The organism is Streptomyces sp. NPDC091280 (assembly GCF_044768565.1).
GTDB lineage: Bacteria > Actinomycetota > Actinomycetes > Streptomycetales > Streptomycetaceae > Streptomyces.
Map to the genome: position 1 here is coordinate 449,368 of NZ_JBIVUZ010000001.1, position 55,485 is coordinate 504,852.

Sequence of the window (55,485 nt, forward strand, 5' to 3'; positions counted from 1 at the left end):
GCGCCCGGCTGGACGTTCCCGTCCACCTTGCGCTTCTTGGCGTCGAGCTTGCTGGTCAGCTGGGACTTGACGGCCTTCTCCAGCTGGGTCTGCTTCTTCTTGTCGATGTTGAGCGTGATCGTCCAGCCGCCCGCGTTGACCAGCGCCTCGGCCTCCGTGGTGTTGGACGCCTGGCCGCTGGATATCAGCTGCTTCTCCAGCGCGCTGTCGGCGGCGGTCACCATGTAACCGGTCTGGCCCTCCATGCCGGCCTCGGCCCTGGGCGCCTTGGGGACCGGGAACTTCATGGCCGCGCGCTTGGTGGAACTCAGCCAGTCCTGACCGACCATGTTGTCCAGCACGTAGTTCCAGCGCGCCTGCACCAACTTCTTACCCGTGTCGGTCGCGATGGCCCAGTCGTACTGGTTCGGCGCCTGGAGCAGCGCGGCGAGATAGGCGCCCTGCTCGACCGTGAGGTCCTTGGCGTCGACGCGGTAGTAGGCCTGCGCGGCGGCCTGGATGCCGTAGGCGCCGCGGCCGTAGTAGCTGGTGTTGATGTACCCGGCGAGGATGTAGTCCTTCGACTTCTCGCGGTCCAGCTTGAGCGAGATGACCATTTCCTTCAGCTTGCGCGTGACGGTCTGGTCCTGCGTCAGGTAGTAGTTCTTGACGTACTGCTGGGTGATCGTGGAGCCGCCCTGCGCGCCCTTGCCGGAGAGCGTGTTGAGCAGGCCGCGCGCGGTGCCCTTGAGGTCGACGCCCGCGTCCTTGTAGAAGGTCTTGTTCTCGGCGGCGACGAACGTCTCCTGGACGGCCTTCGGGACCTGTGAGAGGTCCACGTTCTCGCGGTTGACCGTTCCCCTACGGGTCATGACCGAGCCGTCGCTGTATTTGTAGACGTTGCTCTGGAGCTTCGCGTCGGCGTTGCCCGCGGGGATGCTGATCATCATGTAGAGCACGATGAACGCGCCGATGCCCAGCAGGCAGAAGCCCAGGAACGTGCCGAGGATCTTCTTCCAGGTGAAGAGTCTGCGTATGAAGCTCCGGCCGTCCTTGCCGCTCTTGGCATCCGCTCCCGACGAACGGCGGGTCTTGGGCGCAGCGCGGCGGCCACCGCGTTGTCGCGCTCGTCGCTCTTCCGCTCGTCCCATGAGTCCGTCTGCTCCGCTTCCGTCTCGGTCGTCTCTGCGAGTCAGCTCAGAAAGCTAACACCGCCAGTTGTGACAAAGGTCTGCCGATCCTGTCTTTTACGGACGTGAGAATCAGCACCCGTCTCTACGGAACCGACGTGCGAACCGGGTCGAGGGTTGCCGCCATGGGGTAATCTGATATCACTTTGCTTCGACCGAGATATGGGGGAAACATGGCCACGGACTCACCCACGGCGGACGTACCCGAGATGCCCGCCCCGCGGGTGCGCGAGTTCGCCGCGCACAGCATCGGCGGCGCGCTGGCGCTGGCGCTCGGACTGGCCGGACTGCTGCTCGCCGTCGCGCTGTTCGCCGGCGCCGCCGCGGTCACCGCGCCCGGCGGAAAGGCCGCGCTGATCGTCGGCGGCGTCCTGGTCTTCCTGGCGGCGGTCATCGCGATGCGCGGACTGAACACGGTGGCCCCGGGCGAGGCACGGGTCGTGCAGCTCTTCGGGCGGTACCGGGGGACGATCCGGCAGGACGGGCTGCGCTGGGTGAACCCGTTCACCTCTCGGACGAAGATCTCCACCCGCGTCCGCAACCACGAGACCGCGGTCCTCAAGGTCAACGACGCCTACGGCAACCCGATCGAGCTGGCCGCGGTCATGGTGTGGAAGGTCCGCGACACCGCGCAGGCCACCTTCGAGGTGGACGACTACAGCGACTTCGTCGCCATCCAGACCGAGGCGGCCGTCCGGCACATCGCCATCGAGTACCCCTACGACGCCCACGACGAGGGCGCGCTCTCGCTGCGCGGCAACGCCGAGGAGATCACCGAGAAGCTGGTCCTCGAACTGAGCGCGCGTGTCGAGTCGGCCGGCGTCCAGATCATCGAGTCGCGCTTCACGCATCTCGCGTACGCGCCCGAGATCGCCTCGGCGATGCTCCAGCGGCAGCAGGCCGGGGCGGTCGTGGCGGCCCGGCGGCAGATCGTGGACGGCGCGGTGGGCATGGTCGAGGCGGCGCTGGCCCGGATCACCGAGCGGGACATCGTGGAGCTGGACCCGGAGCGGAAGGCGGCGATGGTGTCCAACCTGCTGGTGGTGCTGTGCGGGGACCGGTCGCCGCAGCCCGTGCTGAACACGGGGACCCTGCACCAGTGACGGACCCGTCCGAGCCCGCAGGGGCGAAGCGCCGGCCGCAGCAGGAGCGCAAGCAGGTCCTGCTGCGGCTGGACCCCGCCGTGTACGAGGCCGTCGCCCGGTGGGCCGGGGACGAACTGCGGTCCGCCAACGCGCAGATCGAGTTCCTGCTGCGCCGCGCCCTCGCGGAGGCGGGGCGGCTGCCCGGCGAGACCGGGCCGCTGCCGCGCCGCGGCCGGCCGCCCCGGTCGCCCCAGTGACAGAACCGTGACAATCGGCCGCCACCTGCGGGGCCGTACCCGCCGCCATGAGCTGTGCACCGTGCGTATACACACCGCGTATACGCCGTGTGTAGAGTGCTCCGCATGTCCATCGGTCACACCCTTCTGGGGCTCCTTGAGTCCGGCCCGTGCCACGGTTACGACCTGAAGCGGGCCTTCGACGACAAGTTCGGTCACGACCGGCCGCTGCACTACGGCCAGGTCTACTCGACGATGTCCCGCCTGCTGAAGAACGGCCTCGTCGAGGTCGACGGCATCGAGGCCGGCGGCGGTCCCGAGCGCAAGCGGTACGCGATCACCGACGCCGGGATCACCGACGTACAGCAGTGGCTCGCGACACCCGAGAAGCCCGAGCCGTACCTCCAGTCGACCCTCTACACCAAGGTCGTCCTCGCGCTGCTGACGCACCGCAACGCGGGCGAGATCCTCGACGTGCAGCGCTCCGAGCATCTGCGCGGCATGCGGATCCTCACCGACCGCAAGCGCAAGGGCGATCTCGCGGACCAGTTGATCTGCGACCACGCCCTCTTCCATCTGGAGGCCGACCTGCGGTGGCTCGAACTCACCGCCGCGCGCCTCGACAAGCTCGCCGAGGTGGTGGCCAAGTGACGACACATCCCGCCGGTTCCCTGCTCGCGGCCCAGGAGCTGCGCAAGGCCTACGGCCCGACGACCGCGCTCGACGGCGCCGAGTTCTCCATCCACCCCGGTGAGGTGGTCGCCGTGATGGGCCCCTCCGGGTCCGGGAAGTCGACGCTGCTGCACTGCCTCGCCGGGATCGTGCCGCCCGACTCGGGCTCGATCATCTACGACGGGCAGGAGATGGCGACCATGAGCGACGCCCAGCGCAGCGCGCTGCGCCGCTCCGAGTTCGGGTTCGTGTTCCAGTTCGGCCAGTTGGTGCCCGAGCTGACCTGCGTCGAGAACGTCGCGCTGCCACTGCGGCTCAACGGCACCCACCGCAAGGAGGCCGAACGCGCCGCCCTCACCTGGATGCAACGGCTGGAGGTCGACGACCTCGCCAAGAAGCGGCCCGGTGAGGTCTCCGGCGGACAGGGGCAGCGGGTCGCCGTCGCCCGCTCGCTGGTCACCGACCCGCGGGTGCTGTTCGCCGACGAGCCGACCGGCGCGCTCGACTCGCTCAACGGCGAGCGCGTGATGGAACTGCTCACCGAGGCGGCCCGGTCCACCAACGCGGCCGTCGTGCTGGTCACGCACGAGGCCCGGGTGGCCGCCTACTCGGACCGCGAGATCGTCGTACGGGACGGGAAGTCCCGGGACATGGAGCGGGTCGTATGAACGTGCGTCAGTGGGCCGCAGATCTGGCCATGGGGGTGCGGTTCGCCGTCGGCGGCGGGCGTGAGGGCTGGGTCCGGGCCCTGCTGACGGCCGTCGGGGTCGGGCTCGGGGTGGCGCTGCTGCTGCTCGCCACCGCCCTGCCGAACGCGTTGGCCGACCGCAGCCAACGCAGCAGCGCCCGGGAGGACTTCACCTACAGCGGGAAGATCCTGCCGAAGGCGGACAACACCCTCGTCATAGCCGACACGAGCACGACGTTCCGCGACAAGGACGTGCGCGGCCGGCTGCTGGAGCCGGAGGGCGCGAAGGCACCGCTGCCGCCGGGAGTCGCGAAGCTGCCCGCGCTCGGTGAGATGGTCGTCTCGCCCGCGCTGGACAGGCTCCTCAAGTCCGGCTCCGGGAAGCTGCTGCGGGAGCGGCTGCCCTACCGGATCACCGGCACCATCGCGCACGCCGGCCTCGTCGGACCCGCCGAACTCGCCTACTACGCGGGCGGGAAGGACCTGCTCCAACAGCAGGCGGGCGGTTCCGTCGAGCGGATCGACTACTTCGGACCCTCCCCGAACTCCCAGCCGGACAAGCTCGACCCGATCCTGCTCCTGCTGGTCCTGATCGTCTTCATCGTGCTGCTGCTGCCGGTCGGCGTGTTCATCGCGGCGGCCGTGCGCTTCGGCGGCGAGCGCCGCGACCGGCGGCTCGCGGCCCTGCGGCTGGTCGGCGCGGACGGGCGGATGGCGCGCCGGATCGCCGGCGGCGAGGCGCTCGCGGGGGCGCTCCTCGGGCTGGTCCTCGGCACCGGGTTCTTCCTGCTGGGACGGGAGTTGGCGACCCGGCTGGAGGTGCGGGACATCAGCGTGTTCCCCAGCGACCTCAACCCGTCGCCCGCGCTCGTCCTGCTGGTCGCCGTCGCCGTGCCGGCCGCGGCCGTCCTGGTGACGCTGCTCGCGCTGCGCGGGGTGGTCATCGAACCGCTCGGCGTGGTCCGCAAGGCGAGGCCGCCGCGACGCCGGCTGTGGTGGCGGCTGCTGCTGCCGCTGGTCGGACTGGGGATGCTCTACCCGATGATCGGCCAGGGCAACTCCAACGGGAACTTCAACCAGTGGCTGGTGATCGGCGGCACGGTCCTGCTGCTCGTCGGCATCACCGCCCTGCTGCCCTGGGTCGTCGAAGCCACCGTGGCCCGGCTGAACTCCGGCTCGGTGTCCTGGCAACTCGCCGTCCGCAGGCTCCAGTTGAGCAGCGGTACGGCCGCCCGCATGGTCAACGGCATCGCGGTCGCGGTGGCCGGGGCGGTCGCGCTCCAGATGCTGTTCGCCGGCATCGAGGGCGACTACACGAAGCGCACCGGCAACGACGTGGACCGGGCCCAGATGGAGATCACCGTGAACAGCGGGGTCCAACTCTCGGAGGCAGAGCGGCAGTTCAAGGGGACCGAGGGCGTGCGCCGGGCGTCGGTCGTCTCGTTCACCTCGCTCGGCGACCGGGCGAGGAACCCGCAGACCGAGATCGAGGTGGCCGTGGGCAGCTGCGCCGAACTGCGCGAGGTGGCCCGGCTGACGTCCTGCGCGGACGGCGACATGTTCCGGATCCTCGGCGGCGACTACGCCGGCGACACGAAGCGACTCGCCAAGGCGGGCGGCACCCTGTACTTCGACCCGCACTACGACGGCTCGCCGAGCATCTCGCACACGGTGCCCTGGAAGGTACCCGCGGGCTTCAGGACGGCCATGTCCCGCGAGGACCCGACCGGTTACGCGCGGGGCGGTCTGCTGATCACCTCGGGCGCACTGCCCGCGAACGCGACGAAGGGCCTGAACCAGAAGGCGTTCGTGTCGCTCGACCCCGCGGTCACGGACGCGACCGACCGGGTCCGCAACACGGCCGCGCGGCTCGATCCGCTGGCCGACGTGTACACCCTGACGACCACCCGGCAGTCGCAGCAGCTCCGGTCCATCCGTACCGGGCTGCTGGTCGGCGCCACCTGTGTGCTCGTCCTCATCGGGGCCAGCCTGCTGGTCTCACAGCTGGAGCAGTTGCGGGAGCGCAGGAAGCTGCTGTCGGCGCTGGTCGCCTTCGGCACCCGGCGGCGCACCCTGAGCCTGTCGGTGCTGTGGCAGACGGCGATCCCGATCGGCCTGGGCCTCGCGCTGGCCTCGGCGGTGGGGCTGACCCTGGGCGCGGTGCTGCTGAAGATGACGGCCTCGACGGTGGTCGTCGACTGGACGAGCGTGCTGATGATGACCGGCATCGGCGCGGCGGTCGTCCTGGCGGTGACGCTGCTGAGCCTGCCGCCGCTGCTGCGGATGATGCGGCCGGACGGGCTGCGCACGGAGTAGGGCCCGCCCGCAGCCGTCCGCCCGTCGTCAGGTCAGAGTCCGTACTCCCGCACCACCCGGCGGACCTGGGCGAAGAGCATGCCCACGTTCACCGACTTGCGGCAGACCACCACGGCGACGACGTCCTGTTGCTCGGTCATCCGCACGAACAGGTGGGTCAGGTTCTCGCTGTTGACCAGGATCTCCTGGAAGAAGTGGTGGTCACTGGTGATCCCGCGACGCTCCTTGAAGACGTCCTCGATCATCACGACCGTCCGGCCCTGGAACAGGTCGAGGGTCGCACCCGCCAGCAGGTCGAGGACCTCTGGCGGGTGGTTGTCCACCGTCTCGTACGACAGCAGCATGCCGGTGGCCATGTCGACCACGCCCGAGGCCACACAGTCCGGGGCGTCGGTCCGGAGCGTTTTGACCAGGCCCATCACCTGGTCGGAGAAACCTGACGTCATGCGTTTCGTCGCCATCCCTTCACACTCCTTCTGATGCCTTCTCGGTGAGGATCGACTCGATCCGGTCGAGCGTCGGCCGGGCCGCCAGATGCAGCCGGTCCACGTCCATCCCCTCGTCGCCGAGCACCACCATCAGCGCGGTGTCGCCGACGGCGTAGGTCGCGGCGCAGCCGTGACTGCCGTACGTCACCGTCTGGCGCAATGTGCCGCGGTCGGTGGCCTCGGCGGTGCGCCGGGCCAGGCCCAGGCCGGCCGCGGCGAGCGCGGCGAGGGCCTCCGGGTCGATCGTGTCGGCGGTGTCGGCCGCGATGAGCAGTCCGTCGGCCGCCGTGACCGCGGTGTCGGTGATGCCGGTCACCTGTTCCCGCAGGGTGCGCATTTCCAATGTGAGGGCTTCGTGATCCACTTACTCAACTCCCCTGAAACTGATCGCATATGGTCGTCGGAGTCATTTCGAGGTTCCGTTCCGCAGGCGGAAGAACCCTTTCCAGCCCGCCCCGTTCTTTTCGGGGACGAGAGATTCGGTGATGCCGCTGGCCCCCGGATTCCGCCGGGGCAGCGCGCTGGGCGCGGTGGGCACAGCGGGCACGGTGAACTGCGGTGGCGCGGGCGCCGGTTCACGACGGCGCAGGACGGGGGCCTCGGGCGGCACCCGGACCGGGATCGGCACCGGGGTGTCGAAGCACTCCAGGAGTCCTTCGGCGAGCATCCGCGCGACCTCGGTGGTGACCGGGTAGACCCCGCGCCCGGTGCGGAAGGCGAGATCGCGGGCGGTCCGGCGGCCGTCGACATGGGTGAGCAACTCCCGTTGCAGCATGCCGAGTCCGGCCTCGTCGGGCAGGCTCGCCGGGGCCCGGGGGCGTTCCCGGTCGGGCCGTACGGGATACGGCAGGGCGGCTATCGCGGCGAGTCTGCGTTCCCCGTCCTGGAGCAGCCTCATCGGGGGTTCGCCGATGCCGACCGGGGCCAACGGCCTGATGCCTGGGGCGCGTTCGCAGTGGTCGACGTCTCCGGCGACGACCGCGAAGGCCGCGTCGTGCAGGGCCAGCACACAGACGATCCGCAACTGGGCGGCGCCCGCGTAGCCGTGGGCGATCAGTCCGGCCACCGGCCAGCGCGAGCCGCCCGACTCCCTTACCAGTTCGGCCCATTGATCTCCGCTGACCCGGCCGGAGCGCAGCAGCAGTGCCTCCGGGCCGGGGGCGCCGGGGCTCTCCACCGCGATGACGAGCCCGCCGCGCAGATGGAAGATCCCGCCGGGTCTGCCGGACACCCGCAGCCCCCCGGTGAACTCCTCGCGCCCACAGGCCGAGAGAGCCGCCGCGAGCAGGTCGTGACCGACCCGGCCGAGGGAATCCCGAATGCCCGACATCACTCCCCTTGGCATTTCGTACACGCACCTGACGTGTAGCGCTGAGGGGTGAAGGTGTATCAGTCCGGGCGGATATTCCGGACGGGTTCTTCCCAGCTGCCTGCGGGTGACGGAAGTTGAGAATTCTCGCCGTTCGATTTCCTTTGCGCGGCGCGCATTTGACCGAACGGGGGCGGGTCAGTTGCCGGTGCCCAACACCCTTACGGGCAGCGGTCGCAGGGCCTCGCGGAGGGCGGCGGCCAGCTCCTGGTACTCGGCGCGGCGGGCGGCTCCGGTGCGCATCGCGAGGGCGATCCGGCGGGTCGGGGCGGGCTCGGTGAAGTAGCCGGTGAGGAGCCGGTCGCTGCGGGCCGTCTCGACCCGGACGGCGGTGCGCGGCAGCAGGGTGACCCCGAGCCCGCCGGCCACCAGCTGCACCAGTGTGGCGAGCCCGGCCGCGGTGGTCGTCACGGGAGCGTCGGCCCGGCCCGCCTCCCGGCAGATGTCGAGCGCCTGGTCGCGCAGGCAGTGTCCCTCGTCCAGCAGCAGCAGGTTCAGCTCGCGCAGCGCCTCGCGCGGGATGCCGCTGCGTCCGCCGAGCGGATGGCCGAGCGGTGTGACGAGCACGAAGTCCTCGTCGAACAGCGGGAGTTCGACCACTCCGGGGACTCCGAGGGGCACCGCGAGCAGCAGCAGGTCGAGCCGTCCTGTGGTCAGTCCGTCGAGCAGGTTCGCGGTCTGCTCCTCGTGCACCTGGAGGTCGAGGTCCGGGTACCGGTCGTGCACCAGCCGCAGCACGGTCGGCAGCAGATAGGGCGCGACGGTCGGGATGACCCCGAGGCGCAGCGCCCCGGTGAAGGGGGCCCGCACGGCCTCCGCCTCGGCCAGCAGCGCCCCGACCTCGTCCAGCACCGCCTTGGCCCGTACGGCGAGCCGCTCGCCGGCGGGCGAGAGGAGCACCTTGCGGGTGGTGCGCTCCAGCAGCGTGACGCCGAGGGTCTCCTCCAGGGCGGCCACGGCGCCGGACAGGGCGGGCTGGCTCATGCCGATCGCGGCGGCGGCGTCGCGGAAGTGGAGGTGTTCGGCGACCGCGGAGAAGGCGCGCAACTGGGCCAGGCTGGGCTGGCGTCTCTTACTCGTACTACTGACGGTCACTGATAACGACCTCCGATCAACACGCCCCAGTGTAACTATTTCCACAATCAATGCACGTTGTGCCAGGATCGGGGCCGACCAACCCACGAGAAGCATCCATTCCGCTTGGGTGCTTTCCGCTGCAAGGAGAGCCCGTGCTCACTGTCGGTGACAAGTTCCCGTCGTTCGATCTGACCGCCTGCGTCTCGCTGGAGAAGGGCAGGGAGTTCGAGCGGATCACCCACAAGACCTACGGGGGTTGGAAAGTGGTCTTCGCGTGGCCCAAGGACTTCACCTTCGTGTGCCCCACCGAGATCGCCGCGTTCGGGAAGCTGAACGACGAGTTCGCCGACCGGGACGCCCAGGTGCTCGGCTTCTCCGGCGACTCCGAGTACGTCCACCACGCCTGGCGCAAGGACCACGACGACCTGCGCGACCTGCCGTTCCCGATGCTCGCCGACTCCCGGCACGAGCTGATGCGGGACCTCGGCATCGAGGACGAGGACGGCTTCGCCAAGCGCGCGGTGTTCATCGTGGACCAGAACAACGAGATCCAGTTCTCCATGGTGACCGCGGGCTCGGTCGGCCGTAACCCCAAGGAGGTCCTGCGGGTGCTCGACGCGCTCCAGACGGACGAGCTCTGCCCGTGCAACTGGACCAAGGGCGACGCCACGCTGGACGCGGGCGCGCTGCTCGCCGGGGAGTGACCCGGGATGTCACTGGAGGCGCTGAAGTCCGCCATACCGGCCTACGCCAAGGACCTGAAGCTCAACCTCGGTTCGGTCGTCGGCAACTCCGACCTGCCGGCCCAGCAGTTGTGGGGCACGGTCCTCGCGACCGCCATCGCCGCCCGGTCGCCGCTCGTACTGCGGGAGTTGGCGCCTGAGGCGAAGGCCCGGCTCTCGCCTGAGGCGTACACCGCGGCCAGGTCCGCCGCCGCGATCATGGCGATGAACAACGTCTTCTACCGGACCCGGCACCTGCTCTCGGACCACGAGTACGGCACCCTGCGGGCGGGGCTGCGGATGAACGTGATCGCGAACCCCGGGGTCGACAGGACCGACTTCGAGTTGTGGTCGTTCGCGGTGTCCGCGGTCAACGGGTGCGGGACCTGTCTCGACTCGCACGAGCAGGTGCTGCGCAAGGCGGGGGTCGAACGGGACGTGATCCAGGAGGCGTTCAAGATTGCGGCCGTGGTCGAGGCGGTGGCGGTGACGCTGGAGGCGGAGGCGGTCCTGGAACCCCTCGGCTGACACCGAACGGGCGGGTGGCGGGGCAACTCGCTTACGGGGCCCGGTCCGGCGGTGGCTCGTCCGGGGGCGTCGACGACACCGCCGTCGCCCCCCTCGGCTTCGGCGACATCCGCGGGACCGGCTCGGTGCCCTGGGCGTACGCCTTCAGATAGCTCACCACCGTGTTCGTGACCGCGACCAGCGGGACCGCCACCACCGCTCCGCCGATCCCCGCGATCATCCCGCCCGCCGCGACCGACAGCACCACCGCGAGCGGGTGCACCCGCACCGCCCGGCCCAGGATGAAGGGCTGGAGGATGTGGCCCTCGATCTGCTGGACGGCCAGCACGACCCCCAGGGTGAACAGCGCCGTGACGACGCCCTGGGTGACCAGCGCGACGACGACCGCCAGCGCGCCGGAGGCCACCGCGCCCACCAGCGGGATGAACGAGAACAGGAAGATGAAGACGGCGAGCGGCACGGCCATCGGTACACCGAGGAAGTAGATGCCGATGCCGATGCAGATGGCGTCGATCAGGGCGACTATCACCGTGCCCCGCACGTAGGCCGTGAGCGTGCGCCAGGCGCGGGGGCCCGCGCCCGCCATCGCCGGCCGGGCCGCCGCGGGCACCAGCTTCAGCGTCCACTGCCAGATCCGCGGGCCGTCGTAGAGCAGGAACAGGGTCGAGAAGATCGCCAGCAGGATGCCGGTCAGCGCTTCCACGATGACCTGGACGCCCTCCAGGCCGAACGACGTGATCTGGTCGGTGTTGGCGCCGATCGCCTCGCGGAGGTTCTTCGCGATCTGGTTGATCTGCTTCTCGGTGACGTGGAACGGGCCCTTCAGGAGCCAGTTGCGCAGATCGTCGACACCGTTCTGGACCTGGTCGGAGAGGTTGTCGATGTTGGCCATGACCTGCCAGGTCACGAACCAGCCGATCAGCCCGATCACGACGAAGCCGAGGATCGCGGTGAGCATGGTGGCCACCCCGCGCGGAAAGCCGTAGCGGATCAGGCGGGCCACGGTCGGCTGGAGCAGCGCCGTGACGAGCAGGGCGGCGGCGAAGGCGAAGACCACCAGCTGCACGGCGCTGATGACGCGCATCAGCACCCAGACGGTGCCGGCCAGGATCAGCAGCCGCCAGCCCGCCTCCGCGGCCACCCGTACGCCCCAGGGCACCGCGAGCGCGGGGTCGGGGCGGTCACGGGCGATGGTGACGGGGACCGGGACGGGCTCCGGGGGTTCGGGGTCGGCGGCGGCCGGCTCGGGCCCTGTGTCGGTGTGTTCCCTCGCCACCTCGGCGCGGCGCTCGTCCAAGCGCTCCCCCATCTCGCTCAGCCCGTTGCCGAGCCGGCCGAGCCACCCTGGCACTCGCGACATGATCCGCCCTCTTCCCCCGTCTGTCCCCACCCCACTCCCCCTTGGAGCCGTTGCGTGTCCGACCGTACAGGGCGAAGGCCCCTCCCCGTAGGACGGGGAGGGGCCTTCTGAGGTTGAGCGGCCCGGGACCGGGCGTACGACTAGTACCAGCTGTTCGCCTGCCAGAACGACCAGGCCTCGCACGGGCTGCCGTAGCGGCTGTCCATGTAGTTGAGGCCCCACTTGATCTGGGTGGCGGGGTTGGTCTGCCAGTCGGAGCCGGCGGAGGCGTACTTGCCGGCGGGCAGTGCCTGGAAGAGACCGTAGGCGCCGGAGGAGGCGTTGACGGCGTGGTAGTTCCAGCCGGACTCGTGCGACACGATGTTGCTGAAGCACTGGAACTGCCCGCTGGGCACCATCTGGGCCGCCATGGCCTGGATCTGCGCGACCGTGTACGAGCTCTGCACGGGGAAGCTGGAGGAGGAACGGCTCGCCGCGGACTTCGCCTCGGCACGCTCCTTCGCGTCCTTCTCCGCCTTCTCGGCGGCGGCCTTCTTGGCGACCGCGGTCTTCGCGGCGGCCAGGCGGGCCGACTCCTCGGCGTCCTTCTTGGCGCTCGCGTCGGCCTGGATCGCCTGGGCGTCGGCCTGCTGCGTCAAGGAGGCGGTCTGCACCTGGGCCTGCTGGCCCGTGGGGATGTCCGCCAGGAGCGTGGTGTCGGCTGCCGTCGTCTCGGCGTCATTGTTCTGCGCCTGAGCGACGCTGCCCGAGGCAACGCCCACGACGCTTCCGACGGCGGTGACCGCGGTGGCCGAAGCCACTGCGAATCCCCGGACCGAAATCCGGCTCACACGGTTTCCTTCCAGCATCGTCCGCTTCGGTGACCCTGGCGGACGCAATCGTGCCCCTGAACGCTGGCCTCCCAACTACGGGGTCACGGGAGGCACGGGCCCGGTGGGCAACTCCCGCTCGGGGAGCGCCGCGTGAAGAAGCGGGCGGCATACGACGTCGATGTGGAGTTGGCTGTGATGCTCAAGTTGGTGCATACCGCTGGGGGTACACGTGTGTCGTATGCGGGGCCTGACAGGAGTGAGACTCTGCCGTAACCCGACGCCGGGTGGCAATTCCGAGTTGCGTGTGAAAGCTCACATCCCGTTTGCCCCAGGGGATTTGGAGAAACAGCAGCACGCCGAAGCGCCGCCCCGCTAAGCTCTTCGGCTTCGCGGGACGGCGCCAACTTACCTGCAACTACCTCAGATTTGGCCGTCCTCCAGCATTTCGGTCACAAGCGCCGCGATCTGGGACCTCTCGGACCTCGTGAGGGTCACATGCGCGAAGAGCGGGTGGCCCTTCAGCTTCTCCACCACGGCGACGACACCGTCGTAGCGGCCGACCCTCAGGTTGTCCCGCTGGGCCACGTCGTGGGTGAGGACCACCCGTGAGTTGGCCCCGATCCGGGACAGGACGGTCAGCAGGACGTTCCGCTCCAGGGACTGCGCCTCGTCCACGATCACGAACGCGTCGTGCAGCGAACGGCCGCGGATGTGGGTGAGCGGCAGGACCTCCAGCATCCCGCGGGCGGTGACCTCCTCGATGACCTCGCGGCTGGTGACCGCGGACAGCGTGTCGAAGACCGCCTGGGCCCAGGGGCCCATCTTGTCGGCCTCGGAACCGGGCAGATAGCCCAGCTCCTGTCCGCCCACCGCGTACAGCGGCCGGAAGACCATGACCTTCTTGTGCTGGCGGCGCTCCAGGACCGCCTCCAGGCCCGCGCAGAGCGCGAGCGCGGACTTGCCGGTGCCCGCCCGGCCTCCCATGGACAGGATCCCGATGTCCGGGTCGAGCAGCAGATCCAGCGCGATGCGCTGCTCCGCGCTGCGGCCCTTGATGCCGAAGGCCTCCCGGTCGCCGCGCACCAGCCGGACGTTGCCGTCGGCGGTGACCCGGCCCAGCGCCTTGCCGCGCTCGGACTGGATGGTCAGTCCGGTGTGCACGGGAAGGTCGGCCACTTCCGGGACGAAGACGTGGCCCTCCTCGAAGAGGATGTCCACCTGTTCGCCCGGCAGGGTCAGTTCGGACATCCCGGTCCAGCCGGAGGAGCCCGTGATGGCCAGTTCCGCGCGGTACTCCTCGGCGAGGAGTCCTACGGAGGAGGCCTTGATCCTGAGCGGAAGGTCCTTCGACACGACGGTGACGTCGTACCCCTCGGCCTGCAGATTGCGGGCGACCGCGAGGATGCGGGAGTCGTTGTCCCCCAGGCGGTAGCCGCTGGGCAGCACGCTGGGGTCCGAGTGGTTGAGCTCGACCCTGACGGTGCCGCCGAGTTCCCCGATCGGGATGGGGGCGTCGAGGCGACCGTGCCGGACCCGGAACTCGTCGAGCAGGCGCAGGGCCTGGCGGGCGAAGTAGCCGAGTTCGGGATGGTGCCGCTTGGCCTCCAGCTCTGTGACCACGACGATCGGCAGCACGACCTCGTGCTCGTCGAAGCGGTTCAGCGCGTTGGGGTCGGCCAGCAGAACGCTGGTGTCGAGGACATAGGTGCGCCGGTCAGGCATACGGCGCTTTGTGCTGGTCACCACGGAAGGACGTACCCCCTCGGAAGAGGTCGGGGAGCGACGGAGAGGAGCTGGACCGGTCCGGACCGCAGTGCGCGGGCCGAGGACCGGCCCTCCGTCTCGTCCGTACTGACCGCACGGTCGGGCTGGTGCAAAGGGCCTCCCGGGCGGACGGCCCCGTGCCGCCCGCTGAGATCCGACACCCGTGGTTCGGGCGTCGACCTGCTTGGCTTATGCCCTCGAACATGCGCCGCCATGCCAAGGCATATGACGGCGCCCTGGTGAACTCTTTGTTACTTCCGTCCCAGCGGGGGTATTCCGGGTGGCTCGGCCCGTTATCCGCCGTAACGCCGGTGTCGCGCCGCGTAGTCGCGCATCGCGCGCAGGAAGTCGACCTTGCGGAACGCGGGCCAGAAGACTTCACAGAAGTAGTACTCGGAGTGGGCCGTCTGCCAGAGCATGAATCCGGACAGCCGCTGCTCGCCGCTGGTGCGGATCACCAGATCGGGGTCGGGCTGATCGCCCGTGTAGAGGTGTCGGCCGATGAGGTCGACGTCCACGTGCTCGGCGAGCTCCTCCATCGAGGTGCCCTTGTCGGCCGCGTCCAGGATCATCGAGCGGACCGCGTCGGCGATCTCCTGCCGGCCGCCGTAGCCGATGGCGACGTTGACCAGTATCCCGTCGATGTGCGCGGTGGACTCCTCCGCCTCCTTGAGGACGGACTGCATCCCGGACGGCAGCAGGTCGAGGGTGCCGACGTGGTGGACGCGCCAGCGGCCGTCCGCGGCGAGGGAGCTGACGACGTTCTCGATGATGCCGAGCAGCGGGCCGAGTTCCTCCTGCGGGCGGTCGAAGTTGTCCGTCGACAGCAGCCACAGGGTGACGACCTCGACGTCCGTCTCGCTGCACCAGCCGAGGAACTCCTCGATCTTGTCGCCGCCGGCCTGGTGGCCCTGGACCGTGGTGGAACCCGCGGCCTTCGCCCAGCGCCGGTTGCCGTCCATGATGACGCCGACGTGCTTGGGCACCTGTGCGTGGTCGAGATGGCCTCCCACCCTGCGTGCGTAGAACCTGACCAGCAGGCGGCGCAGGGTGTCGCGCACGTTCACGTGTTGTCAGCCCCTCCGTGGATGGCAGTCCCCGGCGTCGAAGCCTACCCCCGCCGGAGCCCGGTTCCCCCAAGGGGTGTCTGGGCTCATCCCGGTTCGGCACGAAGGTCGGTCTCGGCGCCGGCCGGTGTGCGGGCACAAAAAATCGGGCCGGTCCGTGGGGGGGATACGGACCGGCCCGAGGGGGGGTTTCCACCATAACCCTTCGTAAGTGATGCTGCGTGCATCGGCGTGCCACAACTACTCTCCGAAGTCGGCCGACAACGCGTCGAGGGGTACGGAGGTCCCGATTCCGGCCCTGATCATGGCCGGTTCACAGCGGATTACGAGCGGAACCCGCGGGTTTTCCGCCATCCCCCGGCATGTCGCTCTCAGGGGTGACCCCGGCGGCGAACGTGCGCTTGACGGGGCAGGGCACCGCGCGGCCCCCTCCACCGCGCGGTGCCGACCGCGCAGCTTTGCTCACGCGAATTACCTTGGTCCGAACTTACGTGAGGAGACGGCCGGGACGCGAGCCGATCCCCATAACGATGTGGAAACCGCGTGCAGGTGTGGAGGACATCCGGTGACCTACTTCGGCCCTACGGTCGCGGCATGACCGTGCGGATCACCTGGGACCGGGCGAGTGCGCGCCGCCTCGGACGGCAGTTCCTGGACACCCCGGCCGGGACCGGCACCCCGGTCGCCGACGTGGTGGCGGCGATGCCCGCCGCCCACGCGCAGGTCCTGTCGGCGGCCGAGCTGTCGGTGGGCGTACGGACGGCCGGGCGGACCCGGGCGGATGTCCGTGAGGCGTTGTGGCAGGCCGACGGCTCGGCCGCCACCCTCGTCAGGACCCATGGCCCGCGCGGAACCGTCCATCTGCTGCCCGCGCGCGAACTCCCGCTGTGGAGCTCCGCGTTGACCGCGATCCCGGGCACGGGCCGGTTCGCCCCCGGCATCCGGCTCACCGACACGCAGACCACCGAGGTGCTCGCGGCCGTCGCCGACGCCCTCGACGGCAGGACGCTGACCATCGACGAACTCGACGCGGCGGTCGTCGCCCGCACCGGCGCATGGGCCGGGGACAGGGTGATGCCGGCCTTCCAGGAGCTGTGGCCGCGCTGGCGCCAGGTCCTGCACCGGGCCGGCCAGTCCGGCGACCTGTGCTTCGGCCCCGGCCGCGGCCGCAAAGTCACCTACACCCGCCCGTCCCGCTTCACCCCGCTCCCCGCCGCCGAGGCCCTGCGCGCCCTCGTCCACCGCTATCTGCGCGCCTACGGCCCGGCGACCCCACCGGATTTCGCCAAATGGCTCGCGGCGCCCACGAGTTGGGCGACGACGCTCTTCGGGACCTGCGCCGCCGGGGGCGAGATCGAGGAGGTCGACTTCGCGGGCACACCCGCCTGGGTGGCCGCGGGCGACACCGCCTTCCCGGGCGAACCGGTCCGGGGCGTGCGCCTCCTGCCCTACTTCGACGCCTACGTCATCGCCGCGCAGCCCCGCGAGACGCTGTTCCCGGGGGCCGCGTACCGGCGGGCGCTGGCGGGCGGGCAGGCCGGCAACCATCCCGTGCTGCTGGTCGACGGGGTGGTGGCCGGGGTCTGGCACCAGCGCAGGCGGGGACGGCGGACCACCGTCACCGTGGAGCCGCTGGGAGGGCTGACGCCGCGGCAGGAGCGGGAGTTGGGCGAGCGGGTGGAGCGGGTGGGCGAAGTGCTTCAGGCGCGCCCGGAGTTGGTGATCGGCACGGTGACCACCGGACCGCATGCCTGACCCGCGCCGGCCGTCACCCGAGCGGCTTGCGCAGGTCGAAGAGGTGCCGGGAGCTGTGCGCCACGAACGGGCCCGTCGTCTCGATCCGCTCGTGCAGGGAACGGAGTTGGGGCTCGTAGGCCTCGACCGTGAAGTCCGGTACCAGCCAGATCACCTTGCGCAGGAAGTGCACGACGGCCCCGATGTCGTGGAACTCCATGCGCAGCCGCTCCGCCCGCAGGTCGATCGTCTCCAGCCCCGCGGCCTCCGCCTCGGCCCGCTCCCGCTCGGGGTCACGGGCACCGCTCACGTCATCCGGCTGCGGGCCGAGGAAGTGCTCGACGAGCTCGAACCCGCTGCGCGGGCCCACGTGTTGGGCGAAGTAGGTGCCACCGGGGCGCAGCACGCGGACGATCTCCGGCCAGTCGGCGCGGACCGGATGGCGGCTCAGCACGAGATCGAACGCGGCGTCCGCGAACGGCAGTCGAGCCCCCTCCGCCACCGCGACCACCACGACTCCGCGCGAGCGGAGCAAGGCGGTGGCCCTGGCGACGTTCGGCGGCCAGCTCTCGGTGGCGGCGACCAGCATCGGCGGCTGGGCGGCGGCCCGGCTCAGCGCGAAGTCGAGGACCTCCCCTCCCCCGGTCTGCACGTCCAGGACGGTGTTCGCCCAGGTGAGGCGGTCCCCGGCGGTGCGGGCGTATCCCCACGACGGACGTGCCTCGGTGGCCCGCCCCTCGAACCAGGAGAAGTCCCAGCCCTCGGTGGGTACGGCGGCCCCTTCGGCGACGAGATCCTCGAAGCTCCTGCTGTTGCCCATGGGGCGATGGTCGCAGGGCGCCGTCCGTGGGCGCTGCCGATTTCCCGAGCACGGCCGGGCGGTTCAGGGGACGAGCGCCCTGACCTCCTCCGCCGCGAAGCGCACGAAGGCCTCCGGGTCGGGTTCGTCACCCGTGGGCTGGAGGACGACGGTGTCGGCGCCGGCCTCGACGAGGCGCCGCACGGCCTCCGCCACGGCGTCCGCGTCGCCCGCGACACCGAGGTCGGGGACCGACTCCAGCCCCTCCTCGGCGAGTTCGGCACGGAGACGGGCGGCGCCATCGGGCCCGGTGGCGGTCAGGAGATAGACGACAACTTGGTGGGCATCGGTACGGCCGGCCGACTCCCGTCCCTCGTCGATGAGCCGGCGGGCCCGCCGGACGCCCTCCGGTGCGGTGGACGCGGTGAGGACCGTACCGTCGGCGGCGGCGCCGGAGAGGCGCAGGGTGCGGGGGCCGCCGGCGCCGGCCAGGATGTCGACGGGTCCGGCGGGCGGCCAGTCGAGGCCGACGTCGTCGAGTGCGACGTAGCGCCCCCGGGTCGTGAGCCGCTCACCTCTCAACAGGGCGCGCAGCGCGTCCAGATGCTCGCGCAGCAAGGTCACCGGGGACTCGGCGCGTGCGCCGACCTGGCCCATCCAGTCCTGGACGCCGTGTCCGACCGCGAGGATCGGGCGGCCGGGGAACAGCCGGTACAGCGTGGCGGCCTCCATCGCGGTGATCGCGACGTTCCGCAGCGGGACCGGGAGCAGTCCGACCCCGATCCGCACCCGTTCGCTCCAGGCGAGCGCCGCGGCGGCGGCCGAGATCCCGCCCTCGCGGAAGCAGTCCTCCCAGAGCCAGAGCTCTTCGAGCCCCGAGGCGTCGGCGAGTTCGACCACCGCCCGCAGTCGTTCGGGGGGCAGTTGGGGCCGGAACACCGCGCCGAGTCCAGTCATGGGTTCTTCCTGTCCGGTGGGAGCACCGCGCACACCGGGTTCACGGGGCGGTCCGCTCGTAGCGGGTCAGCACGACCCCGTTGCCGAACGTGTGGTTCTCCGCGAGGCGGAGCGCGGTGCGGGTGTCCGTGTCGGGGAACATCCGTCTGCCCCGGCCGATGAGGACCGGGTGGGTGTACACCTTGATCTCGTCCACGAGGCCGAGCCGGAAGAAGGTGGCGGCGAGGTCCGCGCCGCCGAGGCAGAGATCGCCGCCGGGCTCTTCCTGGAGGGCGCGCACCTCCTCGGGGACGACCTCGGGCACGACGGTCGTGTGCCACTCGGCGGGACCGGCGGGCAGGGTCCGCGAGTACACGGTCTTCGGCTTGTCCCGCCAGATGGCGGCGAACTCGGCGACGACCGGGGAGGCGTCCGGGTCGGCGTCGGCGGTGGGCCAGTAGGAGGCCATCAGTTCGTGGGTGACCCGGCCGTCGACGAAGGCGCCCATGGGCCTGAGGGTGTCGTTCATGTGCTGGTGGAGTTCGTCGTCGACCAGATGCCAGCCGATGTCCCGGTCGGGGCCCTCCAGGAAACCGTCGAGGGACACGGACATCATGTAGGAGATCTTCCGCACGGGTACGCCACCTCGTCCGTCTCGTCCGCCGCAGGCCCCTGGCCCCTGGCCCCTCGCCCCCGGTCCCGGTCCCGGTTCCCGGGTCCCGGGTCCCGGGTCCCGGGTCCACCACCGTCTCACGCCACCGCGAACGCTCCCAGCACCAAGGCAGTGAACGCGCCGCCCAGCATGAACGGCCCCAGCGGAATCGCCGTCTTACGGCCCGCCCGGCGCAGCACGACCATGCCGAGGCCGTACACCGCGCCGTACAGCACCCCCGCGAAGGCGCCCGTGACGAGCACCGGCCAGCCGTACCAGCCGAGGGCCGTGCCGAGGGCGAGGGCGAGCTTCACGTCGCCGAAGCCCATGCCGGCCGGGTTGATGAGATACAGCACCAAGTACCCGGCGCCGAGGGCGAGTCCGCCGAGCAGGGCGGTGGGCCAGGAACCGGCGTCGGCGGGCAGCAGGGCCGCGACGCCGAGGAGCGCGAGGGTCGCGGCGGCGAGCGGGAGGGTGAGGACGTCGGGGAGGCGGTGCACCCGGCGGTCCACGAGCGCGAGCAGCACGGCGACGGGTGCGGCGAGCAGCCAGACGCCGAGTTCGGGGCGCGGCCCGGTGGCCGCGGCCAGGATCGCGCAGACGAGGGCGGTCGTGGTGGCCACGGCGGGGGTGCTCGGGCCGTAGGACCCGCAGCGGTGCGTGTCGTCGGCGCCGGAGCAGCGGGCGCGGCCCAGCCAGCCGGCGAACGGGCCCTCGATCGGATGGCCGCCCGGACACCGTTCCTTCCAGGGGTCCTCGGCGTCGACGGAGAGACGGTGGGCGGCGCGGGGCAGCAGCAGGCCCGAGCACGCGCCCCAGAGGGCACCCACGACGATCAGCATCAGGCGCACACGGGGACGATATCCAGGTGGCGGCGGGCGGGGCATGGGTCCGTGGGCCCATGTGGGGCCCAGTCGGGGGTGGATACGGTCGGTCGGCACCGGACGGATCCGAAGTGGCGCGGGAGGGTGACTCGGTATGGGACGACGTTGGCGTGACGGGCGGGGAAAGCTGATCGTGCGGGGGGCCGCGGGCGCGGTCACCGTGCCGCTGGAACTCGCGACCTCCTACCGGGCCAGGACGAAGGGCCTGCTCGGCCGGGACGGGATCGACGGGGCGATGCTGCTCTCGCCGGCGAGCAGTGTGCACACGTTCCGGATGCGCTTCCCGATCGATGTGGCCTATCTGAACCGGAAGTTGGAGGTCGTCGCCGTCCACACGATGAAACCGGGCCGCCTGGGCCTGCCCCGCCTGCGCTCCCGGCATGTGCTGGAGGCGGAGGCGGGGGCCATGGCGGGGTGGGGGGTGCGGGCGGGGGTCCAGGTCACGGTGGAGACGGAGTAGCCGGGGGGTATTGGCGGGCGTCGCGGGTGCGGCGGTCGGGCTACTCGCCGTACTCCGACTCCCAGCGGCGCATGTCCTCGGCGTTGCCGATCCTGATGCCGAAGGGCCAGGTCGGGTCGAAGAACAGCCAGTAGCGGGACTCCAGTTCGAGGGCGAGGCACTTGACCACGCCCTCCTCCGGGTTCGAGTCCTGGTCCGTGAAGGGCCGGACGGCCGTGCAGCGCAGGCGGTCCCAGCTGTCGCCGAAGAGCTGCTCGCCCTGGGAGGCCAGGGCGAGTTCGTCCCCCTCCTCCTCGATGGCCGCGTAGAGGTCGACGCCGCCGAGACCGACCCGGTCCACCACCCGGACCGCCAACTGGCCGTAGCCGCCGACCGATTCGAGCCGCAGGGCCCCGTCGTCGAGGACGACGAAGACGACGAGCGGCTGCGGGACGAACCGGGAGAGCGTCTCCTCCCGGTCGATCCGGCCCGGGACGAGGACGTCCGTGACATGCCGCTGCCGCAGGACCTCCACCGTCCGGCTCCAAGGGGTCATCGCTCCTCCGGCGGCAGGAGGTCCCCGGTCGCCGGTCCGGTGCGCTCCTGTGCACGGCTGCCTTGCCTCGCGCGGTCGTCCCGTACACCGTGTGGCGGGTCCGGCTCGGCATCGGTCCGCCTGGTCACCAGGGCACGCTCCTCGGCCTGCGGTTCCGCCACCAGTGTTCGGCGTCGGTGTGGTCGCCCGGCTCCGTGCCGTTCCGGAACCCGTCATCCAGCCGAGCGAGCGTCGCGCGCAGGTTCTCGGCGTGCTCGACCCCGACTTCGGTCATGAGCCGCTCAAGGTCGTCGCGAGCCTGGAGGTCGCGCTGGAAAAGGTCCTCCCGGTACCGCCCGGAGGGGTGCCACGCAGTGGTCAGCCGGTGAACGAGCCGTTCCCACACACGCAGGGCGTAGTGGACGCGACCTTCGACACTCGCCGTCGTCCCCGTCGGCAGGGTGGCCAGAAACGCATCGGAGACGGGGGTCGCGATGGGCTCGTGGTCGAGCACTTCGGGGAGGTTCTCCACCTTGGCACGCGGAAGATCGGGTACCTGTTCTTCCACGGCGTCGACTCGATAGGTCGTGTCTTCGTCGGAGTCGATCGTCTCCAGCCGGCATCGCACGGCACGTCCGTCCGGCACCGCGATCCAGTAGGCGCTGTCCAGGCCGAGGTCCCCCGCAGGACGGAGGACGGACGTCGCCGTACGGACTGCGAGCCCGTGGGCGAGATCTCCCTCGGTGAGGGCACCCGTGGCGCCGTCCTCGACATGGAGGTCGAGCTCCAGTGCCAGGTCACCGAGGGGCAGTACGCGGTAGGTGCACAGGACGGGCGCGTCCCAGCGCCGCACCTCCTGGTCCCCGTCCCTGTCCGCCGCGTCGACCTCTCCCTCCGCCACTCCCAGCAGATCCGCGAGTGCCGTCCGCAGGATCGCGGGCTCAAGCTCCCGCACGGTGAAGAGATTCGCGATCACTTGTACGTCCCGTCGTAGACCTGCTTCGCCTTCGCCACCTTCTCGGGGTTGTTGACGAACTTGGGGTCGCGCTGCAGCGCCTGCGACTTGCCGAGGTCGCCCTTGTTCCTGACGATCTCCTTCAGAGCAGCGTATTCAGTGCGGTCCATTTCGACCAGGCCGGGGCCCGAGACCGGGAAGACGGTTCCGTTGCCCTCGACCCGGTACTTGCGACCGTTGATCTCGTAGGTGTTTCCGTCCGCCGAGAGCGTGGCGCGGTTCTTCGCTATGCCCTCGATGTCCGCACGGACCAGATCCTCGTTTCCGCGCAGAATCACGGTGTTCTCTTCCCGGATCTGGCCGCTTCCGGCTCCGCTGACGGTGTGCCGCTTGTTGGGGAACCGCAGCGTCTTTCCCCGCGCCGGGCCGGGGACATCGTCTCCCGCCTCCCACCTGTCCGCGGCCTTGTCCGCCTCGTCCGCCTGCTTCCGGGCCTCCTCGGCCTCCTTCTCGGCGTCCTCGTCGCAGTCCTTGCCCTGTGCGAGGACGACGTACGGCGCGCTGCCGGCGGCCAGGACCGTGGTGCCCGTTCCGGTGCCTCCGAACGTGGGGCCACCACCGTCGCCGTACGGGATCCGGTGCGCCGGGGCGCCGATGACGCAACCGGACTCGCGGGCCTTCTTCTCCGCCGCGTCAGCCGCGTCGTCGGCCTCCTTGGCCGCCTTCTCGGCGCCCGCCACATCCCCGGCCTTGGCCGCCTTCTTGGCGTCCTCCGCGGCCTTGCCCGCCTTCTCCGCGAGCTCGCCGAGCTTCCCCAGCTTGCCGATCTTGCCGAGGTCGCCGACCTTCTCGACGATCTTGGCGCCGTCGTAGCCCGGGATGAAGAGGGAGCCGACGTTCCACAGGACGTGGGTGACGGCGCGGGTCTTGTCGCCGTTGTTCCAGTCCTTGGCGACGTCGTCGCCGATGAACAGGTCGTAGAGGACCGTGCCGCCCGTCTTGACGGAGGCACCGGTCCAGTCCCAGAGGGCGCCGCCGTAGTCGCCGTCGGACCACTTCTTGCCGGCGTCCTTGGAGTTCTTGGACCAGTCGTCGCCGAGCTGTTTGCCGTAGTCGCCGATGCCCTTCACGGTGTCGACGGGGTGGCGGACCATGTCCCAAATACCGGTGAGGTCGCCCCAGACACCGTCGACGAAGAGGCCCTGGCCGACCTGCTTGACCTGGTCGCCGGCGCAGCCGAAGAAGGCGCCGACGCCGGAGAAGCAGCCGTGGTCGTCTCCGCCGTCGCTTCCGTCGCCCTTGTCGTCCTTCTTGCCGGTGACGGGGGCGGGGGCGGGCTTGTCGCCGGCCGTGGTGCCGGTCCCGGTGGTCGTGGTGGTGCCGTCCCCCGTACCGCTGCCGCAGCCCACACCCGTGACCTTGCAGACCTCCGACTGGATGCCGCTGAAGATCTGGGTGCCGAGGCCGCTGACCAGCAGGGCGGTGACGATGGCGGCGACGATGGCGATGAACCCGGCGTACTCGACCGCCGTCTGCCCCTCGTCCCGGCGCCAGCGGATCAGCCGGGCGAGGGAGAACGGGCGGCGCTCGGCGCGTTCCAGTCCGGCGAGTCCGTACCACTCGCGGCTCTCCGGGCGGAGCAGGAGGAAGACGACGACGATCGGGAGGAAGAGCTGGAGGCCGCCGCGGGCGGACCCGGAGACGAGGTTGACGACACCGCCGAGGATCAACCAGCCCTGTACGGCGAGGAGTCCGAGCCGGACCCGGGTTCCGCCCTCCCAACTCCGCCGGGCCAGCCACCAGCCGAGGACACCGGGCGTGGCGGCGTAGGCGACGAGCGCGACGACCTGACCGTCGAGCGTGTCGTACGACGCGGCGGTCGACAGCACACCGAGCCCGCCGACGACGGTGACCGCGAGCAGAGCGTGCACCAGCACCAGCGCGGCGGCGAGCGGCGCGGGCATCGCGCACCGCCCGCCCGACCCGCCGACTTCCCCGCCCGTTCCCCCGATCGAGGCCATGTCTCCCCGTCCCCCGCCGTCCGTCGTCCAACACCACTGGAGCTACCAGAGGTTAGGGACGGGACGGATGCCCGAGATGGGCCCGTGGGCCCAAATCGGTGCCCAAGCAGCGGGTGGGCCTCAGCTCTCCGTGCGGGGGAACGTCACCTCGACCCGTCGGTTCTTCTTGCGGCCGGCCTCCGTGGAGTTGTCGGCGATCGGGTACTGCTCGCCGTAGCCGCGTACTTCGAAGGTGATGTTCGGGTCGTTCAGGTCCGCGTCCAGGACGGCCTGTACGGCGTCGGCGCGCTGTTTGGAGAGGACGTCGCCGTGGGCGGAGGAGCCGAGGTTGTCGGTGAAGCCGAAGACGCGGACCGTGGTGGCGTTCTGCTTCTTGATCTCGGCGGCGATGGCGTCGATGCGGGACTTCGCCGCGGCGCTCAGCTTCGCGCTGTCCTTGCTGAAGAGGACCTCGGCCTGGAGGGCGAAGGTGACGTCCGAGTTGGTGTCCTCGCGGCGCTCCTCGCCGCCCTGGTCCTCCACGACGGACTTGATGTCGAGGACCTTGGGGGCGGCCAGGGTGGCGCCTTCGGGGAGCTTCAGGTCGGGGTCGTTGGGGTCGACCTGGACGGGGGCGGAGGCGGAGGCCTCGGTGCCCGGGGGCACGGCGGGGCTCGGGGTGTCGTCGGCGTGGGCCGCGACCGCGCCGACGATGTTCGCGGCGACCATGAGCGTGGCGGCGGCCACGACGAGCGGGAGACGAGGGGTGGTGGTCACGGTCGCCTCATCCGGAGATCTTGATGGTGCCGCTGGCGAAGGTGGGCAGTTGCAGGGTGACTTGGGTCGTGGTCGACGGCGGCGCGGGGAACTGCATGAAGACCGGGAGGGTCTGGCCGGCGTCGAGGGTCCCGAAGTCCGTCGTCGTCAGCGGCCGTCCGTCGGTGTCGCGCAGCACGTAGTAGCGCTTCTTCGCCGTGGAGTCCACGAGGGTCGCGCCGCCGAGCGAGGTGCCGTGCCGCAGGATCTCGGTCTCGTCGCCCCGCAACGCCACCGGGATGACCACGGATTTGTCGGCGTCGTTCTTCATGACGCCGTTCACGGTGAGGAAGCCGCCGGAGTCGCGGACGGCGGAGGTGATCTGGAGCGACAGCCCGTCCGGGCCGGTGAGTTCGGCCAGGGGTGCCTGGGACTGCCCCTCCTGAGCACTCGGCTGGGATCCACTGGTCTTCGAAGGGGACGCCGAGGTGTCGGGCTTCTTGGCGTCGTTCCCGTTCCCGCCGCAGCCGGCCACGCCGAGGGCCAGGCCCGCCGCAACGGTCAACGCCACCATCCCCCTGCGGGCCTGCGCGGTGAACCGAATGCTCATCACTCTGCTTCCTTCGTCACTCGTCGTTCGCTTGTCAGTCGGCCAGATGGACGTCGAAGAGGTCCTCGGGTCCCGGGAGACCGGTGGGATCGGTCGGGTCGGGTTCCCACTTCCTGCCGTCCTTGCAGGTGAGCTCGGGCAGCACGGTGTTCCCGGCACCGGTGCCGGGGAGTTCGAAGGTGCACAGCGGCTCGATGACCGCCGCGGCGGAGGCGTTCGACCTCTTGCCCTCGGTGACGGGGACGATCGACTTTCCCATCGTCTTCCTGGTGCGCACCGTGACGTCGTAGCGCATGAGGAAGGCGTTGGGGTCGCAGCCCGTGACATCGGCGTCGTTCTGGGACGCGAGCTGGTCGGCCCGTCCGCAGCCGTCGAACGTCACGTCCTTGCCGTCGAAGATGTCCTGCCACTTGGTGGGATCGAGTACGTCGGTCACCCAGAGGTCGGCGAGTCGGTCCCGCGTGTCCTGGGCGGCCGCGAGCGCCGCCGCGTCGGCGGCCGTCTGGGCGCCGCTCCGGTTCACCGTGGCCTGACCGACCGCGAAGTACGCCAACGCAAGGAAGAGCAGACCCCCCACCACCGTGATGTAGATGGGGAAGGCCTGCCCTGCGTCTCCGTGGCGGTGCGGTCGGGTCAGCCGCCGACCTGGTTGATCAGACCGGTGATCTTTCCCAGGATCGTCGACCCGATGCTGGTACCCGTGATGGCCAGCACGATCGCCACGACCACCGCGATGATCCCCAGGTACTCGACCGCGGTCTGCCCCTCGTCGCCGGCGCGGCGTCGGACGGCCGCGACGGTCGTGTTCTTCCAGTTGTTCACGCGGACCTTGGTCGCGACGGCGGTCCTCAGCATCAGGTCGCTCATGGTGTTCCCCTCCGAGTGACGCGTTACCGGCTTCCTCGTCGCCGGTGGCGGTTTCGACAGGAGAACGGTATGCCTCGACGGCCGTCGTGTCAGAGGGTCCCAGGGCCCAATCCCGGGCCCAATGGGGGGCCCGGACCGTGCGCCGGGCCAGTGGGTCGTATCGTCGCGTGGCCACGGTTCACCCCAGTCCCCGCGCCGAACCCGGCGCTGTGCCGAGCCACTTGGCGGCGGCTTCGGAGCGGCTGGTGCTGTGCAGCTTGGCGAAGATGCGGTTGATGTGGTTCTTGACGGTCTTCTCGGAGATGAAGCAGGTGGCGGCGATCTGCTGATTGGTCATCCCGGACGCGATGTGGTCCATGATCTCCGCCTCCCTCGCGCTGAGTTGAAACCGTGCCCTGTCCGACGACAACTGTCCCACATTCGGTTGCAGTTGCGAAAGGTTTTGTGAAGAACTTCGTGATGGAGGGGCAGCAGGAGCCTGGAATCCGTGTGCATTCGCACTCAGTTGAGACTCGTACGACCCCAGGCCCTCCGGCAGTGCCGGGCCCGTCCGCTCCTGGCGCAGCTGGGCCAGCAGCGCCCCCGCCGCCGACGGCGTGAAGTGGGCCCGGCCCTGCTTGATGTCCCGCACGGCGGCCACCAGTTCGTCCGCCGTGAACTCGCCGTGGACCAGATAGCCGCCCGCCCCCCGGCGCAGCGCCTCCCGCACGATCTCCGACTCCCTGCTGTACGTGAGCATCACGACCGGCGCGATCCCCACCAGGTACGGCAGCGCGGAGATGCCGTCCACGCCCGGCATGCGGACGTCCAGCAGGACCACGTCCGGGCGGTGGAGATGGGCCGCCTCGTAGGCCTCGCGGCCGTCCGTCGCCTCCGCCACGACCGTGATGTCCGCGCGGCCCGACAGCAGGGCCGTCAGACCGGCCCGGACCACCGGGTTGTCGTCGGCCACCACGACACGGAGGGGCGAAGTCGGCGCGGGCGGCGGGAAGTCGGGGAACGGGTTCGGCGGTGGCGGCTGCGGCGCGCCGGTGTGGGGCGTCGTACGGTCCGGCATGGCTGCCTCCTCTCGGGTCGTCTGTATGTGTGGGGGGACGGATACGGCTCGCTGCGGCCGATCGCTCACGGCGTCCCTGTCGTCAGCGCGTCCAGCGGCAGTTCGAGGCGGACCTCCGTGCCCTTGGGATGGCCGCCCCGGCCGATGCGGATGCGGGCGCCCACCGAGGCCGCCCGCTCCACCATGCCGACCAGGCCGAAGTGGCCCGCCCTGCGCAGCTGTTCGAGGGTCGTACCGGGAGGCAGGCCGCGGCCGTCGTCGTAGACGCTGATACGGAGCAGGCCGTCGTGGACCCCGGCGCGTACGTCGACCTTGGTGGGGGTGGCGTGGCGGTGGGCGTTCTCCATCGCCTCCGTCGCGATCGTGAGGAGCTGGCGCGCCACGGCGGGCGGGACCGGTGGTACGCCGTGTTCGCCGGTGGGACGGTAGGTCGTGGGCAGGCCGGTTCTGGTGCTGAAGTCCCTGGTGCGGGCGGCCAGTTCGACGAGTACGTCGGTGCCCTGGCCGGGGTCGGACTCGCGCCGCAGGTCCGCCAGGAGTTCCCGGGACTCGGCGGCGGCCCGGCGCGCCGAGCGGGCCACCAGTTCCGCCTGTTGCCGCACCAGCGCGGGGTCCATGCGGTCCGCGCCCGCCGAGCCGACCAGGCCGTCCGCCGCGAGTGCCACGCCGTGCAGGGTCTTCGCCACCGAGTCGTGCAACTCGCGGGCCAGCCGCGCCCGTTCGGCGCCGACCGCCTCGGTCACCGCCAGCCGCGCCTGGACCGTCGTCAACGCCGTCGTGGCCTCGCCGAAGCGGAGCATCAGGTTGCGCAGGGTCACGCCCACCGCGCCCGCGATCACGCACAGCCCGGGGAGCAGGGAGGCCTCGGCCACACCCCGGTGGGCGTCGGCCGCCGCGGTCTGCGCCAGGAGCAGGATCACGGCCTGGAGACCGGCGAAGCAGCCCGCGCCGCGCCAGCCGTAGACGATGCCGGCGAGCAGGGGGGTGCAGACGCTGACGTAGGCGAGGGTGCTGGTGGGGCCCGCGGAGATCAGGAGCAGCGCGGCGAAGAGGGTGTCCAGGGCCAGCAGGGAGGGGTGGCGCAGGAGGAGGGGGCCGAAGCGTTCCCAGTCGCGGAACAGGACGTAGGAGGCCATGAAGGTGACCACCACGGCCGCGCCGACCAGGCGGGTGGCCACTCCGGGGTTGGCGTTGAGGAGGGCGGAGGGCGCGGCGAGGGCGATCATCGCCAGGCGGAAGCCGAAGACCTGCCGGCACATCGCCTGGAGGGCGCTGACCTGGATGGGGAGCGCCACGCCCCGGCCTTCGGCGGGGGTCCGGCGCGGACCCGCACCGCCGCCGTCCGGCGCGCTCTCCTCGGGAACGGGAACGGGAACGGGTGCTGGTGCTGGTGCTGGTGCGGCGGCGGGTGCGGGTGGGCCCGGTGAGGCTGCCTCGCCGTCGGTGGCCACGCGTTCCAGCGCCGGCCGCGGCGCCGGTGTGGGAACCCCCGGGAGTCCCCGCCCCACCGGTCCCACCGGCTCCGCCGGTCGCGTCGACTCCGCCGGTCGCGTCGAGTCCGCCGGTGTCCACCCCGGCGGCAGCGCCGGCGTCACCGTCGTCACCGGTATGTCCCTCGCGCCGGACCTGACGTGGTCGGGCAGGACCGTCCCGGCCGGTGGGGTGGTGATCTCCGTCGGCTGCGCGCGCCGTCGCAGTCGTCCCGTCGTCGCCATCGTGAAGTCGCCCCCGTTCCCGCCTACTTGCCCGTGATCGAGCTGAAGTCCGTGCCGGAGCCCAGGAGAAGGCCCGCGCCGAGCAGCAGCATCGTGGCCGGGACCATGAACGTGGTGATCATCATGGTGGCCTTGGGGACCGCGCGGGCCGCCTTCCTCCGCGCGTTCTGCGCGTCCGTGCGGCGCATGTCCTTGGCCAGGGCGACCAGTGTGTCGACGATCGGCGCGCCCAGTTCCTCGCCCTGCTGCAACGCCGTGACGAACATGGCGACCTGCTCGCTGTCGTTGCGCCGGCGCAGTTCCGCGAAGGCCGCGCGGCGGCTCATGCCGAGGTCCATCTGCCGTAGCGTGATGCGGAGTTCGTCGGCCCACGGGCCCTCGTACTTCGACGCCACCCGGTCCAGGGCCTGGCGGAAGCCGAGGCCCGCGCTCACCACGACCGCCAGTACGTCCAGGAAGTCGGGCAGCGTCCGTTCGATCACGTCCTTGCGGATGCGGATCGCCGACCAGATGCCGACCTCCGTCCAGAACGCGCCGAAGGCGAACAGGACGATGGCGAGGAGGTAGTTGCCCTTGAGCAGGAACACCAGGCCGCCGAAGCCGCCGAGGAAGCCGTAGACCGCGCGGCGGGCCGCGTAGCGGTCGATGGTGAGGCCGCCGGGGTTGCCCGCGAGGTCGATCTTGCGGCGGTACTTGGCGACCTGCTTGGGGCCCATCAGGCGCAGGACCGTGGGGGCGTAGCGCATGCCCAGGCGGTCCACGACGGAGTCGACCGCGCCGGTGCGGGTGGCGCCTACCTCCAGGGCGAGGACCAGGTCGGTGGGGAGTTTGGCGTCCGCGCGGTACATGCGGACACCGGCGAAGACGCCCCACACGCTGAGGCCCATGACCAGTCCGAGAACGAGTGCCGTCATCGGGTTCCTCCTCTCAGACGTCGATTCAGACGTCGATGCGGGACAGGCGGCGGATGAGGATGAAGCCGACCGCGTACAGCCCGAAGGCGATGATCACGCAGGCCTGGCCGATCGGGGAGCCCGTCATCCGGTCCAGGGCACCGGGTTTGACGCCGTTCATCAGGAACAGGGCGCCCACGCCCATCACCGGTACGGCGTACGACGTCATGTTGACCTGGGAGAGCTGGGTGCGGACCTCGCGGCGGGTCTCCTTGCGTTCCTCCAGGGTCTCGGTGAGGTTGCGCAGGGCGCTGACGACCTGGCCGCCCGCCCGGTTGGAGAGCACCAACGTGGTGACCAGGACGACGAGTTCGCGGGAGGGGAGCCGGTCGGCGAGTTCGCCCAGCGCGTCGTCCATCGAGGCGCCGACCGCCAACTGGTTGGCCACCTTGGCGAGTTCCTCCCCGGCCGGGGCCTCCAGTTCCTCCGCCGCCATGCTGATCGAGGTGCGCAGGGCGAGTCCGGCGTGGGTGGCGTTGGCCATGATGCGGGCCAGTTCGGGGAGTTGGTTGATGAACTTCTCGATGCGCTTCTGGCGCTGCCAGTTGAGGAACTGGATCGCCACCCCGATGCCCAACAGGCCCGCGATCGGGCCGAAGAAGGGCGCCAGGGAGGCCTGGCCGATCAGCCAGAGGGCGGCGACCGTGGCCAGCATGTAGACGAAGAACTCACCCGGTGTCATGTCCAACCCCGTCGCGGCCAGGCGCAGTTCGAGCTTGCGGCCGAGGCGGGTGCGGCGCAGTCTGCGGTCCAGGCCGCGGAAGCGGCGGGCGCGGCCGAGCGGGATCTGTCCGGTCGACGACAGCCGGTCGACCAGGGCCGCGCGCTGGGCCCGGCCCGTGGCGTAGGCGTGCACTCCGGCGACACCCAGGACACAGGTCAGCAGGGTGACGCCGGTGGTGAGCGTGACGATCGTCTGGAGATCCATGGGGTCGGTTCCTACCTACTGGCTTCTCTGAGGGCTAGGTGTTCCGTGTGCTGGGCGACGCCGAAGGCCTGCGGCAGGGGCTGGCTCGCCATGTAGAGGCGGTCGGCGGTGCGGCGCGAGAGCGGGAAGTACTCGAAGACGCCGTAGACCCGGCCGTCGGCCGCAATGGGCTGCGGGCTGAAGCGGGCGACCGTCGCCAGCCGGTACGGCTCGCTGCCGTGGCTGTCGAGGAGGGCGATCTCGGTGATCCGGCGGGCGCCGTCGGCGAAGCGGGTGAGCTGGATGATGACGTCGACGGCGCTGTTGATCTGGTCGTGCAGCGCCTCGAAGGGGACCTCCACCTCGGACATGGACGCCAGGGTCTTCAGCCGCATCAGCGCGTCCTCGGCGCTGTTGGCGTGGACGGTGGCGAGGGAGCCGTCGTGGCCGGTGGACATCGCCTGGAGCATGTCGAGGGACTCGCCGCCGCGGACCTCGCCGACCACGATGCGGTCGGGGCGCATGCGCAGCGAGTTGCGGACCAGGTCGCGGATGGTGACCTGGCCCTTGCCCTCGACGTTCGGCGGGCGGGCCTCCAGGCGGATCACGTGCGACTGCTGGAGCTGGAGTTCGGCGGAGTCCTCGATGGTGATGATGCGCTCGGTCTCCGGGATCAGGCCGGAGAGCGCGTTGAGGAGGGTGGTCTTCCCGGTGCCGGTCGCGCCGGACACGATGATGTTGAACTTGGCGTGCACCAGGCCCGCGAGGAGGTACAGCATGTGCTCGTCGAGCGAGCCGAAGCCGACCATCTCCTGGAGGGTGAAGGAGCGCGGGAAGCGCCGGATCGTGAGCGTCGCGCCCGTCAACGACAGGGGCGGGATGATGACGTTGACGCGTTCGCCGGACGGCAGGCGCGCGTCGACCATCGGATTCGACTCGTCCACGCGGCGGTTGACCGTCGACACGATCCGCTCGATGGTCTGCATCAGCTGGTCGTGGGAGGGGAAGCGCAGCGGCAACTGCTCCACCCGGCCGCCGCGTTCGACGAAGATCGCGTCCGGGCCGTTCACCATGATCTCGGTGATCGAGGCGTCTTCCAGGAGCGGTTCGAGGATGCCGAGGCCGAGCGCCTCGTCGACGACCCGGCGGATCAGCTGCGAGCGCTCGACGGTCGACAGGACCGGGCCCTCGCGGCTGATGATGTGCCCGAGCACCCGCTCAAGACGGGCCCGTCGCTCGGCGGCGGCCAGCGCGCTCATCTCCGCGAGGTCGATCTCCTCCAGGAGCTTGGCGCGGTACGAGGCGACCATGTGGCCTTCCTCGCCTCGATGGCCGTTCTCCTCGGGATGGTTGACGCGTTCCCGCAGACCCATGAGTGCTGTGCTCCTCGCTCCTTGTTCGGTGTCGGTGGTCAGTGGTCGAGCGGCATGGTGGCGGTCTTGCTGGCGTTGCCGAAGCCGTCGTAGCCGGGGATGACGGACGGGATGTGGATGGAGGCGGTGACGGTGACCGTGTCGCCGCCGAAGGAGGCCGGACAGCCGACGACCGTGAGCTTGGCGCTGACCGCGTCGCTGCACGCCGGCTGGGCGCCCTGGCGCAGCGAGGCGCTGCGCGCGCCCGCCCGTGCCGCCGTCCCCGCCTGCTCGGCGGTGTAGGCGATCAGCCCCAGCTGCACGGCGGCCAGGGTGACGAGGATCAGGATCGGGATGAACCCGAGGTATTCGATGGCGACCTGTCCGCGGTCGCGCGCGCTGCGGTCCTGGGACATCTCAGTGCGTCGCCTCCTCTACGGCGCCCGCGTGGGCGTGGACCGTGAAGGGGAAGGCGATCGAGCCCGGGAAGAGGACGGGCACGTCGAGCGTGACGTCGGCCGTGACGAACCCCGTGCCCCCGCATCTCACCTCGGCCCCGTCCCTCCACGCGGCGGACAGCTTGCTGAGGCCCGCCTGTTCGCAGGCGGCCTGGCGCGCGCCGCCCGGTGCCGCCGCGGTCCCCGCCCGCACCGCCTCGTCCGCAGCATTCCCCGCGAGCGTGTACGTGTACCCCACCAGCACGAACTGCCACATCAGCACCAGCGTCAGAATGATCAGCGGGGTCATGCCGAGGAACTCGATGGTGACCTGGCCCCGGTCCCGTCCGTGCGCGGTCATCCGCATCCCCCTCACTCCCTGCGGCGGCGGAGGCTCAGCGAGCCGCGGTCGCCGCCGCCCCGCGACCGGCCGCCCTTCTGGGCGCCTTCGGGGACCTTGACCAGTCCGAGTTCGCCCGCGAGGCCCCACAGGGCCTGTTTGACGACGCTCTTGTTGTCGAGTTCGTGGAGCCGGCCGGCGTCCACCGCGCCCTGGAGTTCCCTGAAGTTGGCGGGGATCACGGTGCCCGCGACCGCCGTGCCGGTGATCCGCTGGATCAGCGCGGGCTGGATCTCCGTGCCGCGCGTGTGCCGGTTGACGACGATGGTGGTCTCCTCGGCCTTGCGGATCTGGAGCCGGTCCCACATGCGGACGGTGCGTTTCGCGGCCCGTACGGCGACCACGTCCGGGGTGGTGAACAGCAGGGCGGTGTCGGCGGTCTCGACGGCCGCCGCGCTGGCGCCGCTCATCTGGGCGCCGCAGTCGATGACGACGACCTCGTAGCGGGAGCGCAGGGCGCTGACGATCTGGCGGGCGGACCGGTCGGTGACCTCCTCGCCGCGTTCGCCCTCGCCGGGGGCGAGCAGCAGCGCGATCCCGGTGTCGTGCCGGAACACGGCGTCGGCCAGGACGCGCGGCGAGATGTCGGTGATCGCGGCGAGGTCGACGACGGAGCGGCGGAACTGGACGTCCAGGTAGGAGGCGATGTCCCCGGTCTGGAGGTCCATGTCGACGAGCGCGGTGCTCCGGCCCGAGGTCTGGGCGGCGAGGGCGAGCTGGATCGCGGCGAGGGTGGCGCCGACGCCGCCCTTGGCGCCGCTGACGGTGACGACGGTGCCGCCGACCCCGGTGAACACGTCGCCGCCGTGGCCCAGATGGCGCCGTACGCCCACGGACCAGGCGGCGACGGCCTGGACCCGGTTGGCCAGTTCCTCGTAGCTCAGCGGCAGGGCGACGAGGCCGCGGGCGCCGGAGTCCATGGCGGCCTGGAAGAGGCCGGGGCTGGCGTCCGTGGTGACGAGGATGACGCCCACCGCCGGGAAGCGCAGCGCGACCTCGCGGACCAGCTCCAGGGCCGGTACGGGGCCGATGCGTTCATGCACCACCACGACCTCGGGCAGTTCGTCGACGGACTCGGCGGCGAGCCGGGCCAGGGTGTCGATGAGCTGCGTCGAGTCGGCCACCGGGGCCACCGGGTCGGCGTCCGGGAGCTGGCTGAGCAGGGTCGTGATGGCGCGGATGGCGTCCGCGTCTCCGACCGCCGGGAGAATCCTGGTGGGCATGCGGGCCTCTCACTTGTCCTTCGCGAGTTCGTACGTCCGGTCCTGCTCGGGCACGGTCGTATCGGTGCCGGGCGCCACCAGTGCCAGCCGTACCCGCTCGGCGAACGACTCGGCGTAGGTGATGCGCTGGGCGTCGAGGGTGGACAGGGCGAAGGTGATCGGTACGCCGTTGGTGGACTGCTGCTGGTTCTTGTCGGAGTTGCTGCCCGGGTCGAGGGCGGTGATGTGGCCGACGTCGATGACCTTCGCGTTGGTCACGATGATCTTCGACTGGTCGGGGTCGCCCTCCTTCGCGCCGGCGAAGGTGGCGTACACGTTGACCGTGGAGCCCGGGGTGATCTTGCCGGCGACGCCGGTGGCCGCGTCGATCATGATGGCGACCTCCTGCTGCCCGGGTTGCAGGGCGGGCTGGTCGACGATCATGTCGGTCTGGAGCAGGGAGCCGCTGCGCAGGGTGGTCACCGCGATCTTGCCCTGGATCTGCCGGAGATCGGTGACGGCGTTGTCCGACAGCCACCGCTTGGGCATCTCGATCTTCTTGAACTGAGCGGCGGTGAGGGCCGTGTACGGCGCCACGTTGTCCTTGACCTGGTAGGCGGCGACTTCGGGGCCGACCTTGGACTTCACGTCGCTGATGACGGAGAGGACGCCGGCGAACGCGCCGAGGGCGCAGAGGACCGACAGGAGCAGGAGTATCACGCCGCGGCGCTGACGGGAGTTCATGAACCGTACAACCTCATTGGGGATATCGGTCGAGCGGAGAGGAGCGGATCGGTCGGGATCGCGCCGGGTCGAGCGGGTCCGGCGGGATCGGGTGCTGTAAGCGTGTCCTGTGGAGGGATGACTTATCCGCTGGACGTTTGGTTCTCGTGAACGGGTGGTGTCGCCGAGCAGAAGACACATCGGTCACCGATGACGTCGATGCCGCACCAATGGCACACGGACTGCCGTACCGAGGTGACCAGTTGATACAGCACCGACAGATCGGGCAGATAGGTACAGAATTCGACCAACTTGCTCGTACCCCACCAACTCGCCGACTCGGCGGGCAGGGTGGCCTCGCGCAGCCCCATCGCGTTCCACGCCGGGGCGAGGGTGGTGCCGATCCAGTCGGACTGCAACTGGCCCTTGGCGACCAGCATCCAGGTGCCGAACTCCGGGCCCGCGAGCTCGGCCCCGGGACCGACCTTGACGAGCTGCGGCTCGGGGTGGGCGAGCACCGCGAACTGGCTGCCGGGCACCCAGGACTTGGCGTGCGACTTGAGGCCGACCGGGACCCGGTCGAGCTTGGTGACCGAGCCGAGGAGCGCGCCGGCGTGGATGTAGTGGGTGAGCAGCCGGCCCGCCGAGGCGAGCACCCCGGGACTGAGGTCGCAGGACGCGAGCTGCCTCAACTGGCGGGCCAGTACGGCGAGTCCGAGCGGGGGCAGATTAGGACGGAACAGGGCGATCCGGTCGGTCTCCAGGATGGACCGGATGGTGTGCAGCCGTCGGTCGACACCCTCGGACACCGCCTGCGAGGACACGACGACGACATGCCCGTGCTGGTCGATGAGGGCCTGCATCTCCGACAGCGCCTGGTCCAGCGGTCGTTGATCCAGGTCCCGCAGCACGACGGCGGGCACGGTTCGTTCGTCCTGTGGTGGCAGCGCCATGTCGGCGCTGGTCACGGCAATGGCAGTTGGCACGCGCAGCTCCCCGTCTCACGCCTGTCGGCTTTCCGGTATTACTCCGGTACGCCGAGTTGACTTCATTGCGTGACTACCTCAGCACTGTAACCACGCCCCTGTGACCGGAGAACAGCGTTTCGGTAGCTGTCCCGCAACTGTCGTTGCACACAACACGCCAAAACGGGGCAGGTCGAGCGGCTGATCGCGAACGGGGAGCCGAATCCCCCTCGGGGGAAGTTGGTCTGGACCTCTTGACAGCTCAATTGGTCTGGACCAACTCTTGAACTCCAGCGGTGGCCACCGTCGTTCGTCACAGTCCCCTCCAACTCCCCCACCGGAGGCATCAGTGGACCGCGCACCAGGCATGCCCGTCCTCAGGAACAGACGACTGTGGGCCGGGGTCGCCATGGCCGCCCTCGCCCTCTCCTTCGCCGGCACCGGCCAGGCGTCCGCCGCCGACACCAACAACGCCAAGAACGCCGGCTTCGAATCGGGCCTGACCAACTGGACCTGCACGGCGGGCAGCGGCACGACCGTCTCCTCCCCGGTGCACAGCGGCGCGGCGGCGCTCAAGGCCACGCCCGCCGGACAGGACAACGCCCAGTGCAGCGAGTCGGTCGCGGTCAAGCCCAACTCGACGTACACGCTGAGCGCGTGGGTCCAGGGCGGCTACTCCTACCTGGGCGTGACGGGCACGGGCACCACCGACGTCTCGACCTGGACCCCCGACACGACAACCTGGAAGCAGCTGTCGACGACCTTCACCACGGGCGCCTCGACGACCTCCGTCTCGGTGTACACCCACGGCTGGTACGGGCAGGCCGCCTACTACGCCGACGACATCTCGGTCTACGGCCCCGACGGCGGCGGTGGCGGCGACCCGGCCCCGACGGTCCCCGCGACCCCGGGCGGCCTGTCCGTGTCCTCCACGACCTCCTCCTCGGTCTCCCTCGCGTGGAGCGCGGTGTCGGGAGCCACCGGCTACAACGTCTACCGCAACGGCACGAAGGTCACGGCGGTGACCGGGACGTCCGCCACGGTGACCGGCCTCACGGCGTCGACCGCGTACTCCTTCCAGGTCACGGCGACCAACTCGGCCGGTGAGTCCGGGAAGTCGACGGCGGTCACGGGCACGACGACGGCCTCCGGCGGCAACGGCGGCACCGGGCTGCCCAAGCACGCGGTCACCGGCTACTGGCAGAACTTCAACAACGGCGCGACCGTCCAGAAGCTCTCGGCCGTCTCCTCCCAGTACGACATCATCGCGGTGGCCTTCGCGGACGCGACCTCCACTCCGGGCGCGGTCTCCTTCACACTCGACTCGGCCGGCCTCGGCGGCTACACGGTCGACCAGTTCAAGGCGGACATCGCCGCCAAGCACGCAGCCGGCAAGAAGGTCGTCATCTCGATCGGCGGCCAGAACGGCACGGTGTCGATCAACGACTCGGCGTCGGCGGCGAACTTCGCCAACTCGGTCTACTCCCTGATGCAGACGTACGGCTTCGACGGCGTCGACATCGACCTGGAGAACGGCCTCAACGCGACCTATATGACACAGGCGTTGAGGACCCTGTCCACGAAGGCGGGCCCGTCGCTGATTCTGACGATGGCACCGCAGACCATCGACATGCAGTCGACGTCGAACGCGTACTTCCAGACCGCGCTGAACCTGAAGGACATCCTCACGGTCGTCAACATGCAGTACTACAACAGCGGCACGATGCTGGGCTGCGACGGCAAGGTCTACGGCCAGGGCACGGTCGACTTCCTGACGGCCCTCGCCTGCATCCAGCTCCAGGGCGGCCTGGCCCCGTCCCAGGTCGGCCTGGGCCTGCCGGCCTCCACCAGCGCGGCGGGCAGCGGCTACGTCTCCCCCACCATCGTGAACAACGCCCTCGACTGCCTGACCGCCGGCACCAACTGCGGCACCTTCAAGCCGTCGAAGACGTACCCCGACCTCCGGGGCGCGATGACCTGGTCGACGAACTGGGACGCGGCGGCGGGCAGTTCATGGTCCAACTCGGTGGGAGCGCATGTGCACGCGCTGTCGTAGCGGACGCCGATGAACGGCGCGGGTGCGACCGGGAGGCCCGGTCGCACCCCCGCCCATCGCCCTACTCCGCCGGCCGGTCCTTGTCCTGCGCGCCGTTGTTGCCCGCGCTCTCGGCGAGCCTGTCCAGCAGCCCCTGCGCCTTGTCCACGGCGGTGTCGATCTGCTCGCTGTGCCTGCCGTCGGTCTTCTCGTCGATGAGATCCCCGGCCTTCTCCAGCCCGTCGGAGATCGCCTCCCCGTGCTCGCCGGCGATCTCCTCGGCCTTGTCCTTGAGCTTCCCCAGATCCCCAAGACTGTCGAACACGACAGCTCCCCTTCGCTGCGACAACCCGACACGGTCAGGGACATGGTCCGCACGGGAACCCCCTCAGGACAAGACGGCCTCGGCCCGACCACCCCGGCGGACGGAGGCACGGGGCGGGGCGTGTCGGGGGCGCGTCGACAGCGGTACGGCCCCGGTCCCGGCGATGAAGCAGCTCCGGGAGATCGCCCTCGGCGCGAACCGGCTCTGAACGCGAAGAAAGGGCCTGAGCAGCCGCGCTCAGGCCCTTCGCACCGCCTAGTCCTTGCGGACCTCGGCCTCCGCCTCGGCGAGTGCCGCCTCGTCCACCTCGGCGGACTCGTCGTCCTCGGCCTCGTCGCCGTCGTCGAAGTACGCGTCGAGCACCGCGTCGAGCTGCGTCTCCCACTCGGCGAACCGGCTCCTGGCCGCCGCCTCGATCTCGATCGGGTACCAGCGGCGGTCGGGCGTGTGCACCGTGATGGTGAACCGCTTGCCGAAGCGCGGGGTCTCCGTCTCGACGGCGCCGATCTCGTCCCAGCGGAACTCGCAGCTCTGGTCGTCCAGGCGCAGTCGTACGCCCTTCTCGTCCGCGACGATCTCCGCACGGCGGTCGGAGGCCTCGAAGACGGGCCCGTCGGACGCGTCGTCCTCACCGGCGTCGTCGGCACCGGCTTCCCCGGCCTCCGCCTCCCCGTCCACGTCGTCCGCCTTCGCGCCCGACGACTCCTCCGACTCCTCCGGCTCCGCCGCCTCGGCCGTCGCGTCCTCGGGCTCCGCGTCCGGCGACTTCTTGTCCTCCGGTGCGTCGGAGGACACGACGGGTGCGGTGAGCCCGGGGACGAAGGCCGGGTCGAATCCGGCGCCCTCCAGGGGCTGGCTGCTCGAACCTATGCGCTGCTCCACAGCGCGAAGTATGGTCGACAATCCTGTGTCGGACACAGCCAGCCCCTACTTCGTTATCAGACGCCTACACGACCTTCTAGACGAAGAGGCTCAATACCCCCGCCACCCCGAACCCCGCGACGGACAACACCGACTCCAGCACCGTCCACGTCCTCAGCGTGTCCCTCTCGGTGATGCCGAAGTACTTCGCCACCATCCAGAAGCCGCCGTCGTTGACGTGCGAGGCGAAGATCGAGCCGGCTGAGATCGCCATGATGACGAGTGCGACGAAAGCCTGGGAGTGGTCGCCCTCGGAGAGGAGCGGGGCCACGATGCCCGCCGTCGTGACGATCGCGACCGTCGCCGAGCCCTGGGCGACCCGCAGGACGAGCGAGATCAGGTAGGAGAGGACCAGGACCGGCAGGCCCACGTCGTGGAAGGTGTCCGACAGGGCCTGTGCGACTCCGCTCGCCTTGAGGACGGCGCCGAAGATCCCGCCCGCGCCGACGACCAGCAGGATGTTGCCGACCGGCTTGAGGGAGGCGGTGGAGACGGTCTCCAGGGACTTGCGGGACCAGCCGCGTCGTAGGCCCAGGAGGTAGTACGCGAGGAGCAGCGCGATGGTCAGGGCGACGAAGGGGCTGCCGAAGAACTCGATCACCGAGCGGCCGGTGGACGGGTCGAGGGCGATCGAGGAGAAGGTGGCGGCGAGGATCAGGACGAGGGGCGTGCCGATGATCGCGAGGACCGTGCCGAGCGCCACCGGCTTCTCCTGCGGTACGACGCCGGACTCCCGCTGTTCGTCGATGACCGCCTGCTTGGCCTCGGCCGCCGCCTCGACCATGTCCTGCGGTACGGCGACGAAGATCCGCTTGCCGATCCAGGCGGCGTAGGCCCACGCGGCGAGCACGGCGGGGACGCCGACGACGACGCCCATGAGGATGACCCAGCCGAGCTGGACGTGGAGGAGGCCCGCGGCGGCCACCGGGCCGGGGTGTGGCGGGAGGAACGCGTGGGTCATCGACAGGCCCGCGAGCAGCGGCAGGCAGTAGAGCAGGATCGACTTGCCGCCGCGCTTGGCGGCGGCGTACACGATCGGCGCGAGGACGAAGATGCCGACGTCGAAGAAGACCGGGATGCCGAAGATCAGGCCGGTGAGGCCCATGGCGAGGGGGGCACGCCGCTCGCCGAAGAGGTTCAGCAGCCGGGAGGCCAACACCTCGGCTCCGCCGCTGACTTCGAGGATCGCGCCGAGCATCGTGCCGAGGCCGATGATGATCGCGACATGGCCGAGGATGCCGCCCATGCCGGACTCGATGGTGGAGACGGCGTCGGAGCGCTGGACCGTGCCGAAGAGTTCGGTGACGGACAGGCCGGCCAGCAGGCCGACGGTTATGGAGACGGCGAGGAGGGCCACGAAGGGCTGGAGTCTGACCTTGATGATCAGGAAGAGGAGGAGCGCGATGCCGATGGCGGCGACCGTGAGCAGGCCCGCCGTGCCGTCGAGGAGGAGGAGCAGGCCTCCGGTGTGGGGTGGTGCGGTCGTGGTCATGTGGGGGTCCTCGGTGGGGGTTCATGGTGCTTTCGGGCATGGGGGATCGCGGCGCGGCACCCCGAGAGGTGCCGAACCGTCTTACAGCGTGCGGGAGTTGAGGGAGCGTCAGCTCATCCGGGCCGGTCAGCCCAGGACGGCCAGCGCGTCGATCTCGATGAGCAGGCCGGCGGGCAGGCCGACGTAGACCGTCGTGCGGGCGGCCGGGATCTCGACGCGGCCCTCGAAGTACGCGTTGTAGATCGCGTTCATCTCGGCGAAGTGGTCGACGTCCGTCAGATAGACGCGGAGCATCATGACGTCCTCCCAGCTCGCGCCGCCCTCCTCCAGGATGGCCTGGACGTTGGCGAGGGTCTGGAGGGTCTGCTCGCGCAGGGTGGGGCCGGCGGGGGTCGGGGGCTGTCCCTCGACCGCGGGCAGGAAGCCGACCTGGCCGGCGACCTGGAGGATGTTCCCCTTGCGGACGCCGTGCGAGAACTTCGCGGGCGGCGCGGTGTGGGTCTTGGGGGTGAGGGCGGTCTTCTCGGTCATGTGGTCGCTTCCTTGACGGGGGTTCTGCCGGAGTACTCCCCACTGATGGCGTCCGCCGTACGACGGACCAGCGGGAGCAGGGTGAGGAGTTCGTCGGCGGTGACGACGACGTTGGGCGCGGAGACCGACATCGCGGCGGCCACGCGTCCGTCGGCGCCCCGGATCGGTGCGGCGACGCAGTTGATCGACTCTTCGTGGCCGCCGAGGTCGGTGGCCCATCCCTGGTCCCGCACCTTCTCCAACTCCCTGAGGAAAGCTGGGGCGTTGGGGGTGGAGCGGGCGGTGTACATGGGGTAGTCGAGCTTGTCGGCGAGGGCTCGCCGCTCGGCCTCCGGGAGGTCGGCCAGGAGCAGTTTCGCGACCCCGGCGACGGTGATCGCGACGGGCTTGCCGATCCGCGAGTACATGCGGACCGGGTAGCGGCTCTCCACCTTGTCGATGTAGAGGACCTCGTTCTCCTCGTACACGGCGAGGTGGACGGTGTGACCGCACTGTTCGTTGAGGCGGACGAGGTGGGGGTGGGCGATCTCGCGGATGTCGAGGTTCTCCATCGCCTCCTGGGCGAGGGCGATGAGGCGGGCGCCGAGGCGGTAGCGCTGGTCGGACTGGCGGTAGACGAGGCCGTGTTCGTGCAGGGTGCGCAGCAGGCGCAGGGCCGTCGACTTGTGAACGTCGAGGCGCTCGGCGACCTGGCCGAGGTCGGCGGGGCCCGCGGCGAGCAGCGGCAGGATGCTGAGCGCGCGGTCGACGGTCTGACTCATGGCGTACGTACCTCCTCGTCGGCCCGCTCGGCGGTGTCGGTCCAGCCGGGGCCGAGTCGAAGTCTCCCCCACGCCGGGTCGTCGAGGGCGACCAGCCGGTCGGCGTGGTCGCGGAGCGGCGGCGCGGCGAGGTCGCCGGGGACGGTGAGGGCGGCGGCGGCCGTGAGGTGGCCGTGCCGCAGCCGGTCCCGTACGGGCAGTCCCCGCAGGGTCGCGGAGAGGAACCCGGCGGCGAAGGCGTCCCCGGCGCCGACCGCGGCGACGACGTCGACGTGCGGCGCGGGTTCGAAGGTGACCTCTCGCCGGTGGAAGACGGTGGCGCCGCGTCCGCCCTGTTTGACGACGAGTGTCTCGGGGTCGGGGAAGGCGTCCCGTACGGCGTCGGCCCCGACCAGCCCCCAGACCTCGGCGGCCTCGTCCTCGCCGACGAAGACGAGGTCGGCGCCGCGCGCCAGTTCCAGCAGGACGCTCGGTCCGTCGGCCGAACGCCCCAGCGCGGGGCGGTGGTTGACGTCGAAGGAGATCAGCGGGCGGTGCGCGCGCAGCGCGGTCAGCTCGCGGGCCAGGCCGAGGCAGTCGGCGGAGAGCATGGGGGTGATCCCCGACAGGTGCAGCACCCGCCCGGCCCGTACGGCGGCGAGGTCCACGGTGGTCACGGACATCGCGGAGGCGGCGGACCCGGCCCGGTAGTACGCCACCTCGTGGGCGTCGGTGGCCCGGTCGCCGGCGGTGCGGAAGTAGATGCCGGTGGGGCGGGCGGGATCGCGTTCCACGGCGGACACGTCCACCCCGTAGCCGCCGATGGTCTCGACGAGATGGTCCCCGAAGCCGTCGGCCCCCACCCGGCTGACCCATCGGACGCTGTGTCCGGCGGCGGCCAGCACGCAGGCGACGTTCGACTCGGCGCCGCCGATGGCGCGGTCGAAGGACGGCACGTCGGCGAGGCGGCCGGGGCGGCCGGGCAGGAAGGTGACCATGGACTCGCCCAGCGCTACGACGTCGACGACGTCACGGGCGGCGGTGGACTGTCCGTCGGCGGTCACGATGGTGATGGCTCCTCGTCGGTGCACCGGTTCGCGGCGGCTCCGTTGACCAGGTGTTGGGCGAGATGTTAGACAGCGGTAAGCGATATACGCAATGAAGGTTGCAGAGATTGCAACACTCCAGCTCAGGGAGGCCTCATGGTCCGCGACACCGGTACCGAAGCGCTCGCCCGGCTCGCCGGGGAGCGCGTCGACCACCGCTTCAAGGGCCTCCCCCCGGACGCGGACGGCAGCACGGTCGCCGCGTTGTCCGCCGAGCGCCGCAACCTCTTCACCGGCGGCTTCACCACCCCCGTCCTCACCCTCTCCGCCGAGCGCCTGGAGCACAACCTCCGGCTCATGGAGACCTACGCGACCCGCCACGGCCTCGCCTTCGCCCCGCACGGCAAGACCTCCATGGCCCCCCAGCTCTTCCACCGCCAACTCGCCCACGGCGCCTGGGGCATCACCCTCGCGGTCCCCCACCAGGTGCGCGTGGCACGCGAGTTCGGCATCGACCGGATCTTCCTCGCGAACGAACTGGTCGACCCGGCGGCCCTGAAGTGGATCTCCGCCGAACTCGACACGGACCCCGGCTTCCGCTTCGTCTGCTACGTCGACTCCGTGCGCGGGGTCGAACTGATGGACGCGGCCCTGCGCGGCGCCGCCCGCCCGCTGGACGTCGTGGTCGAACTGGCCGCGGGCGAGGGCGCCCGGACCGGTGTCCGTACGGAGGCGGAGTGCGCGGCGGTCGCGGACGCGGTGGCCGCCGCGGGGACCCTGCGGCTGGCCGGGATCGCCGGGTACGAGGGCGAGGTGCCGCAGGCGGATCCGGCGCGGGTGCACGCGTGGCTGCGCCGACTGACCGCGCTGGCCGTGGAGTTCGACAAGGCGGGCCGGTTCGCCGGGTCCGGTCTGGACGCGATCGTGGTCAGCGCGGGCGGCAGCGCCTGGTTCGACGCGGTGGCCGACGTCTTCGCCGAGCTGCCCGAACTCTCGCTCCCCGCGCTGAAGTTGCTGCGCTCGGGCGCCTATGTCTCACACGACGACGGGCACTACCGCAAGCTGACCCCCTTCACCCGGGTGCCCGAAGAAGGCGCCCTGGAGCCCGCGTTCCGGCTCTGGGCGCAGATCGTCTCCCGGCCCTCTCCCGACCAGGCCTTCGCCAACGCGGGCAAGCGGGACGCGGCGCACGACCTCGACCTCCCGTTCGCCCAGGTCGTGCGCCGGGACGGGGTCGAGCGGCCGGCGACCGGCGTCGAGGTCACCGGCCTGTCCGACCAGCACGCCTGGCTGCGGACGACGGCGGAGGCGGACCTGGAGGTGGGCGACTGGATCGGGCTGGGCCTGTCCCACCCCTGCACGTCCTTCGACAAGTGGCAGCTGATCCCGGTGGTCGAGGCGGACGGAACGGTCGTCGACCACATCCGCACCTTCTTCTAGCTTCTAGAGGCCCCTGGGAGGCATCGCATGGAAGAGCTCGTCATCCGGGACGTGGACGTCGTGGACGGCTCCGGCGCGCCCTCCTACCGCGCCGATGTCGTGGTCGACGGCGGCAGGATCGTCCAGATCGTGCGGGAGGCGGCGCAGGCGGGCTGTCAACGCCCGAAGGCGCGGCGGGAGTTGGACGCGGAGGGGCTGGTCCTCTCCCCCGGCTTCATCGACATGCACGCCCACAGCGACCTCGCCCTGCTCCGCGACCCGGACCACAGCGCCAAGGCCGCTCAGGGCGTGACCCTCGAAGTCCTCGGCCAGGACGGGCTGTCGTACGCACCGGTCGACGACCGCACCCTCGCACAGGTGCGCCGGGCGATCAGCGGATGGAACGGCCACGGCGACGACGTCGACTTCGACTGGCGGTCGGTGGGCGAGTACCTGGACCGGCTGGACTCCGCCTTCGGCGGCCGTGGGATCGCCGTCAACGCGGCCTATCTGATCCCGCAGGGCACGGTCCGGATGCTCGCGGTCGGCTGGGAGGACCGGGAGGCGACGCCTCAAGAGCTGGACCGGATGCGGGAGTTGGTCGCCGAGGGCCTGGAGCAGGGCGCGGTCGGCCTGTCGTCCGGGCTCACCTACACCCCCGGCATGTACGCCAAGGACGCCGAACTCACCGAACTCTGCCGGGTGGTGGCGTCGTACGACGGCTACTACTGCCCGCACCACCGCTCGTACGGCGCGGGCGCGCTGGAGGCCTACGCGGAGATGGTGGAGCTGACGCGGGAGGCCGGCTGCGCCCTCCATCTCGCGCACGCCACCATGAACTTCGGGGTGAACGAGGGCCGGGCGCCGGAGCTGCTGGCCCTCCTGGACGAGGCGCTGGCGGCCGGCGCCGACATCAGCCTCGACACCTACCCCTACACCCCGGGCTGTACGACTCTCGTGGCGATGCTGCCGAGTTGGGCGAGCGAGGGCGGTCCGGAGGAGATCCTGAGGCGGCTCGCGGACGACGCGACGGCCGACCGTATCCGCCACGATCTGGAGGTGACCGGCTCGGACGGCTGCCACGGGGTGCCGATGCAGTGGGACACCATCGAGATCTCGGGGGTCGCGGACCCCGCGCTGGCGCGGTACGTCGGCCGCCGCCTGGACGGCTGGGCTACCGCCCGCCGGCTGCTGCTGGCCGACCGGCTGGCGCCGTCGATCCTCCAGCACGTGGGCCACGAGGAGAACGTCCGGCAGATCATGCGGCACCGCGTCCACACGGGCGGTTCGGACGGCATCCTCCAGGGCGCCAAGCCGCATCCGCGGGCGTACGGCACGTTCCCGGAGTATCTGGGCCGGTACACGCGGGAGTTGGGCGTGCTGTCGCTGGAGGAGTGCGTGGCCCATCTGACGTCCCGCCCGGCGGCGCGGCTGCGCCTGCCGGACCGGGGCCTGGTGAAGGAGGGCTACCGGGCGGACCTGGTCCTCTTCGACCCCGCGACGGTGGCGGCGGGTTCGACCTTCGAGGAACCGCGCACGCTGCCGACGGGCATCCCCCATGTCCTGATCGACGGCCGCTTCGTGATCGAGGACGGCCGGCGGACGGACGTGCTGGCGGGCCGGTCGGTCCGTCGCAGTCCCGTGCGACGGAACGCCAACCCCCCTGCCTGACCTACGGCTTGGGCAGGGTGCAGGCGCTCGCGCTCAGGTTGAGCACGTTCGCCGAGGTGAAGCACGCCGGGATGTTGTAGGTCTCCTCGGCGTAGTTGATGCCCTGCCGGACGGTCACCGTGCCGTTCTCGTCGACCTCGCACGGGTTGTCCACGGTGCAGCGCTCGCCGTCCTCGTTGCCCGTGTTGTTGACGGCGACGACCTGGCCGGTGCTGGTGTCGATGACCGGGGAGCCCGAGGTGCCGCCGATCGTGTTGCAGGCGGAGGTGTAGCGGACCGAGTCCTTCCAGGTCCAGTCGCCCTCCTTCAGCCGGTACACGAACCCGTCGATGTTGCAGCTGTAGATCGTCTTCCAGTAGCCGGAGACCACCTTGATGGCGGTACCGGCGGTCGGGTGCGTGGCGCTCACGGTGAGCGGGCTGATGCCGTACGCGCTCTTGATCGCCGCGTACGTGGTGGTGGTGCGGTAGATCGTCACGTCCGTGTCGGTCATCGTCGAGTAGAGGACCTGGTTGGCGCGGAGCGTGGCGACCTTGGTGCCGGCCGAGTTCAGCAGCCCGAAGGTGCGGCTGGAGGACTGGCCGGTGATGACCTCGCCGGGGTCCGGGAAGCCCGTCTCCAGGCAGTGGCCGTTGGTCATGACCAGCGCCGGAGCGGTGTCGGTCGAGCCGGGGAAGCGGATGACCGAGCCGGAGCAGTTGCTGAGCGAGACGATTCCGGCGAAGTCGACGGTCACGGCCGCCGCCTTCGGTGCCGCCTGCGGTGCGGCGACGGCGGGCACCACGCCCGCCCCGGCGATGGCCAGGCCGGAGAGTGCGGCAAGGAGAGGCTTGTTCATGTGGGGGTCCCCTCTTACAGACGCGAGCGACCGGAGATCTTCCGGTCGCCCTCACGTCTTTGTCATGTGCATTCTCACGACAAGAGGGGGCCGCCGCAAGAAGCCCACGTGGCGCAGAACACGGCGCGAGAGGCGTTACCGGGCCGTAAGCTCACGGACATGCAGGTGATCCAGTCGACCAAGCTGTCCAACGTCTGTTACGAGATCCGGGGCCCGGTTCTCGAAGAGGCGATGCGTCTGGAGGCGGCCGGCCACCGCATCCTGAAGCTCAACACGGGCAACCCGGCGGCCTTCGGCTTCGAGTGCCCGCCCGAGATCCTGGAGGACATCCTCCGCAACGTCTCCTCCGCGCACGGGTACGGCGACGCGAAGGGCCTGCTGGCCGCCCGCCGCGCGGTCGTCATGCACAACCAGACCCTCGGCATCGAGACGGACGTCGAGCACGTCTTCATCGGCAACGGCGTCTCCGAGCTGATCGTCATGGCCATGCAGGGACTCCTCGACGACGGCGACGAGGTCCTCGTCCCCTCGCCCGACTACCCGCTGTGGACCGCCGCCGTCTCCCTCTCCGGCGGCACCGCCGTCCACTACCGCTGCGACGAGCAGTCCGACTGGATGCCCGACCTCGCCGACGTGGAGCGGAAGGTCACCGACCGCACCAAGGCGATCGTCGTCATCAACCCGAACAACCCGACCGGAGCCGTCTACGACGAGGAGATGCTGCGCGGCCTGACCGACATCGCCCGCCGCCACAACCTCCTGGTCTGCTCCGACGAGATCTACGACAAGATCCTCTACGACGGCGCCACGCACACCCCGACCGCGAAGATCGCCCCGGACCTGCTCACCCTCACCTTCAACGGCATGTCGAAGGCGTACCGGGTGGCCGGATACCGCGTCGGCTGGGTGTCGATCTCCGGGCCGCGCGCGCACGCCGAGTCGTACATCGAGGGTCTGACGATCCTGGCCAACATGCGGCTGTGCGCCAACATGCCCGGACAGCACGGGGTGGTCGCCGCGCTCAGCGGGCGGCAGACCATCGACGACCTGGTGCTGCCCGGCGGGCGGCTGAAGGAGCAGCGGGACGTCGCGTACGAGCTGCTGACCCAGATCCCCGGGGTGACCTGCGTGAAGCCGAAGGGCGCGCTGTATCTCTTCCCGCGGCTGGATCCGCAGGTCTTCAAGGTCAAGGACGACCGGCAGATGGTGCTCGACCTGCTGCGCCGGGAGAAGATCATGGTCGTCCACGGCACCGGCTTCAACTGGTCGGAGCCGGACCACTTCCGGGTCGTGACACTGCCCTCGGTCGGGGATCTGCGGAGCGCGGTGACGCGGATCGGGAACTTCCTGGACGGGTACAGCCAGCCGTAAACCTCGCGGCCGGTTTTTCTTGACCTTGTTCCGGCCAATTTTTCGGCCAAGACAACTTTAGACGAGATCTAAGCTAGGATGGTTTCCTGTCTGAGCACAGGAGACCATGCCATGTACGAACCGATCCGCACCAAGTCGGTCCACAGCACGATGGCCCGCACCCCCTCCGACTTCCCGCACCGGTCGCGCGAGGAGGAGCTGGACATCCAGCTGGCGGGGCATCTCGCCGCACTGCTCGCGGTGACCGACGAGTTGCGGGCGCTGGCGCCCTCGGCCGAGCTGGACACCGCCGCCGAGCGGCTCGCGGGGCAGTTGACGCGGTTGCGCGGCGGGGCCGTGCCCAGCCGCCTGTCCGCCTCCGCTCCCACGTCCCGCCCGGACGCCCTGCACCGCCGGGCGCACGCGCTCGCCGGACGCGCCCTGGTCGTCGCGGCCTCCCGGGCGGACACCGCCGCGGCGATCCTGTCGGCCGAGCGGATGGACGCCCACGCGGGCACCCCGGTGGCGTGAGCCCACAACGCCCCTGAAAGACCGGCGTGTTGATCCGGGACCCGTCCGACACCTTCCGTTCACCCTTTTCCGCAGGGAATGTTGGGTTCCGCGAGCACGCTGCCCCTCGTGAGACGTATCGCGGGAATCGTCCTCGCGGTCCTGCTGATCGGCGGAGTGGTGGCAGCCGTCGTAGCGGGCCGGGACACCGGGGACAAGGGCACGGCAACGAAGACCGTGCGTGGTGTGATCGGATCGGAGAAGGCGGACTTCTTCGCCGATCCCGATGTGGTGAAGGCCCTCGCCGCCAAGGGCTTCACCGTGAAGACGGAGACCTCCGGCTCCTGGGCCATGGAGGGGCTCGACCTCAAGGGGTACGACTTCGCCTTCCCCTCCAGCCAGGCGCCGGCCGACGCGCTCGCCGCCAAGTACAAGGTGCGGCAGCCGCTGCCGCGGCCCTTCTACTCGCCGCTCGTCGTCGTGGCCCATCGCAGCGCCGCCCGGGTACTCGCGGCCAACGGGCTCGCCACGCTGGACAAGGACCAGGACCGCGGCACGCTGAAGATGGCCGCCTATCTGGACGCGGCCAAGGCCGACCGGACCTGGCAGCAGCTCAAGGGGGCCGAGAAGCACGGGGAGTTGAGCGGCACCCTCTACATCGCGACCACCGACCCGGAGACCTCCAACTCCGGTGCCCTCTACCTCGCCGCCGCCTCGTACGTCGCGGGCGGCGGACGGGTCGCGGCCAGTACCGCCGACGTCGACCGGACCGCGCCGCTCATGCGCAAGCTGATCAGCGTGCAGGGCGCCCAGCAGTCCAGCTCGGACGCGCCGTTCAGGGACTTCATCAGCGGCGCCGGCAATCCGCTGGTCCTGGTCTACGAGTCCCAGGTGGCCTCCCTGCTGCTCGACAAGCAGCCGGTCGGCGACCTCGTCGTCCTCTACCCGGACACCACGGCCACCAGCGACCACACCGTCGTACCGCTCACCGCCGAGGGGCGGGCGCTGGGTGAACTCCTCAGCTCCGACCCGACGTTGCGGAAGCTCGCGGTTCGGCACGGGTTCCGGCCGCAGGGCGACTCCGCCGAGTTCGTCGCGGCCACCGCCGCCCACTCCAGCTACCTCAACCAGACACTGACCGGTGTCCGGCAGGCGCCCGTGCCCACCTCCTCGGTGCTGCACGACATGGCGCGCCGGGCGCGCGGTTGACCGGGGGGAACCACATGAGCAGCAGCTTCAACACCAGCCAGAACAGCAGCGAGAACACACTCAGCGGTGACGACGTCTTCACCCTCACCCCGCCGGAGGCCGTGCGGCCGGTGCCCAGAGAGAAGGCGGGCGGGCTCGTCCCGGTCGACGACTCCGTCCGTACGGACATGGAGCGCAAGGCCTCCGCCTATGTGGAGGGACTCGCCGCACTCGACGCCCGCTCGCCCGAGTTCGCGGGCAAGGTCGGCGAGATCACCGCGCTCGGCGCCGGGGAGATGCGCAGCGCGACCGCGCAGTCCAACCGGATGCTGGAGCGGACCGTGCGGAGTCTGCCGTCGAAGGGCGGGGACGCCCAGTCGCAGGTGGCCGGTTCACTCGTCGAACTCCGGCGCGTGGTAGAGGACTTGGACCCGCGCGACCTGCCCGCCTCGAAGGGCCGCAAGCTGCTGTCCCGGCTGCCCGGCGGCAACAAGCTGCGCGACCACGTCGCCAAGTACGCGTCCGCGCAAGGCACGTTGAACAAGATCGTCGGCTCGCTGCGCGGCGGGCAGGACGAACTCCGGCGCGACAACGCGTCGTTGCAGACCGAGCGGGTCCGCCTCTGGGAGACCATGGGCAAGCTCCAGGAGTACGTGGTGCTCACCCAGGCCCTCGACACCGCCGTCGAACAGCACATCACCGGCGTCGAGTCCACCGACCCGGGCCAGGCCGACACCCTGCGCGCGGACGTCCTCTTCCCGGTCCGGCAGAAGCACCAGGACCTGCTGACCCAGCTCGCGGTGTGCGCGCAGGGCTACTTGGCGATGGACGTCGTACGGCGCAACAACGACGAACTCATCAAGGGCGTGGACCGGGCGGCGACCACGACCGTCTCGGCGCTGCGGATCTCGGTCATGCTCGCCTCCGCCCTGGAGAACCAGCGCAAGGTCGTCGACCAGGTCAACGCCCTGCGCGGGACGACCGAGGACCTGATCCGGGGCAACGCGGAGATGCTCGCCACGCAGAGCGGCGAGATCCAGCGCATCGCGGCCGACCCGGCGGTGGGCGCGGAGACGCTGCGCGCCGCCTTCCAGCAGATCTACCGCACCCTCGACACCATCGACACCTACAAGGCGCAGGCGACCGAGGTGATGGTGGCGACCGTGGAGTCCCTGACCTCCGAGCTCCAGAACGCCAGTGGCTACCTGGAGCGGAGCCGGTCGCGGGGCGCGCTGGAGGGTGGGCTCGGATGAGACGCCTGCTCGCGCTCGCGCTCGGGACGGCCGCGCTGCTCACCGCGTGCACCTCCCCGGCCCCGAAGAAGACCGACGCCGACGCCCCCCGACCCGGCACCCTGCGGGTCCTCGCCTCCAGTGAACTCAGCGACATGACACCGGTGTTCGACCGGGTCCGCAAGGACACCGGCATCACCGTCCGCCCCACCTACCTGGGCACCCTCGACGCGGTGGACCTGCTGGCGAAGGGCAAGGTCGACGGGCACTACGACGCGCTGTGGCTGTCGTCGAACGACTATCTGCGGCTGCGGCCCGACGCGGCGAAGAAGGTCGTGTCCGAGACGTCGATCATGACGAGCCCGGTAGCGATCGGGGTGAAGCCGGCCACCGTCGCCGCGCTGGGCTGGCAGCCGGACCACGTGACCTGGTCACAGCTCGAACAGGCCGTCCAGGACGGCAGGTTGACCTACGGCATGACCGACCCGGCCCGCTCCAACTCCGGTTTCTCCACCCTCGTCTCGGTGGCCTCGGCGCTCTCCGGCGCGCAGTCGGCACTCACCGACGCCGACGTCAGCAAGGCGACTCCCCGGCTGAAGGAATTCTTCAAGGGGCAGAAGCTGACCTCGGGTTCGTCCGGATGGCTCGCGCAGGCGTACCGACGCCGGGGAAACGTCGACGCGTTGCTCAACTACGAGTCCGTCCTCAAGGGCATCCCGGGACTCACCGTGATCCGCCCGAGCGACGGGGTCGTCACCGCCGACTACCCGCTGTCCTCGCTGGCCTCGACCGACGCCACGACCCGCGAGAACGTCCGCCGCGTGACGACCGACCTGCGCACGGACGCCCTCCAGAAGCTGATCACCACCCGCACGCACCGCCGCCCGGTCGTCACCTCCGTACCGCCCGCGTCCGGCCTGGACACCGGCCGACGGCGTGAACTCCCCTTCCCCGGCAGCCGTTCCGTGGCCGACGGGCTGCTCGACTCGTACGAGAACAAGCTGCGCCGGCCCTCGCGGACCGTGTACGTCCTGGACACCTCGGGGTCCATGGCGGGCGACCGGCTGTCCCGGCTGAAGAAGGCCCTCACCGATCTGACCGGTGACTTCCGGCAGCGGGAGGAGGTCACCCTGATGCCGTTCGGGTCGGCCGTGAAGAGCGTCAGCACACATGTGGTGAGTCCGGCCGATCCGCAGGCCGGGCTGGACGCCATCCGCAAGGACACCGAGGCGCTCGCCGCCGACGGGAGCACCGCGATCTACACCTCGCTGGAGAAGGCCTACGAGCATCTCGGCAGCGGCGGCGACACGTTCACGTCGATCGTGCTGATGACGGACGGCGAGAACACCACCGGCGCCAAGGCCCGGGAGTTCGACGGGTTCTACCGTCGACTGCCCACCGCGCAACGGGACATCCCCGTCTTCCCGATCCTCTTCGGCGACTCGGACGAGGCGGAGTTGCGGCACATCGCCGACCTGACCGGCGGTCGTCTCTTCGACGCCCAACAGGGCTCGCTGGACGGCGCCTTCGAGGAGATCCGTGGCTACCAGTAAGTTCCTCGGCTACGTGGAGTCCCGCAAGAACCTCACCGGCAGCGCCTGCGGACTGCTCGGGCTGGTCCTGACATTCGCCGGGGTGGCGGGGCCGTACTGGCCGGTCGTGGTCGTCGGGCTGTACGGCGCGGGCGCGCTGATCGCGCCGCCGGAACGGCCGCCGCTGCCCGACTTCCCCGATCCGTCGGCCCAACTGGAGGAACTGCGCGACGACTTCGAGAAGCTCGGCGGCTATCTGGCCGGCGTCGAACTGCCCCCGGCCGCGGCCGGCCGGCTCACCGAGCTGACTCAGCTCCTCGCCGGACTGCTCGACCCGCGGATCACCGAGGACCTCGCACGGGACCCGGAAGGCGTGCACATCCTGTCGCGGGCGATCCGGCAGGACGTGCCGGAGGCCGTCGACACGTTCGTACGGACCCGGTGGTGGACGCGGCTGGCACCGGGCACCGAGCCGCCGGAACGGCATCTGGAACGGCAGTTGACGGTGCTTCAGGAGGAGGCGCAGGGGCTGGCGGCGAACCTGCGCGAGGTGGAGGCGCGGCGGCAGGAGTCGCACACGCGGTATCTGGAGGACCGGGGGCGTTCTCAGAATCTGTGAGGGAATCGGGGCCTCTGAAGGATTCAGAACCTCTGAAGGATCACCAGCAGGACGACCAGCAGGAGCAGCAGGCCCGCCACCTGTAGCGGGCCGAAGCGGTGGGACTCCGGCTCGGCCACCGGGGGTACCGGGACCGGGGCCGGCACCGGCTGTCGTACCGGCGGGTTGAACACGTCGTGTCCGGTCACCGCGGCGCGGGCGCACCACGGGCAGGCCGGGAGATGGGCGCCGTAGGTGTGGAGGGGGCGGGTGGGGCAGGCCCGGACGCGGGAGCGCTCCTGGTCGAGGGCGCGCAGCCAGACCTCGGCGCTCGGGCGGGCGGCGGGGGCGTGGACGCCGGGGCCGAAGGCGGTGTGCGCCAGGGTGAGGAGGCCGGGCGGCAGGACCGAGGGGTCTACGGTGCCGCGCGGGACGACGACCGCCTCGGGGCGGACGACGTAGGAGACGCTCGCGGCGATGTTGTCCTTGACCGTCGACTCGGAGGTGCTGGCGTGCGGGACCCCGCCGAAGGGGTGGTTGCCGGCCGTGAGGAGCTGGTAGATCAGCACCGCCAGCGCGAAGTTGTCGCTCTCCGGGGTGGCCGGGGCGCCCGACTGGCGTTCGGGTGAGCTGTAGTCGGTGGTGTGCATCAGGCACGGGAAGTGCTCGCCGGTGACCGGGTCGGTGAAGGCGATGGAGTCGCAGTCGAGGAACGTGACGAAGCCGTTGGCGTCGACGACGACGTTGCTCGACGAGAAGTCGCCGATGACCAGTTGGTCGTGGTGCATGCGGGCCGTCATGAAGGCGAGGTTCCAGGAGACGCCGAGCAGGAAGCGCCAGTCCGCGCGGTCCGGGAAGAGCCGCAGGCGTTGGGCACGGGTGAACAGGCCCACCAGCTGGACGTGTTGGGGTTCGCCGAAGCGGCGCATGGCGTAGCCGAGGAAGGTGTCGTCGGGGCCGCGGGCGACGGCGGTGGGCCAGGCGAGTTCGGGGGGCTGGTTGGCGTCGGTGGGGCGGGCCGCGAGGGGTGACATGGTCAGCATGCGGGCGAGGCGGCGCTCCAGGTCCGGTCCCGGGCGGTCGCGGTAGAGCTTGACCACGATCGTGTCGTCGCCCTCGACGGGGAAGACGGCCGCCTGGCCGCCGCCCTTGAGCGGGAGTTCGGCGAGGGTCACGGGCTTGCCGTCCAGGTGGACGACGCGGCCGGTCACGGGGTCACCGCGCGCACGGCCCGCAGCAGGGTCTTGTCGTCGCCGTTGAGACTGGTCAGCCGGTCGGAGCGGAGCAGCGCGGCGATGTTCTCGTGCGCGCTGTCGGTCACCGGCCCCGGGGTGTCCAGGGAGCGCAACACGGCTTCCACGAACGAGGTGTTGGGCTGCGGCGGGCCGCCGCCGGGGGTGGACAGCGCGGCCTGCGCGAGACCGTCGGTGGACAGCAGCACCCCGTCGACGCGCGGGTCCGCCACGCAGTCGGTGTGCAGTCGGCGGGGCGCGTCGGGCGAGGTGAGGAAGACGGTCTCGTTGCTGTACTCGCTGACGGCGGGCGGCTGCGGCAGCAGATGGAACTGCCGCTGCCCGTCCTCGGTTCCGGCGCGTACGACGACGAAGCCGTCGCCGACGCTGAGATGGCCGAGCCAGCCGGGGGTGAGGACGACGACGGTGAGGGTGGTGGCGTAGTCGGGTGCGGCGGCGCCGTAGGTGTCGAGGAAGATCTTGGCCACATCGTGGAAGGCGTCGGCGAGCAGGTCGTGGACCTCGGTGCCCGGTGGGCAGCCGGACGCGGCGGCGGCCCGGCGCCGGAAGTGCTCGGCCGCCAACTCGACAGCG

Annotated in this window: 57 protein-coding genes (2 of these 57 cut by a window edge); 18 read left to right on the plus strand and 39 right to left on the minus strand. The window is 70.6% G+C overall.

What is annotated here, in order from left to right:
- On the minus strand, nt 1-1,130 hold the beginning of the coding sequence (locus ACIQPR_RS02060; protein ID WP_403640499.1) for a transglycosylase domain-containing protein. The gene continues 1,168 nt to the left of window position 1, outside the view; 1,130 of the gene's 2,298 nt are visible here — the first part of the coding sequence; it begins with the start codon at nt 1,128-1,130; the stop codon falls past the left edge of the window.
- Between the two features lie 212 nt (nt 1,131-1,342).
- On the opposite strand from ACIQPR_RS02060, the gene ACIQPR_RS02065 reads away from it, so the two are divergent.
- From ACIQPR_RS02065 to ACIQPR_RS02085, 5 genes are all read left to right on the plus strand, one after another.
- The gene (locus ACIQPR_RS02065) at nt 1,343-2,272 is read left to right on the plus strand and encodes an SPFH domain-containing protein (protein ID WP_403640502.1); all 930 of its coding nucleotides are present in this window, start codon (nt 1,343-1,345) and stop codon (nt 2,270-2,272) included.
- Nucleotides 2,269-2,511 carry a hypothetical protein gene (locus ACIQPR_RS02070; protein ID WP_403640505.1) on the plus strand — a complete coding sequence of 81 codons (243 nt, stop codon included), beginning with the start codon at nt 2,269-2,271 and terminating at the stop codon, nt 2,509-2,511. The genes ACIQPR_RS02065 and ACIQPR_RS02070 overlap by 4 nt, the downstream gene beginning before the upstream one ends.
- Before the next feature lie 105 nt (nt 2,512-2,616).
- Nucleotides 2,617-3,141 carry a PadR family transcriptional regulator gene (locus tag ACIQPR_RS02075; RefSeq protein WP_403640508.1) on the plus strand — a complete coding sequence of 175 codons (525 nt, stop codon included), beginning with the start codon at nt 2,617-2,619 and terminating at the stop codon, nt 3,139-3,141.
- On the plus strand, nt 3,138-3,830 hold the full coding sequence (locus ACIQPR_RS02080; RefSeq protein WP_403640510.1) for an ABC transporter ATP-binding protein: 693 nt from the start codon (nt 3,138-3,140) through the stop codon (nt 3,828-3,830). Before ACIQPR_RS02075 ends, ACIQPR_RS02080 begins: the two co-directional genes overlap by 4 nt.
- Nucleotides 3,827-6,166 (plus strand): ABC transporter permease, encoded by a 2,340-nt coding sequence (locus tag ACIQPR_RS02085; RefSeq protein ID WP_403640513.1) that lies wholly within the window; start codon nt 3,827-3,829, stop codon nt 6,164-6,166. Before ACIQPR_RS02080 ends, ACIQPR_RS02085 begins: the two co-directional genes overlap by 4 nt.
- A gap of 32 nt (nt 6,167-6,198) precedes the next feature.
- Here ACIQPR_RS02085 and ACIQPR_RS02090 read toward each other — a convergent pair whose 3' ends face one another.
- From ACIQPR_RS02090 to ACIQPR_RS02105, 4 genes are all read right to left on the minus strand, one after another.
- A complete protein-coding gene (locus ACIQPR_RS02090) occupies nt 6,199-6,627 on the minus strand; it encodes a hypothetical protein (protein WP_403640516.1) in 429 nt (142 codons plus the stop codon).
- Nucleotides 6,628-6,631: 4 nt separating this feature from the next.
- Complete coding sequence (locus tag ACIQPR_RS02095) at nt 6,632-6,991, minus strand: roadblock/LC7 domain-containing protein (RefSeq protein WP_403642832.1); 360 nt, start codon at nt 6,989-6,991, stop codon at nt 6,632-6,634.
- Nucleotides 6,992-7,060: 69 nt separating this feature from the next.
- Nucleotides 7,061-7,984: a MarR family transcriptional regulator gene (locus ACIQPR_RS02100; protein ID WP_403640519.1), complete on the minus strand. Its 924-nt coding sequence runs from the start codon at nt 7,982-7,984 to the stop codon at nt 7,061-7,063.
- A gap of 177 nt (nt 7,985-8,161) precedes the next feature.
- A complete protein-coding gene (locus ACIQPR_RS02105) occupies nt 8,162-9,118 on the minus strand; it encodes a LysR substrate-binding domain-containing protein (RefSeq protein ID WP_403640522.1) in 957 nt (318 codons plus the stop codon).
- A 134-nt stretch (nt 9,119-9,252) separates the two neighbouring features.
- Here ACIQPR_RS02105 and ACIQPR_RS02110 point away from each other — a divergent pair, with 134 nt between their 5' ends.
- Nucleotides 9,253-9,804 (plus strand): peroxiredoxin, encoded by a 552-nt coding sequence (locus ACIQPR_RS02110; protein ID WP_403640525.1) that lies wholly within the window; start codon nt 9,253-9,255, stop codon nt 9,802-9,804.
- A gap of 6 nt (nt 9,805-9,810) precedes the next feature.
- Nucleotides 9,811-10,350, plus strand: coding sequence for an alkyl hydroperoxide reductase (locus ACIQPR_RS02115; RefSeq protein ID WP_403640528.1), 540 nt, complete (start codon nt 9,811-9,813; stop codon nt 10,348-10,350).
- A gap of 31 nt (nt 10,351-10,381) precedes the next feature.
- On the opposite strand, the gene ACIQPR_RS02120 is transcribed toward ACIQPR_RS02115, so the two are convergent.
- The 4 genes from ACIQPR_RS02120 to ACIQPR_RS02135 all read right to left on the minus strand — a co-directional run bounded on the left by ACIQPR_RS02120 (nt 10,382) and on the right by ACIQPR_RS02135 (nt 15,353).
- Nucleotides 10,382-11,710 (minus strand): AI-2E family transporter, encoded by a 1,329-nt coding sequence (locus ACIQPR_RS02120; protein ID WP_403640531.1) that lies wholly within the window; start codon nt 11,708-11,710, stop codon nt 10,382-10,384.
- 140 nt (nt 11,711-11,850) lie between these two features.
- Nucleotides 11,851-12,540 carry a transglycosylase SLT domain-containing protein gene (locus ACIQPR_RS02125; protein ID WP_403640534.1) on the minus strand — a complete coding sequence of 230 codons (690 nt, stop codon included), beginning with the start codon at nt 12,538-12,540 and terminating at the stop codon, nt 11,851-11,853.
- 402 nt (nt 12,541-12,942) lie between these two features.
- A complete protein-coding gene (locus ACIQPR_RS02130; protein WP_403640537.1) occupies nt 12,943-14,268 on the minus strand; it encodes a PhoH family protein in 1,326 nt (441 codons plus the stop codon).
- Between the two features lie 311 nt (nt 14,269-14,579).
- Complete coding sequence (locus ACIQPR_RS02135) at nt 14,580-15,353, minus strand: isoprenyl transferase (protein WP_403640540.1); 774 nt, start codon at nt 15,351-15,353, stop codon at nt 14,580-14,582.
- 594 nt (nt 15,354-15,947) lie between these two features.
- On the opposite strand from ACIQPR_RS02135, the gene ACIQPR_RS02140 reads away from it, so the two are divergent.
- The gene (locus ACIQPR_RS02140; protein ID WP_403640543.1) at nt 15,948-17,108 is read left to right on the plus strand and encodes a winged helix DNA-binding domain-containing protein; all 1,161 of its coding nucleotides are present in this window, start codon (nt 15,948-15,950) and stop codon (nt 17,106-17,108) included.
- Nucleotides 17,109-17,121: 13 nt separating this feature from the next.
- Here ACIQPR_RS02140 and ACIQPR_RS02145 read toward each other — a convergent pair whose 3' ends face one another.
- The 4 genes from ACIQPR_RS02145 to ACIQPR_RS02160 form a co-directional block, all read right to left on the minus strand.
- Nucleotides 17,122-17,907, minus strand: coding sequence for a class I SAM-dependent methyltransferase (locus ACIQPR_RS02145; RefSeq protein WP_403640546.1), 786 nt, complete (start codon nt 17,905-17,907; stop codon nt 17,122-17,124).
- A 63-nt stretch (nt 17,908-17,970) separates the two neighbouring features.
- Nucleotides 17,971-18,843, minus strand: coding sequence for an LLM class flavin-dependent oxidoreductase (locus ACIQPR_RS02150; RefSeq protein ID WP_403640549.1), 873 nt, complete (start codon nt 18,841-18,843; stop codon nt 17,971-17,973).
- Nucleotides 18,844-18,883: 40 nt separating this feature from the next.
- On the minus strand, nt 18,884-19,456 hold the full coding sequence (locus ACIQPR_RS02155; RefSeq protein WP_403640552.1) for a dihydrofolate reductase family protein: 573 nt from the start codon (nt 19,454-19,456) through the stop codon (nt 18,884-18,886).
- A 116-nt stretch (nt 19,457-19,572) separates the two neighbouring features.
- Nucleotides 19,573-20,316 (minus strand): prepilin peptidase, encoded by a 744-nt coding sequence (locus ACIQPR_RS02160; RefSeq protein ID WP_403642835.1) that lies wholly within the window; start codon nt 20,314-20,316, stop codon nt 19,573-19,575.
- Between the two features lie 136 nt (nt 20,317-20,452).
- Here ACIQPR_RS02160 and ACIQPR_RS02165 point away from each other — a divergent pair, with 136 nt between their 5' ends.
- Complete coding sequence (locus tag ACIQPR_RS02165) at nt 20,453-20,818, plus strand: DUF192 domain-containing protein (RefSeq protein WP_403640555.1); 366 nt, start codon at nt 20,453-20,455, stop codon at nt 20,816-20,818.
- A gap of 40 nt (nt 20,819-20,858) precedes the next feature.
- On the opposite strand, the gene ACIQPR_RS02170 is transcribed toward ACIQPR_RS02165, so the two are convergent.
- From ACIQPR_RS02170 to ACIQPR_RS02250, 17 genes are all read right to left on the minus strand, one after another.
- Nucleotides 20,859-21,353, minus strand: coding sequence for a hypothetical protein (locus tag ACIQPR_RS02170; protein ID WP_403640558.1), 495 nt, complete (start codon nt 21,351-21,353; stop codon nt 20,859-20,861).
- Between the two features lie 124 nt (nt 21,354-21,477).
- Nucleotides 21,478-22,308, minus strand: coding sequence for a hypothetical protein (locus ACIQPR_RS02175; protein WP_403640561.1), 831 nt, complete (start codon nt 22,306-22,308; stop codon nt 21,478-21,480).
- Entirely contained in the window at nt 22,305-24,308 is a 2,004-nt protein-coding gene (locus ACIQPR_RS02180; RefSeq protein WP_403640564.1) for a Flp family type IVb pilin, read from the minus strand. The genes ACIQPR_RS02175 and ACIQPR_RS02180 overlap by 4 nt, the downstream gene beginning before the upstream one ends.
- A gap of 120 nt (nt 24,309-24,428) precedes the next feature.
- On the minus strand, nt 24,429-25,016 hold the full coding sequence (locus tag ACIQPR_RS02185; RefSeq protein WP_403642838.1) for an OmpA family protein: 588 nt from the start codon (nt 25,014-25,016) through the stop codon (nt 24,429-24,431).
- A gap of 55 nt (nt 25,017-25,071) precedes the next feature.
- On the minus strand, nt 25,072-25,653 hold the full coding sequence (locus ACIQPR_RS02190) for a hypothetical protein (protein ID WP_403640567.1): 582 nt from the start codon (nt 25,651-25,653) through the stop codon (nt 25,072-25,074).
- Between the two features lie 34 nt (nt 25,654-25,687).
- The gene (locus tag ACIQPR_RS02195; RefSeq protein WP_403642841.1) at nt 25,688-26,290 is read right to left on the minus strand and encodes a pilus assembly protein TadG-related protein; all 603 of its coding nucleotides are present in this window, start codon (nt 26,288-26,290) and stop codon (nt 25,688-25,690) included.
- Nucleotides 26,287-26,520, minus strand: coding sequence for a Flp family type IVb pilin (locus ACIQPR_RS02200; protein WP_403640570.1), 234 nt, complete (start codon nt 26,518-26,520; stop codon nt 26,287-26,289). Before ACIQPR_RS02200 ends, ACIQPR_RS02195 begins: the two co-directional genes overlap by 4 nt.
- Nucleotides 26,521-26,698: 178 nt before the next feature.
- Complete coding sequence (locus tag ACIQPR_RS02205) at nt 26,699-27,577, minus strand: response regulator (RefSeq protein WP_403640573.1); 879 nt, start codon at nt 27,575-27,577, stop codon at nt 26,699-26,701.
- A 65-nt stretch (nt 27,578-27,642) separates the two neighbouring features.
- A complete protein-coding gene (locus ACIQPR_RS02210; RefSeq protein ID WP_403640576.1) occupies nt 27,643-29,292 on the minus strand; it encodes a sensor histidine kinase in 1,650 nt (549 codons plus the stop codon).
- 23 nt (nt 29,293-29,315) lie between these two features.
- Nucleotides 29,316-30,206 carry a DUF5936 domain-containing protein gene (locus ACIQPR_RS02215; RefSeq protein WP_403640579.1) on the minus strand — a complete coding sequence of 297 codons (891 nt, stop codon included), beginning with the start codon at nt 30,204-30,206 and terminating at the stop codon, nt 29,316-29,318.
- Nucleotides 30,207-30,231: 25 nt separating this feature from the next.
- On the minus strand, nt 30,232-31,173 hold the full coding sequence (locus ACIQPR_RS02220) for a type II secretion system F family protein (protein WP_403640582.1): 942 nt from the start codon (nt 31,171-31,173) through the stop codon (nt 30,232-30,234).
- Nucleotides 31,174-31,184: 11 nt separating this feature from the next.
- Nucleotides 31,185-32,525 carry a CpaF family protein gene (locus ACIQPR_RS02225; RefSeq protein WP_403640585.1) on the minus strand — a complete coding sequence of 447 codons (1,341 nt, stop codon included), beginning with the start codon at nt 32,523-32,525 and terminating at the stop codon, nt 31,185-31,187.
- Between the two features lie 38 nt (nt 32,526-32,563).
- On the minus strand, nt 32,564-32,920 hold the full coding sequence (locus tag ACIQPR_RS02230; RefSeq protein ID WP_403640588.1) for a TadE/TadG family type IV pilus assembly protein: 357 nt from the start codon (nt 32,918-32,920) through the stop codon (nt 32,564-32,566).
- Nucleotide 32,921: 1 nt separating this feature from the next.
- Nucleotides 32,922-33,308, minus strand: a complete 387-nt coding sequence (locus ACIQPR_RS02235; protein ID WP_403640591.1) for a TadE family protein — start codon at nt 33,306-33,308, stop codon at nt 32,922-32,924.
- 5 nt (nt 33,309-33,313) lie between these two features.
- Nucleotides 33,314-34,564: a CpaE family protein gene (locus ACIQPR_RS02240; protein WP_403640594.1), complete on the minus strand. Its 1,251-nt coding sequence runs from the start codon at nt 34,562-34,564 to the stop codon at nt 33,314-33,316.
- 9 nt (nt 34,565-34,573) lie between these two features.
- Nucleotides 34,574-35,287 (minus strand): Flp pilus assembly protein CpaB, encoded by a 714-nt coding sequence (gene cpaB / locus ACIQPR_RS02245; protein WP_403640597.1) that lies wholly within the window; start codon nt 35,285-35,287, stop codon nt 34,574-34,576.
- Between the two features lie 122 nt (nt 35,288-35,409).
- Nucleotides 35,410-36,219, minus strand: coding sequence for a hypothetical protein (locus ACIQPR_RS02250; RefSeq protein WP_403642844.1), 810 nt, complete (start codon nt 36,217-36,219; stop codon nt 35,410-35,412).
- 379 nt (nt 36,220-36,598) lie between these two features.
- Between ACIQPR_RS02250 and ACIQPR_RS02255 the strand changes: the two genes are divergently transcribed.
- Complete coding sequence (locus tag ACIQPR_RS02255) at nt 36,599-38,287, plus strand: chitinase (protein WP_403642846.1); 1,689 nt, start codon at nt 36,599-36,601, stop codon at nt 38,285-38,287.
- A 61-nt stretch (nt 38,288-38,348) separates the two neighbouring features.
- On the opposite strand, the gene ACIQPR_RS02260 is transcribed toward ACIQPR_RS02255, so the two are convergent.
- The 6 genes from ACIQPR_RS02260 to ACIQPR_RS02285 all read right to left on the minus strand — a co-directional run bounded on the left by ACIQPR_RS02260 (nt 38,349) and on the right by ACIQPR_RS02285 (nt 43,339).
- Entirely contained in the window at nt 38,349-38,591 is a 243-nt protein-coding gene (locus tag ACIQPR_RS02260) for an antitoxin (RefSeq protein ID WP_403640600.1), read from the minus strand.
- A gap of 255 nt (nt 38,592-38,846) precedes the next feature.
- Nucleotides 38,847-39,473 (minus strand): hypothetical protein, encoded by a 627-nt coding sequence (locus ACIQPR_RS02265; protein WP_403640603.1) that lies wholly within the window; start codon nt 39,471-39,473, stop codon nt 38,847-38,849.
- A gap of 76 nt (nt 39,474-39,549) precedes the next feature.
- Entirely contained in the window at nt 39,550-41,004 is a 1,455-nt protein-coding gene (locus tag ACIQPR_RS02270) for a GntP family permease (RefSeq protein WP_403640606.1), read from the minus strand.
- A gap of 126 nt (nt 41,005-41,130) precedes the next feature.
- Nucleotides 41,131-41,535, minus strand: a complete 405-nt coding sequence (locus tag ACIQPR_RS02275) for a RidA family protein (RefSeq protein ID WP_403640609.1) — start codon at nt 41,533-41,535, stop codon at nt 41,131-41,133.
- Nucleotides 41,532-42,296, minus strand: coding sequence for an IclR family transcriptional regulator (locus ACIQPR_RS02280; protein WP_403640612.1), 765 nt, complete (start codon nt 42,294-42,296; stop codon nt 41,532-41,534). Before ACIQPR_RS02280 ends, ACIQPR_RS02275 begins: the two co-directional genes overlap by 4 nt.
- Entirely contained in the window at nt 42,293-43,339 is a 1,047-nt protein-coding gene (locus tag ACIQPR_RS02285) for a sugar kinase (RefSeq protein ID WP_403640615.1), read from the minus strand. Before ACIQPR_RS02285 ends, ACIQPR_RS02280 begins: the two co-directional genes overlap by 4 nt.
- Before the next feature lie 138 nt (nt 43,340-43,477).
- On the opposite strand from ACIQPR_RS02285, the gene ACIQPR_RS02290 reads away from it, so the two are divergent.
- Nucleotides 43,478-44,761: an amino acid deaminase gene (locus ACIQPR_RS02290; protein WP_403640618.1), complete on the plus strand. Its 1,284-nt coding sequence runs from the start codon at nt 43,478-43,480 to the stop codon at nt 44,759-44,761.
- A 27-nt stretch (nt 44,762-44,788) separates the two neighbouring features.
- Nucleotides 44,789-46,411: an amidohydrolase family protein gene (locus tag ACIQPR_RS02295; protein ID WP_403640621.1), complete on the plus strand. Its 1,623-nt coding sequence runs from the start codon at nt 44,789-44,791 to the stop codon at nt 46,409-46,411.
- 1 nt (nt 46,412) lies between these two features.
- Here ACIQPR_RS02295 and ACIQPR_RS02300 read toward each other — a convergent pair whose 3' ends face one another.
- Nucleotides 46,413-47,249 (minus strand): trypsin-like serine peptidase, encoded by an 837-nt coding sequence (locus ACIQPR_RS02300; RefSeq protein ID WP_403640624.1) that lies wholly within the window; start codon nt 47,247-47,249, stop codon nt 46,413-46,415.
- Between the two features lie 159 nt (nt 47,250-47,408).
- On the opposite strand from ACIQPR_RS02300, the gene ACIQPR_RS02305 reads away from it, so the two are divergent.
- From ACIQPR_RS02305 to ACIQPR_RS02330, 6 genes are all read left to right on the plus strand, one after another.
- Nucleotides 47,409-48,620, plus strand: a complete 1,212-nt coding sequence (locus ACIQPR_RS02305) for a pyridoxal phosphate-dependent aminotransferase (protein WP_403640626.1) — start codon at nt 47,409-47,411, stop codon at nt 48,618-48,620.
- A 111-nt stretch (nt 48,621-48,731) separates the two neighbouring features.
- Nucleotides 48,732-49,130 carry a hypothetical protein gene (locus ACIQPR_RS02310; RefSeq protein ID WP_403640629.1) on the plus strand — a complete coding sequence of 133 codons (399 nt, stop codon included), beginning with the start codon at nt 48,732-48,734 and terminating at the stop codon, nt 49,128-49,130.
- A gap of 108 nt (nt 49,131-49,238) precedes the next feature.
- Nucleotides 49,239-50,318, plus strand: coding sequence for a substrate-binding domain-containing protein (locus ACIQPR_RS02315; protein WP_403640632.1), 1,080 nt, complete (start codon nt 49,239-49,241; stop codon nt 50,316-50,318).
- Between the two features lie 14 nt (nt 50,319-50,332).
- Entirely contained in the window at nt 50,333-51,550 is a 1,218-nt protein-coding gene (locus ACIQPR_RS02320) for a toxic anion resistance protein (RefSeq protein ID WP_403640635.1), read from the plus strand.
- Entirely contained in the window at nt 51,547-53,082 is a 1,536-nt protein-coding gene (locus ACIQPR_RS02325) for a VWA domain-containing protein (protein WP_403640638.1), read from the plus strand. Before ACIQPR_RS02320 ends, ACIQPR_RS02325 begins: the two co-directional genes overlap by 4 nt.
- A complete protein-coding gene (locus tag ACIQPR_RS02330) occupies nt 53,069-53,680 on the plus strand; it encodes a hypothetical protein (protein ID WP_403640641.1) in 612 nt (203 codons plus the stop codon). The genes ACIQPR_RS02325 and ACIQPR_RS02330 overlap by 14 nt, the downstream gene beginning before the upstream one ends.
- A 23-nt stretch (nt 53,681-53,703) precedes the next feature.
- On the opposite strand, the gene ACIQPR_RS02335 is transcribed toward ACIQPR_RS02330, so the two are convergent.
- Nucleotides 53,704-54,870, minus strand: a complete 1,167-nt coding sequence (locus ACIQPR_RS02335; RefSeq protein ID WP_403640644.1) for a hypothetical protein — start codon at nt 54,868-54,870, stop codon at nt 53,704-53,706.
- Nucleotides 54,867-55,485: the 3' portion of a PP2C family serine/threonine-protein phosphatase gene (locus ACIQPR_RS02340; protein WP_403640647.1), read on the minus strand. 173 nt of this gene lie beyond the right edge of the window; 619 of the gene's 792 nt are visible here — the last part of the coding sequence; its start codon lies off the right edge, out of view; its stop codon occupies nt 54,867-54,869. The genes ACIQPR_RS02335 and ACIQPR_RS02340 overlap by 4 nt, the downstream gene beginning before the upstream one ends.

Excerpts from the sequence above, each read along its gene's own strand:
- ACIQPR_RS02065 (WP_403640502.1), top strand. The coding sequence starts at position 1,343 with ATGGCCACGGACTCACCCACGGCGGACGTACCCGAGATGCCCGCCCCG.
- ACIQPR_RS02075 (WP_403640508.1), top strand. The coding sequence starts at position 2,617 with ATGTCCATCGGTCACACCCTTCTGGGGCTCCTTGAGTCCGGCCCGTGC.
- ACIQPR_RS02085 (WP_403640513.1), top strand. The coding sequence starts at position 3,827 with ATGAACGTGCGTCAGTGGGCCGCAGATCTGGCCATGGGGGTGCGGTTC.
- ACIQPR_RS02090 (WP_403640516.1), bottom strand. The coding sequence starts at position 6,627 with ATGGCGACGAAACGCATGACGTCAGGTTTCTCCGACCAGGTGATGGGC.
- ACIQPR_RS02095 (WP_403642832.1), bottom strand. The coding sequence starts at position 6,991 with ATGCGCACCCTGCGGGAACAGGTGACCGGCATCACCGACACCGCGGTC.
- ACIQPR_RS02100 (WP_403640519.1), bottom strand. The coding sequence starts at position 7,984 with ATGTCGGGCATTCGGGATTCCCTCGGCCGGGTCGGTCACGACCTGCTC.
- ACIQPR_RS02115 (WP_403640528.1), top strand. The coding sequence starts at position 9,811 with ATGTCACTGGAGGCGCTGAAGTCCGCCATACCGGCCTACGCCAAGGAC.
- ACIQPR_RS02120 (WP_403640531.1), bottom strand. The coding sequence starts at position 11,710 with ATGTCGCGAGTGCCAGGGTGGCTCGGCCGGCTCGGCAACGGGCTGAGC.
- ACIQPR_RS02140 (WP_403640543.1), top strand. The coding sequence starts at position 15,948 with ATGACCGTGCGGATCACCTGGGACCGGGCGAGTGCGCGCCGCCTCGGA.
- ACIQPR_RS02145 (WP_403640546.1), bottom strand. The coding sequence starts at position 17,907 with ATGGGCAACAGCAGGAGCTTCGAGGATCTCGTCGCCGAAGGGGCCGCC.
- ACIQPR_RS02150 (WP_403640549.1), bottom strand. The coding sequence starts at position 18,843 with ATGACTGGACTCGGCGCGGTGTTCCGGCCCCAACTGCCCCCCGAACGA.
- ACIQPR_RS02160 (WP_403642835.1), bottom strand. The coding sequence starts at position 20,316 with ATGCTGATCGTCGTGGGTGCCCTCTGGGGCGCGTGCTCGGGCCTGCTG.
- ACIQPR_RS02165 (WP_403640555.1), top strand. The coding sequence starts at position 20,453 with ATGGGACGACGTTGGCGTGACGGGCGGGGAAAGCTGATCGTGCGGGGG.
- ACIQPR_RS02170 (WP_403640558.1), bottom strand. The coding sequence starts at position 21,353 with ATGACCCCTTGGAGCCGGACGGTGGAGGTCCTGCGGCAGCGGCATGTC.
- ACIQPR_RS02180 (WP_403640564.1), bottom strand. The coding sequence starts at position 24,308 with ATGGCCTCGATCGGGGGAACGGGCGGGGAAGTCGGCGGGTCGGGCGGG.
- ACIQPR_RS02185 (WP_403642838.1), bottom strand. The coding sequence starts at position 25,016 with ATGGTCGCCGCGAACATCGTCGGCGCGGTCGCGGCCCACGCCGACGAC.
- ACIQPR_RS02190 (WP_403640567.1), bottom strand. The coding sequence starts at position 25,653 with ATGAGCATTCGGTTCACCGCGCAGGCCCGCAGGGGGATGGTGGCGTTG.
- ACIQPR_RS02200 (WP_403640570.1), bottom strand. The coding sequence starts at position 26,520 with ATGAGCGACCTGATGCTGAGGACCGCCGTCGCGACCAAGGTCCGCGTG.
- ACIQPR_RS02205 (WP_403640573.1), bottom strand. The coding sequence starts at position 27,577 with ATGCCGGACCGTACGACGCCCCACACCGGCGCGCCGCAGCCGCCACCG.
- ACIQPR_RS02210 (WP_403640576.1), bottom strand. The coding sequence starts at position 29,292 with ATGGCGACGACGGGACGACTGCGACGGCGCGCGCAGCCGACGGAGATC.
- ACIQPR_RS02215 (WP_403640579.1), bottom strand. The coding sequence starts at position 30,206 with ATGACGGCACTCGTTCTCGGACTGGTCATGGGCCTCAGCGTGTGGGGC.
- ACIQPR_RS02220 (WP_403640582.1), bottom strand. The coding sequence starts at position 31,173 with ATGGATCTCCAGACGATCGTCACGCTCACCACCGGCGTCACCCTGCTG.
- ACIQPR_RS02225 (WP_403640585.1), bottom strand. The coding sequence starts at position 32,525 with ATGGGTCTGCGGGAACGCGTCAACCATCCCGAGGAGAACGGCCATCGA.
- ACIQPR_RS02230 (WP_403640588.1), bottom strand. The coding sequence starts at position 32,920 with ATGTCCCAGGACCGCAGCGCGCGCGACCGCGGACAGGTCGCCATCGAA.
- ACIQPR_RS02235 (WP_403640591.1), bottom strand. The coding sequence starts at position 33,308 with ATGCGGATGACCGCGCACGGACGGGACCGGGGCCAGGTCACCATCGAG.
- ACIQPR_RS02240 (WP_403640594.1), bottom strand. The coding sequence starts at position 34,564 with ATGCCCACCAGGATTCTCCCGGCGGTCGGAGACGCGGACGCCATCCGC.
- cpaB (WP_403640597.1), bottom strand. The coding sequence starts at position 35,287 with ATGAACTCCCGTCAGCGCCGCGGCGTGATACTCCTGCTCCTGTCGGTC.
- ACIQPR_RS02250 (WP_403642844.1), bottom strand. The coding sequence starts at position 36,219 with ATGGCGCTGCCACCACAGGACGAACGAACCGTGCCCGCCGTCGTGCTG.
- ACIQPR_RS02255 (WP_403642846.1), top strand. The coding sequence starts at position 36,599 with ATGCCCGTCCTCAGGAACAGACGACTGTGGGCCGGGGTCGCCATGGCC.
- ACIQPR_RS02270 (WP_403640606.1), bottom strand. The coding sequence starts at position 41,004 with ATGACCACGACCGCACCACCCCACACCGGAGGCCTGCTCCTCCTCCTC.
- ACIQPR_RS02275 (WP_403640609.1), bottom strand. The coding sequence starts at position 41,535 with ATGACCGAGAAGACCGCCCTCACCCCCAAGACCCACACCGCGCCGCCC.
- ACIQPR_RS02280 (WP_403640612.1), bottom strand. The coding sequence starts at position 42,296 with ATGAGTCAGACCGTCGACCGCGCGCTCAGCATCCTGCCGCTGCTCGCC.
- ACIQPR_RS02290 (WP_403640618.1), top strand. The coding sequence starts at position 43,478 with ATGGTCCGCGACACCGGTACCGAAGCGCTCGCCCGGCTCGCCGGGGAG.
- ACIQPR_RS02295 (WP_403640621.1), top strand. The coding sequence starts at position 44,789 with ATGGAAGAGCTCGTCATCCGGGACGTGGACGTCGTGGACGGCTCCGGC.
- ACIQPR_RS02300 (WP_403640624.1), bottom strand. The coding sequence starts at position 47,249 with ATGAACAAGCCTCTCCTTGCCGCACTCTCCGGCCTGGCCATCGCCGGG.
- ACIQPR_RS02305 (WP_403640626.1), top strand. The coding sequence starts at position 47,409 with ATGCAGGTGATCCAGTCGACCAAGCTGTCCAACGTCTGTTACGAGATC.
- ACIQPR_RS02310 (WP_403640629.1), top strand. The coding sequence starts at position 48,732 with ATGTACGAACCGATCCGCACCAAGTCGGTCCACAGCACGATGGCCCGC.
- ACIQPR_RS02320 (WP_403640635.1), top strand. The coding sequence starts at position 50,333 with ATGAGCAGCAGCTTCAACACCAGCCAGAACAGCAGCGAGAACACACTC.
- ACIQPR_RS02325 (WP_403640638.1), top strand. The coding sequence starts at position 51,547 with ATGAGACGCCTGCTCGCGCTCGCGCTCGGGACGGCCGCGCTGCTCACC.